General features: G+C 43.1%; 41 protein-coding genes (1 of these 41 running past the window's edge). 19 read left to right on the top strand and 22 right to left on the bottom strand.

The features are described from left to right. A protein-coding gene (locus K333_RS0108030; protein WP_051230905.1) for a glycoside hydrolase family 31 protein crosses the window boundary here: on the top strand, positions 1–955 show its 3' end. The gene continues 1,448 nt to the left of window position 1, outside the view; only the last 955 of its 2,403 coding nucleotides appear in the window; its start codon lies off the left edge, out of view; it ends in the stop codon at positions 953–955. 61 nt (positions 956–1,016) lie between these two features. Continuing rightward, the gene (locus K333_RS0108025; RefSeq protein WP_027452551.1) at positions 1,017–3,542 is read left to right on the top strand and encodes a glycoside hydrolase family 127 protein; all 2,526 of its coding nucleotides are present in this window, start codon (positions 1,017–1,019) and stop codon (positions 3,540–3,542) included. Between the two features lie 393 nt (positions 3,543–3,935). Here K333_RS0108025 and K333_RS0108020 read toward each other — a convergent pair whose 3' ends face one another. Continuing rightward, the gene (locus K333_RS0108020) at positions 3,936–6,002 is read right to left on the bottom strand and encodes a protein-disulfide reductase DsbD family protein (RefSeq protein WP_027452550.1); all 2,067 of its coding nucleotides are present in this window, start codon (positions 6,000–6,002) and stop codon (positions 3,936–3,938) included. A gap of 284 nt (positions 6,003–6,286) precedes the next feature. On the opposite strand from K333_RS0108020, the gene K333_RS0108015 reads away from it, so the two are divergent. Then, complete coding sequence (locus tag K333_RS0108015; RefSeq protein WP_024990324.1) at positions 6,287–7,672, top strand: anaerobic C4-dicarboxylate transporter; 1,386 nt, start codon at positions 6,287–6,289, stop codon at positions 7,670–7,672. A gap of 98 nt (positions 7,673–7,770) precedes the next feature. Here the strand turns inward: K333_RS0108015 and xyn10D/fae1 are convergent, their stop codons facing one another. Beyond that, positions 7,771–9,945, bottom strand: coding sequence for a bifunctional endo-1,4-beta-xylanase/feruloyl esterase (gene xyn10D/fae1 / locus K333_RS0108010; protein WP_024990323.1), 2,175 nt, complete (start codon positions 9,943–9,945; stop codon positions 7,771–7,773). 292 nt (positions 9,946–10,237) lie between these two features. Between xyn10D/fae1 and feoB the strand changes: the two genes are divergently transcribed. After that, the gene (gene feoB, locus K333_RS0108005) at positions 10,238–12,595 is read left to right on the top strand and encodes a ferrous iron transport protein B (protein ID WP_024990322.1); all 2,358 of its coding nucleotides are present in this window, start codon (positions 10,238–10,240) and stop codon (positions 12,593–12,595) included. A 205-nt stretch (positions 12,596–12,800) separates the two neighbouring features. Here the strand turns inward: feoB and K333_RS0108000 are convergent, their stop codons facing one another. Next, a complete protein-coding gene (locus K333_RS0108000) occupies positions 12,801–13,079 on the bottom strand; it encodes a hypothetical protein (protein ID WP_027452549.1) in 279 nt (92 codons plus the stop codon). Positions 13,080–13,338: 259 nt separating this feature from the next. Between K333_RS0108000 and K333_RS12125 the strand changes: the two genes are divergently transcribed. Further along, positions 13,339–13,992: a hypothetical protein gene (locus tag K333_RS12125; protein ID WP_154653018.1), complete on the top strand. Its 654-nt coding sequence runs from the start codon at positions 13,339–13,341 to the stop codon at positions 13,990–13,992. 507 nt (positions 13,993–14,499) lie between these two features. Here K333_RS12125 and K333_RS13175 read toward each other — a convergent pair. Then, a complete protein-coding gene (locus K333_RS13175) occupies positions 14,500–14,658 on the bottom strand; it encodes a hypothetical protein (protein ID WP_154653017.1) in 159 nt (52 codons plus the stop codon). A gap of 199 nt (positions 14,659–14,857) precedes the next feature. Here K333_RS13175 and K333_RS0107985 point away from each other — a divergent pair, with 199 nt between their 5' ends. Next, positions 14,858–16,972 carry a M3 family metallopeptidase gene (locus tag K333_RS0107985; RefSeq protein WP_027452548.1) on the top strand — a complete coding sequence of 705 codons (2,115 nt, stop codon included), beginning with the start codon at positions 14,858–14,860 and terminating at the stop codon, positions 16,970–16,972. 115 nt (positions 16,973–17,087) lie between these two features. Here the strand turns inward: K333_RS0107985 and K333_RS0107980 are convergent, their stop codons facing one another. Beyond that, a complete protein-coding gene (locus tag K333_RS0107980) occupies positions 17,088–17,714 on the bottom strand; it encodes a DUF4923 family protein (protein WP_024990320.1) in 627 nt (208 codons plus the stop codon). A gap of 212 nt (positions 17,715–17,926) precedes the next feature. Further along, complete coding sequence (locus K333_RS0107975; protein WP_027452547.1) at positions 17,927–20,440, bottom strand: cellulase family glycosylhydrolase; 2,514 nt, start codon at positions 20,438–20,440, stop codon at positions 17,927–17,929. A gap of 223 nt (positions 20,441–20,663) precedes the next feature. Here K333_RS0107975 and uxuA point away from each other — a divergent pair, with 223 nt between their 5' ends. Continuing rightward, complete coding sequence (uxuA, locus tag K333_RS0107970; RefSeq protein WP_024990318.1) at positions 20,664–21,902, top strand: mannonate dehydratase; 1,239 nt, start codon at positions 20,664–20,666, stop codon at positions 21,900–21,902. 25 nt (positions 21,903–21,927) lie between these two features. Next, a complete protein-coding gene (locus tag K333_RS0107965; protein WP_027452546.1) occupies positions 21,928–22,740 on the top strand; it encodes an SDR family oxidoreductase in 813 nt (270 codons plus the stop codon). Positions 22,741–23,545: 805 nt separating this feature from the next. Here K333_RS0107965 and K333_RS0107955 read toward each other — a convergent pair. The 6 genes from K333_RS0107955 to aspA form a co-directional block, all read right to left on the bottom strand. Beyond that, entirely contained in the window at positions 23,546–24,088 is a 543-nt protein-coding gene (locus tag K333_RS0107955) for a 2-oxoacid:acceptor oxidoreductase family protein (protein ID WP_024990317.1), read from the bottom strand. Positions 24,089–24,155: 67 nt separating this feature from the next. Then, complete coding sequence (locus tag K333_RS0107950; protein WP_024990316.1) at positions 24,156–24,923, bottom strand: thiamine pyrophosphate-dependent enzyme; 768 nt, start codon at positions 24,921–24,923, stop codon at positions 24,156–24,158. Between the two features lie 3 nt (positions 24,924–24,926). Further along, positions 24,927–26,003 (bottom strand): 3-methyl-2-oxobutanoate dehydrogenase subunit VorB, encoded by a 1,077-nt coding sequence (locus tag K333_RS0107945; protein WP_024990315.1) that lies wholly within the window; start codon positions 26,001–26,003, stop codon positions 24,927–24,929. A gap of 4 nt (positions 26,004–26,007) precedes the next feature. Beyond that, positions 26,008–26,244: an ATP-binding protein gene (locus tag K333_RS12120; RefSeq protein WP_024990314.1), complete on the bottom strand. Its 237-nt coding sequence runs from the start codon at positions 26,242–26,244 to the stop codon at positions 26,008–26,010. Positions 26,245–26,297: 53 nt separating this feature from the next. Next, complete coding sequence (locus tag K333_RS0107940; RefSeq protein WP_024990313.1) at positions 26,298–26,477, bottom strand: hypothetical protein; 180 nt, start codon at positions 26,475–26,477, stop codon at positions 26,298–26,300. Between the two features lie 234 nt (positions 26,478–26,711). Continuing rightward, the gene (gene aspA, locus K333_RS0107935) at positions 26,712–28,142 is read right to left on the bottom strand and encodes an aspartate ammonia-lyase (RefSeq protein WP_024990312.1); all 1,431 of its coding nucleotides are present in this window, start codon (positions 28,140–28,142) and stop codon (positions 26,712–26,714) included. Positions 28,143–28,693: 551 nt separating this feature from the next. Between aspA and K333_RS0107930 the strand changes: the two genes are divergently transcribed. Both K333_RS0107930 and dnaA read left to right on the top strand, forming a co-directional pair. Then, entirely contained in the window at positions 28,694–29,710 is a 1,017-nt protein-coding gene (locus K333_RS0107930) for a helix-turn-helix domain-containing protein (RefSeq protein WP_161624558.1), read from the top strand. Positions 29,711–30,198: 488 nt separating this feature from the next. Further along, positions 30,199–31,608: a chromosomal replication initiator protein DnaA gene (dnaA, locus tag K333_RS0107925; protein WP_024990310.1), complete on the top strand. Its 1,410-nt coding sequence runs from the start codon at positions 30,199–30,201 to the stop codon at positions 31,606–31,608. A 42-nt stretch (positions 31,609–31,650) separates the two neighbouring features. On the opposite strand, the gene K333_RS0107920 is transcribed toward dnaA, so the two are convergent. Continuing rightward, positions 31,651–32,652, bottom strand: coding sequence for a helix-turn-helix transcriptional regulator (locus K333_RS0107920; RefSeq protein WP_024990309.1), 1,002 nt, complete (start codon positions 32,650–32,652; stop codon positions 31,651–31,653). Positions 32,653–32,994: 342 nt separating this feature from the next. Further along, positions 32,995–33,693: a purine-nucleoside phosphorylase gene (gene deoD, locus K333_RS0107910; protein ID WP_027452545.1), complete on the bottom strand. Its 699-nt coding sequence runs from the start codon at positions 33,691–33,693 to the stop codon at positions 32,995–32,997. Between the two features lie 707 nt (positions 33,694–34,400). Here deoD and K333_RS0107905 point away from each other — a divergent pair. Beyond that, on the top strand, positions 34,401–35,780 hold the full coding sequence (locus K333_RS0107905; protein WP_154653016.1) for a hypothetical protein: 1,380 nt from the start codon (positions 34,401–34,403) through the stop codon (positions 35,778–35,780). 381 nt (positions 35,781–36,161) lie between these two features. Here the strand turns inward: K333_RS0107905 and K333_RS0107900 are convergent, their stop codons facing one another. The 6 genes from K333_RS0107900 to K333_RS0107875 form a co-directional block, all read right to left on the bottom strand. Next, a complete protein-coding gene (locus K333_RS0107900) occupies positions 36,162–38,972 on the bottom strand; it encodes a M16 family metallopeptidase (protein ID WP_027452544.1) in 2,811 nt (936 codons plus the stop codon). A 42-nt stretch (positions 38,973–39,014) separates the two neighbouring features. After that, entirely contained in the window at positions 39,015–40,250 is a 1,236-nt protein-coding gene (locus K333_RS0107895; RefSeq protein ID WP_024990306.1) for a DUF4876 domain-containing protein, read from the bottom strand. A gap of 44 nt (positions 40,251–40,294) precedes the next feature. Beyond that, complete coding sequence (locus K333_RS12115) at positions 40,295–41,797, bottom strand: DUF6850 family outer membrane beta-barrel protein (protein WP_051230903.1); 1,503 nt, start codon at positions 41,795–41,797, stop codon at positions 40,295–40,297. 22 nt (positions 41,798–41,819) lie between these two features. Then, positions 41,820–42,212 carry a hypothetical protein gene (locus K333_RS0107885; protein ID WP_024990305.1) on the bottom strand — a complete coding sequence of 131 codons (393 nt, stop codon included), beginning with the start codon at positions 42,210–42,212 and terminating at the stop codon, positions 41,820–41,822. Continuing rightward, positions 42,209–44,806, bottom strand: coding sequence for a TonB-dependent receptor domain-containing protein (locus K333_RS12110; RefSeq protein WP_024990304.1), 2,598 nt, complete (start codon positions 44,804–44,806; stop codon positions 42,209–42,211). Before K333_RS12110 ends, K333_RS0107885 begins: the two co-directional genes overlap by 4 nt. 180 nt (positions 44,807–44,986) lie before the next feature. Next, complete coding sequence (locus tag K333_RS0107875; RefSeq protein WP_036886414.1) at positions 44,987–47,041, bottom strand: patatin-like phospholipase family protein; 2,055 nt, start codon at positions 47,039–47,041, stop codon at positions 44,987–44,989. A gap of 341 nt (positions 47,042–47,382) precedes the next feature. On the opposite strand from K333_RS0107875, the gene K333_RS0107870 reads away from it, so the two are divergent. From K333_RS0107870 to yfcE, 3 genes are all read left to right on the top strand, one after another. Further along, on the top strand, positions 47,383–47,820 hold the full coding sequence (locus K333_RS0107870; protein WP_024990302.1) for an Hsp20/alpha crystallin family protein: 438 nt from the start codon (positions 47,383–47,385) through the stop codon (positions 47,818–47,820). A 130-nt stretch (positions 47,821–47,950) separates the two neighbouring features. Then, entirely contained in the window at positions 47,951–49,090 is a 1,140-nt protein-coding gene (locus K333_RS0107865; RefSeq protein WP_024990301.1) for a GTP-binding protein, read from the top strand. A gap of 11 nt (positions 49,091–49,101) precedes the next feature. Next, a complete protein-coding gene (yfcE, locus tag K333_RS0107860) occupies positions 49,102–49,638 on the top strand; it encodes a phosphodiesterase (protein WP_024990300.1) in 537 nt (178 codons plus the stop codon). On the opposite strand, the gene folK is transcribed toward yfcE, so the two are convergent. Beyond that, positions 49,624–50,007, bottom strand: coding sequence for a 2-amino-4-hydroxy-6-hydroxymethyldihydropteridine diphosphokinase (folK, locus tag K333_RS0107855; RefSeq protein ID WP_024990299.1), 384 nt, complete (start codon positions 50,005–50,007; stop codon positions 49,624–49,626). The two genes, yfcE and folK, sit on opposite strands and share 15 nt — an antisense overlap. Positions 50,008–50,106: 99 nt before the next feature. Here folK and K333_RS0107850 point away from each other — a divergent pair, with 99 nt between their 5' ends. The 5 genes from K333_RS0107850 to K333_RS0107830 all read left to right on the top strand — a co-directional run bounded on the left by K333_RS0107850 (position 50,107) and on the right by K333_RS0107830 (position 57,288). Further along, positions 50,107–51,021, top strand: a complete 915-nt coding sequence (locus tag K333_RS0107850; protein ID WP_024990298.1) for a glucosaminidase domain-containing protein — start codon at positions 50,107–50,109, stop codon at positions 51,019–51,021. Positions 51,022–51,060: 39 nt separating this feature from the next. Beyond that, complete coding sequence (locus K333_RS0107845; protein WP_238314464.1) at positions 51,061–52,308, top strand: M64 family metallopeptidase; 1,248 nt, start codon at positions 51,061–51,063, stop codon at positions 52,306–52,308. Positions 52,309–52,357: 49 nt separating this feature from the next. Then, positions 52,358–53,599: a type IX secretion system plug protein gene (locus K333_RS0107840; RefSeq protein ID WP_036886411.1), complete on the top strand. Its 1,242-nt coding sequence runs from the start codon at positions 52,358–52,360 to the stop codon at positions 53,597–53,599. Positions 53,600–53,691: 92 nt separating this feature from the next. Next, entirely contained in the window at positions 53,692–54,156 is a 465-nt protein-coding gene (gene greA / locus K333_RS0107835; protein ID WP_024990295.1) for a transcription elongation factor GreA, read from the top strand. Between the two features lie 849 nt (positions 54,157–55,005). Next, positions 55,006–57,288 carry a TonB-dependent receptor gene (locus tag K333_RS0107830; RefSeq protein WP_027452540.1) on the top strand — a complete coding sequence of 761 codons (2,283 nt, stop codon included), beginning with the start codon at positions 55,006–55,008 and terminating at the stop codon, positions 57,286–57,288. Positions 57,289–57,365: 77 nt separating this feature from the next. Here K333_RS0107830 and K333_RS0107825 read toward each other — a convergent pair. Then, positions 57,366–57,671 (bottom strand): IS3 family transposase (locus K333_RS0107825; RefSeq protein WP_027452539.1); only part of this gene is annotated, 306 nt, incomplete at its 5' end.

Genomic DNA, 57,671 nt, shown 5'->3' with positions numbered 1-57,671 from the left:
GATGAAGAAACAGATACCGTCTGGTCTGAACTATTCTCTCTGTGGAATCCCATTTTGGAATACAGACCTTGGAGGTTTCTTCTATTGGGAATATGAACAGAGTCCGAAGAATCCGGCCATTCAGGAGTTGCAGACGCGTTGGATGGAGTGGGGCGCCTTTATGCCATTGATGCGTAACCATTGTTCTTCGCCGATGGTAAGCGAACTCTATCTCTTCGGACAGGAAGGCGACTGGGCTTATGATGCGATCAAGAAGTTCATCCAGTTGCGTTATCGCCTGTTGCCTTATATCTATAGTAATGCCGGAGCTTGCGTACAGCATAGCAATACGATGATGCGTGCTCTCGTGATGGATTATGCCAGCGATAGTAATGCCATTGCCCGTAATGATGAGTATATGTTTGGGCGCAATCTTCTCGTAAAACCTGTTACCGATCCGATGTATACCTATAAGGATCAACAGAAACGGGGTCATCTCATCTTCCCTGATGTCAAGAAGGCTGCCGCTCCTGTTGATGTCTATCTGCCTGCGGGAAATGATTGGTACGACTTTTGGACAGGTTCTCGTCATACCGGTGGTACGACCATTCAGCGCCTTTGTCCGATAGACATCATTCCTGTTTTTGTGAAGGCTGGCACGATCCTCCCTTGGGGACCAGCTGTACAGTATTCCTCGGAGAAACCTTGGAACGATCTTGAAATTCGTATCTATCCCGGTGCTGACGGTACCTTTACCCTATACGAAGACGAGGGTGACAACTATAATTATGAGAAGGGTGCCTTCACGGAGATTCCTTTCTCATGGAATGAGTCAACGCATGAACTTACCATAGGGACCCGTCGAGGCCATTATCGCGGTATGCTCAAGAATCGACAGTTCCGTGTTGTCGTCATTGGTCAACAAGGGGAACATACGGTAAGATATAATGGCAACTCTGTCAAAGTACAATTGTAGTTGTTCCGAACATGATCTGAAAAGAATAGAAATCAAGCCCTTGTGGCAATATAAATAATATATGGATAAAAAGATTAAAACATTAGTGGCAACCTCGATTTTTGCCGCTTTACCAGGGATGAGTGAGGCACAGAGCCAACTCTATCCACATCATTTCGACCTTAGTGAAGTTACACTTCTCGACAGTCCCTATAAGCAAGCTATGGATTTGAATTTCCATACGCTTCTTTCCTATGACGTCGACCGATTGCTTACGCCATTCGTTCGCCAGTCGGGTCTCTCTTCCGGTGTATATGCAAATTGGATAAACGAGCATCCCAACTTTCGCAACTGGGGTGGCGACGGCTTCGACCTCTCCGGACATGTAGGCGGTCATTATCTCTCTGCCCTTGCACTGGGATATGCCGCTTGCAAGGAACCAGGGATGAAAGCCCAACTTAAGCAACGGCTCGACTATATGATTCGTGTGCTCAAGGATTGTCAGGATTCTTATGATAAAGATACGACGGGAATGTATGGCTTTATCGGCGGTCAACCTATCAACGATGCTTGGCAGGGAATGTTCCGTGGTGATCTTACGCAATGGAATAAAATCAAGTGGTGGGTACCTTTCTATTGTGAGCACAAGGTTTTGGCAGGTTTGCGTGATGCATATCTTTATGCGGGTGACAAGACCGCCCTGGAGATGTTCCGCAAGTTGGCAGATTGGAGTAAAAATGTCGTGAGCCGACTGTCTGATGAGCAGTTGCAGGCTGTACTCGATATCGAACATGGTGGCATCAACGAGAGTCTTGCCGATGCTTATACGCTCTTCCATGATCCGGAATATCTCAAGGCTGCCCAGCGCTTCTCCCATCAAGTGATGGTCAAGGGTATGCAGAAGTTGAATCCGTCTTTCCTCGACAACCGACATGCCAACACACAGGTACCTAAATATATAGGTTTCAGTCGTATCGGCGAGGAACTCTCTATGGGCGAAGCATACACTCGTGCTGCTCGTAACTTCTGGACAGATGTCACACAGAATCGTACCGTTTGTATCGGTGGAAACAGTATCTCTGAGCATTTCTTGGCTGCCGCCAATGGCAATCGCTATATTGATAATATGGAAGGTCCTGAGAGTTGTAATACCAACAATATGCTGAAACTCTCCGAGATGTTGAGCGATGAAACCCATGACGCACGCTATGCCGACTTCTATGAGTATGCGATGATGAATCATATTCTCTCCACCCAAGATCCGCAGACGGGTGGTTATGTTTATTTCACAACGCTTCGTCCACAGGGTTATCGCATCTATTCCAAACCTAATGAAGGAATGTGGTGTTGTGTAGGTACGGGTATGGAAAACCATAGCAAATATGGGCATTTCATCTATACTCATACGGGCAAGGATACGCTCTACGTCAACCTCTTTACGGCGAGTCGCTTGGTCAATAAGAAATTCTGTGTCACCCAGACAACGAATTATCCTTATACCCCTTCTACGACGCTAACCATCGATAAGTCGGGACGTTATACCATCTCTGTTCGTCATCCGTGGTGGACGGGAGCAGGTTATCGCGTTTTGGTAAACGGTCGTGAATATCCGATAGCCTCACAGATCACAGAGGGCAAGTCTTCGTATGTCAATCTCTCTCGAAAGTGGAAGCGAGGCGATAAGATCATCGTTGATATTCCTATGAGTTTGCGCATGGAAGCCTGTCCAAACTATACCGACTATGTATCTTTCGAATATGGTCCGGTACTCTTAGGCGCGCAGACCACCGCCATGGATGCCCGTGATGCTCGGGAAACAGGGTTGGAAATAGAGAAACTACAAAACGAATATGCTGGTGATGGTCGTATGGATCATTCTCTAGGCGCAGTAGGCAAGGGGTTGAGTTTGATATCTGCTCCGATGCTCATCGGCAATCCTAAGGAAGCGCTTCATCGCATCACCCCAGTAGATCCGTCCAAGCTGACCTTCAGCATCGATGTATCCCGTGATGACACATTGGCCGCAAACTACCATTGGTGTCGCCTTCAGCTTCGCCCGTTCTCCACGATTCATCATGCCCGTTATATGTGCTATTGGTATTGTCAGACGCCTCAGGGTTATGCACAGAGCGACATGGCGCAGAACGAGGCTGCCCGTCAGGCATTAGAGGCACGAACGCTCGACTTCGTAGCCACCGGAGAGCAACAGAGTGAGGCTGGTCACGAATACCAATATAGCGACAACTCTCATTCCGGTTCTTTCCGCAACGAGTTTTATCGTGATGCCCCTCAAGACGGTTTCATCCAGTATTCGCTTTTCAACAAGAGCGCTCAGCGTGAAAACCTATCCGTTCTCTGTCGTTTTACCACCATCGACGCAGGTAGAAAGGCAGAACTACAGATTGATGGCGTAAAGGTTTGTGATATTGATATTCCGCGCCAAGTACAGGGATCGCAGGATGGCTTCTTTAATATCGAAGTTCCTGTTCCTGCATCATTACTCGTTGACAAGAAAGGCAAGGTGAAGAGCAAGATAGCCGTTCGCTTATCAGCTAACCGGGGAACCCTTTGCCCGGGCTTCTACTATCTCAGGTTGCTCAAAAGATAATATTTTGAAAATAAACGGGGGATGTACCGAAAATGGTACATCCCCTTATCTTTTCCATGGTTCGCAGATGCCATCGATAGGTTCAGCTATTTACAAATAAACAAGAATGACAGATGACAATTAAAAAAGAAAGAGTAGCATTTTTAATCAGTAATCAATTAATCAGTTAATCAGTTATTTCTTTATAGATATGGTATCTCTTTAATGTTCTATTTGCGATTCTCTCCTTTTTGAAATATAATCACGATTATGATAAATAACAAATATGAGAATAACTACTTGTCACGTTAAAGTGGACTTAACCTACTATAAAAAAGATGATGCCGTAATAGCTAAGAATTCAACTACTACGGCATCAACATAATTTAGATTTTACCCTATATAGAGATGCGATTATTTTCTGTATCTATCCAATCCCTCTTTGAGGAAATTAATATAATCCTGTACATTCTCATTATAGCTTCGGGCTGCCGTAAGCGGATTACCCTCATTATCGAGCGCTACATAGAAAGGCTGCGTGTTGGCACCAAACTTAGAACTCTGCAGATAACTCCATTTGTCGCCAACGGTACGCAAAGTGCGCTTCACACCATTCTGCGTAACCTCCATAGGTTTTGCGAGCGGCGTCTTATCATCCACATACAGACTGATCAAGATATAGTCTTTCGATAACATCTCAGAAACCAGAGGGTCTGTCCATACGGCAGCCTCCATCTTACGACAGTTCACACAGCCAAAACCAGTGAAGTCGATAAGAACAGGTTTGCCAGCAGCCTTGGCAGCAGCCATACCAGTTTCGTAGTCTTTATATTGCGCCTCTACGGTCTGATGGTTCAGATTGAAATCCTGTGTGGTAACAGGAGGCGCAAAGGCGCTCACAGCCTTACAAGGTGCACCCCACAAGCCCGGTAACATATAGACGGCAAAGGCCAATGAACACATACCGAGCATGATACTTGGTACAGGCATTGGACGGTTGATGTCGCCACCGATTTCGTCGGTACGGAACTTCAGCCAACCGATCAGATAGCAGCCCAAAGACAGGAAGATGACAATCCACAGACTTAAGAATACTTCGCGGTCGAGAATATGCCAACCATAAGCTAAATCGGCTACGGAAAGGAATTTCAGCGAGAAGGCTAATTCTACGAATCCGAGGACGATTTTTATCTGATTCATCCAAGAACCACTTCGCGGACTCTTCTTCATCAATGTTGGGAACATGGCGAAAAGTGTGAACGGAATGGCGAGCGCAAGTGCAAAGCCGAGCATACCTACTGCCGGTGCCACCCAATTGCCTGAGGTCACGGTTTCTACAAGCAGCAGTCCGATGATAGGTGCTGTACATGAGAAACTTACCAGTACCAGCGTGAAGGCCATCAGAAATATCGAGATGAATCCCGTGGCGTTGCTTGCCTTGGAATCTACACGATTAGCCCAACTGTCTGGCAATTTGATTTCGAACCATCCGAAGAAACTTGCGGCAAAGACAACGAGCAGTACGAAGAGGATGATATTGAATACCGCATTCGTAGATAGTGCGTTAAGGGTGCTTGGACCGAAACAAGCCGTAACGAGAAGGCCCAGAGCGAGATAGATGACAATAATCGATACACCATAAGTCATCGCATCGCGTATGCCCTTGGCCTTGTCGTCCTTGGCACGCTTCAGGAAGAAACTTACGGTCATCGGAATGATCGGCCAGATACATGGCATCACGAGGGCAAGAAGTCCGCCGATGAATCCCATAAAAAAGATGTATAGAATGCTATGGTTAGCGATGTCATTGTTTCCACCGAAAGCCTTCAACTGGTCGACAACAGGGCGCCAGAGGGCATCTTTATCGGCTGGAGAAAGTGTTGCTGATGCCAGCGAATCCACACGAGCCATACTATCGGCCTTAGCCTTCTCCATAGAATCGGCCTTATTCAAAGCTACATCGGCATCCTTGCTCTGCATATCCTCGGCAACTTCAGACGCCATGCTGGCAGCGTCTCCAGCAACGACCGGACTTTTGCCGCTACTCTTAAAATCTACTGAAGATGGTGGAAGACAACTCTGGTCGTTACAAGCGCCATATTCCAGATAGCCGTTGATATGATAGTTGGGATGCGTAAACTTGATCTTCTGTACAAACTGAACCTTTCCCTCAAAGAAGCGGAGATTCATATTGAAGAGTTTATCGAATTTGGAAATCTCATGACCACGAGCTTGTAGCTTGCCCACAAGCGAAGCTCCTTCGATCTTTTCAACGTTGAATGTGGCGGAAATAGGTCCGTCGTTGCCCAATCCTGTAGAATAGACATGCCATCCTGAGGAAATCTTTCCATTAAAAACGATTTCGGCTTCTGCCGTCCCGTTGGTCTTTAATTGTGTAGAGAACTTCACAGGATTAGCCATCTGCGCATGTGCTAAGACTGCTATCATCAATACAACAATCAGAGAGATTAGCTTTTTCATCTGAATACCTTTATGTTAATTCTATTAATAGTTTGTGCAAATTTACAGCTAAAAATTATAAAAATCGAAAAAGAATAGGAGAATTATTGTTTTCATGTTTGTTTTTATATTTTTTTTGTATAGAAAAAATAACGGATAAAGAATTTGTGCGCGTAAACATCAAAATATACGCAAGAAAAGGGAAGAAAAATTTGGACGGTATTCTTTTTATATTTATTTTTGCGATAATAGTATTATCTTTATAGATTTTGCATCAAACAATTATTACAAAAACCTAAACAACTATGACATTATTGATGATAATAGAGTTACTTGTGGTGCTCCTTGCCTTGTGGGTAGGTGCACGTTATGGCTCTCTCGCATTAGGAGCTATTTCAGGTATCGGACTTGCCATTCTTGTTTTCTGTTTCCATCTGAAACCCAGTGAACCGCCTACTGATGTTATCTATATCATTATAGCTGCGGTAACCTGTGCTGGTATTTTACAGGCATCGGGTGGTATGGACTGGATGATTCAGATTGCCGAACGGTTACTCCGTAAGCATCCCGACCGCATCACGTTGTTGGCACCTCTTACGACATTCTTCCTGACCATTCTCATCGGTACAGGACACGTGGTATATACCTTGATGCCTATCATCTGTGACATAGCTCTGAAAAAGGGTATCCGTCCGGAACGCCCTTGCGGTATCGCTTCTATCGCGAGTCAGATTGGTATCACCTGCTCCCCTATCGCCGCTGCGGTAGTGGCGTTCTCTTCGATTTCTATCGCGTATGGATTTAATGTTACAAATGTACAGATCGTGATGGTTACCATTCCGGCTTGTATTATCGGTATCCTCATGGCCGTAATATACAGTTGGAACCGTGGGGTCGACCTTGATAAGGATGAGGTTTTCCAAGCTAAACTCAAAGATCCTACACAATATGCGTATATCTATGGCAATCATGCCACGACACTCGACAAGGTGATTCCGCAGAGCAGCAAGAATGCGGTTTATATCTTCTTGGCAGCTCTTGTCATCATCCTTATGATTTCTGTTCTGAAGATGATCGGTATAGAGATTCTGCCTGCCTACGAAAAGATGGTAGACGGTAATCCGGTAACGACTCGTCTCCCGATGAATATTGTCATACAGATTATCATGATAGCCTCGGCAGCACTTATGATCATCTTCTGCAAGGCCAAGCCAAAGGCTGCCATCGAAGATGCCGTATGGCAGAATGGTATGGTAGCTGTGGTTGCCATCTATGGTATCGCATGGATGAGTAACACCTATTTTGATAACTACAAACCAGAGATGCAGGCGATGCTTACCGACTTGGTAAGTTCTTATCCGTGGACGATTGCCATAGCATTCTTCGCCGTATCTGTACTCATCAATTCTCAAGGTGCCGTGGTCGTGAGTATGTTGCCTCTCGCCTACTCTCTCGGTATCGATGGATGGATATTACTGGGCGTAATGCCATCGGTATACGGCTATTTCTTTATACCAAACTATCCGTCTGATATCGCCACGGTAAATTTCGACAGGTCGGGAACAACGGTAATCGGCAAATATCTGCTCAACCATTCGTTTATGGTCCCTGGATTAATCCATGTCGTCACCTCTACGATAGCTGGTCTGGGCATCAGCTACTTGTTCCATTTTGTTTTTGGATTGTATTGATATCTTAACTCTCCCAAACATGTACGAAAAAAGAGGCGCAGCCGCAAATGAGATTGCTATGCTGCGCCTCTTGTTTATTTTAGTTGTTTACTTCTCTTTTACTTGAAAAGCATAGGAGCCATCTCCTTGAGCGAACGTCTCCAGGTAAGAAATTCGTGGGCTGTGCCCTCGGAAACGAATGAGTGAGCATTGTATCCGGCATTGCGGAGCGACTCGGCAGACTTGTTGACACCTTCCGGATTCTCTTTGCTACCGCAACTCATGAATACCATCTTTGGTTTGGTCACCTTCTGAAGGTCTGCCGGAGCGTAGGTGCCACCGGAAAGGAGGCCCCAGTAGCCAAACTTGTCGGCATTGCGAAGGGTGATGAGTTTGGTTTCTACGCCACCCATAGATAGACCAGCCATGGCACGATTGTCGCGGTTGGCAATCGTCTTGAAGTGGCTGTCGATGTATGGAATAAGTTCGTTGACGAGAACCTGTTCAAACTCTTTGGCATCAAACTGGCCGATGGTACCAAACTTAATCTGATTGGTAAGTCCGTAGGTCATCACGATGATGAATGGTTTGATCTTGCCATCAGCAATCAGGTTATCCATGATCAGGTTGGCATGACCTTGACGGCTCCATGCGGTTTCATCCTCACCCCAACCATGCTGCAGATAGAGCACAGGGAACTTCTTCTTGCCATCATACTGTGGCGGAAGATATACGAAGGCAGGACGGTTGATGCCGGCTTGAGCCGATGGGAACATCACCTGTACCACATTGCCATGCTCTATGCCTGTGCGATCGGCATAGAAATCTTGGTCATGAGCAGGAATCTCGATACCACTCTCCCATCTTACACTTCCATAATAGTTGTTGGCGCCCGGATCGTTAACGACGCCTCCGTCGATGATGAGATGATAATAATGGAAACCTTCGTCCATTGGGCCGTCTGTGGTGCCTACCCATACGCCATCTTTGTTCTTGTGAAGTACGGTACCTCCACGACCTCCAAGACCTAAGGTAACGATAACCGACTTGGCATCAGGTGCTTCGATACGGAAACGGGCATAACCCTGAGAGTTGACCATCGGATACTGTTGACCCGGTTGGTTGCATACAGACGGACGGAAGTCTTCCTTCACCTCGGCTTGATCCATCTTGGCGTCGAAATTCTTGATGATATAATAAGCATTCTTTGGTTTCAAGTTGCGGTCGATAGGCAACGGATAGTTGTTTGTGCCCAACCAAGAGTCGCGGTCGGAGAGATTCCAGAAGGTGACGACATCGATGACATCCTTGTGCTTGCGCAGAATCTTGAAAAGATTAGCATATTGTGCCTCCTGTAAGGTCTTGAGATGCTGAGGAATGTTGGCATTCGCATTCTGACTGAAACGCAACTGTCCACCCATCTCTTCGTTGGCACGAATATCGAGTTCGGTAATCTGAACGTGCTTCACGATAGTAGAATATTTGGTGATTGCAGCATCAATATCCTCCATGCTCGGACCATATACGTTGTAATGCGCCTGCATTCCGATTCCGTCGATAGGAACGCCTGCAGTCTTCATCTTCTTCACCATATTATATATACGGTCGCGCTTGGCAGGGTCGGCAGCATTATAGTCGTTATAGATGAGGAGAGCCTTAGGGTCTGCTTCACGGGCAAACTGGAAAGCCTTGGCGATAAACTCGTCGCCACAGAGTTTGAAGGCACGGCTCTGGCGATAAGGGCTCGGTTCCGTCTTCTGCCAAGGCATACGACGACCGTCGCCATCGGCAATGGCTTCGTTGACAACATCCCAAGCATACACGATGTCCTTATAGCGATTTACAACCGTATGGATATGTTTGCGCAGACGAGCATAGAAAACCTCTTTGCTCACCTCCTTGCCCTTCTTGTCGACAAACATCCAGTCGCAGAACTGGTTATGCCAGCAGAGGCAATGGCCACGCAATTTGATACCATTCGCACGACAGAAGTTAGCGATCTTGTCAGCATTTTCCCAGTTCCATTGACCTTCCTTAGGTTGCAAGGAAATAGGTTTCATATCGTTTTCTGCCGTAATACTATTAAAGTTTTTCTTGATGAGAGCAATTTGTGCCGGATCTGTAATGTTTCGCATGTTCACAGCTACACCGATAGGGAAATAGCCCTGATAGGTGTCCTTGTAGCCCGTAGGATCGACAACTTGAGGACGACCGAACGGTTGAGCCGTAGCAGAGGTCGCGCTCATAAGCATCGTCATGGCGATAATAGAAAATCTAATAAATTTAATCTTCATAGTTATTTTTGGTTGATAAATAATTGACGATTACAAAATTATATATATCAGAGGAAAGTAGGCTTTCGGTATGTATCAAAAACTTTTGTAAATGTTACAAATGCAACAGATTCATTATTATTAATGATTAAGAAACTAAATTTATACGTATTTGATCGTCAAGAATCGCGTGCTATAATAAATAATAGGTATTTTACGGAAATTCACCAAGAATAGAATAAAAAAATTGTAACTTTGCAGTCGAGTTGCAAAGAAAACATCTTATCTTTGCATCAGAAGAGAAAAAATAGATATGACATTAAGAGATTTACAGATTGGACAAATCGCAACAATCCGGACAGTCGGAGGCGAAGGGGCTTTGAGACAGCATTTCCTCGATATGGGTGTGATTCCCGGTATTGATGTGAAACTGGTAAAATATGCGCCTATGGGTGATCCTATGCAGTTGATGGTGCAAGGATACGAATTGACTTTGCGACTGGCTGATGCTGAAAAGATAGAAGTCGTGCCTACAAGCAACGAAAAGGCTGCGGAAAAAGAGCATCACCACAACTATGCTTATAGTCATAAAGGGCATGAGCATCCGGGATATGGTGAGATGATACCTCTCATCGGTCATAAAGGAGAACATGATCATGTGGTCTTTGATAAACTCAATTTTGCACTTGTGGGTAATCAGAACTGTGGTAAGACGACGCTTTTCAACCAACTTACAGGTTCTAATCAGCATGTGGGCAACTTTCCGGGTGTTACGGTAGATCAGAAATCAGGCATCATTAAAGGGCATCCTGAAGCTACCGTAACCGATTTGCCTGGTATCTATTCGCTTTCTCCGTATACGAGTGAGGAGGTTGTCAGTCGTGAGTTTATCTTCAAGACCAAACCAAACGGAATTATCAATATCGTTGATGCAACAAATCTGGAGCGTAATCTGTATCTCACGATGCAACTCATGGAATTGGGTATCCCGATGGTGTTGGCATTAAACATGATGGACGAGGTGAGAAACAACGGCGGAACCATTCTCGTGAATGAACTGGAAACACAACTGGGCATCCCTGTTATTCCTATTTCAGCGATGAAGAATGAGGGCGTAGATGAGTTGGTGGAGCATGCTGTACATGTGGCTAAATATGCCGAGGCTCCGCTACGACAAGACTTCTGTAACCCGAAGGAACATAAGGGTGCTGTGCATCGTGCCATCCATGCCATGATGAGTTTGATTGAGGATCATGCAGAGATGGCGGAGATTCCTCTCCGATTCGCTGCCACCAAGTTGATAGAGGGTGACAAACTCGTGAACGAAGCTCTGCATCTTGATGAAAATGAGCAAGATATGGTTGAACATATCCGAAGACAAATGGAGGCAGAACGTGAACTCGATGCAGCTGCGGCCATAGCAGATATGCGCTTCGACTTCATTATCTCTACATGTGGATATACGGTGGTAAGACCGAAGGAAAGTAAGGAGCATGCTCGCAGTAGGCATATCGATCAAGTGCTCACGGGTAAGTGGACAGCCATACCGGCTTTCCTCATCATTATGGCGACGATCTTTTATCTCACCTTTGATGTTCTGGGCGGTACACTACAAAACTGGATAGCCGACGGTGTGAGTTGGTTTACGGCAGAGAGTGATCAAGTGCTCACGACATGGAAGATATCGCCTGTTGTTCATTCGCTTATCATTAATGGTATATATACAGGTGTGGGAACTGTGATCAGTTTCTTGCCTATCATCGTGATCTTATTCTTCTTCCTGTCCCTACTCGAAGATAGCGGATATATGGCTCGCATCGCTTTCGTCATGGACAAGAGTATGCGAAAGCTGGGACTGTCGGGACGTAGTATTGTACCGCTTCTCATCGGTTTTGGTTGTTCTGTTCCGAGTGTGATGGCAACGAGAACACTGCCTTCTGAGCGTGACCGTAGGATGACCGTAATGCTTACACCTTTTATGAGTTGTACAGCCAAATTGCCTATCTATGGTTTCTTTATCGCAGCTTTTCTGCCTGACTATAGAGGATTAGTCATGACGGCACTTTATCTGTTTGCTATCGTAATCGGAATCCTTGTGGCTCTAGCGATGAAGCATATCGTAAAGGGAGAACCTGTACCGTTTGTTCTGGAACTTCCTAACTATCGTATGCCTGATAGCGAGAGTGTGATGCGCCTGATCTGGGATAAGACGAAGGACTTTATCCAACGTGCTTTTAGTGTGATCTTTATCGCTACTATCATCATTTGGTTTTTGCAGACTTTCGATTTCGGACTTAACCACGTACAGAATAGTGAAAATAGTATTTTGGCTTATCTGTCAAGTATGATCGCTCCGATATTCGGTCCTGTTGGATTCGGTAATTGGAAGGTGGTATCTTCGTTAATCTGTGGATTCATGGCCAAGGAAAGTGTAGTGGCTACCCTGACGGTGCTCTTCGGTAGTGCGGCAAGTATACATGCTGTACTCAATATGGCTCAGGCAATATCTTTACTCGTCTTCTGTCTGCTTTATACCCCTTGTGTGGCTACCATTGCTGCGACACGACGGGAAATGGGAACAAAATATGCTGTTGCACTCGTGTTCTGGCAAACTGCTGTTGCGTGGATTTGCGCCTTTATCATCTACTGGATAATGAATTGTATCATATAATATAGGATGTCGATGAACATACAGAGCATTCTTCTCCTTATTTTAATAATACTCATCTTGATAGGGATTGTGATGTTTCGCTGGAAAGAGCATAGACGCAAGCATGATAGTTGTGAAACATGTGATGCGGAAGGATGTATCTTGAAAGTCATAAAGAAAGGGCACTCTCAAAAATGAGAATGCCCTTTTACTTATGTCTTATGCGTTAGATTCTCTCGATCTGTTCAGCTATGGTCTGTAGATGAAGATTATCAGAGCTTCGTAAACTGGCGATAATCGTACGGCGCATCTGTAATCTATCTTCAGAGGCAAATCCGTCACTAAGGTTTATATAGCGTTTGATTTCTTCCTCATAAGTTTCATATTTGTCACCATCATTAATACAACGTAGAATGGATATCTCGAGAAAACGCATCTCTTCATCCTTCTTTTGGGCCATGATCTGGTCATGACCTGTCATTTTCTTTTTTAATTCAATTCCCATGTTTTTGTTTTACTTACGTTACGACTCTTTTTTATTAGATACGAGTTATTGATGGCAAAGGTATTAAATATTCTACAATCAAGCAACTTTTTGTCATTATTTTTTTTATTTTCTTTATTTCTAGACTTATTCGTATTTCCCGAATGAGATTAGGGATTTTCCCATAATCAAATAGGAGAATCCTCTCGGAGGAATGTATAAGAATCATTACCTTTGCATCAGAAAGAAGATAAATGTATAATCATTTAAGACTATAATTATGAAGACTATAAAAATGATCATGATAACGATGATGTTGGCAATAGCCACTTCTGTATCAGCAATGCCTTATCACGAGGCAAGAGAGAAGGCGCTTTTCTTGAGTGACAAGATGGCTTATGAACTCGGTCTTACGGAAGAACAATATGAGGCTGTCTATCAGATAAACCTTGACTATCTGATGAATATGGACCGATATGATATCTATGGTAATTATTGGAACTATAGAAACAACAGTCTTGCCTATGTCCTCTCAAATTGGCAATATAATAGATATCTTGCTGCTGAGTATTTCTATCGCCCTGTATACTGGAGCAGTAATGCTTATTATTTCCGTATCTATGACAGATATTATGACCGTGACCTCTATTATCGTTCTCGTCCTCGTGTGTATATCACTTATCGTGGTGGACATGATAGGTTTTGGTATAAAAACCGTACTTGGCGTCAACCTAAGAAGAATAAGGTAATAAGGGAAAATCACAATAGGGATTTTGGTCATTTCAATGATAATAAGTATAATGGTAACAGATATGAGTTTGACAGAAACCGTGATTTCGGAAATGGTAATAGGTCCTTCGGAAACTCTCGAAGGAATCCCGAAGTCATGAGCAGACCAAACAATAGCTCTAGAGCATTCGGAGGACATCGATAGTTTGCTTCATGATAGATAAAGTATATAAAAATGTCGCGTGGATGGGCTTCTCAGCTGATTCACGCGACTGCGATTATAATTACTCAAGTATATAAGTAAAATGCTTTTGTTCTTGTTTCGTCGGATTTTAATATCTGGATCTAAGAATGACTCTTATCCCCATATATATCATCACTAAAACCCATAGCAAAGCCAAGGTAATAGTGAGTACTTTGAGAATCACAAAAATATACTCAAACATAATAATGGTACAAACTTACAAATTAGTTAAACGTTACGAGATAATACTTAATAAATAGAGTTATACTTTTAATAAAATCTTACCGTGCAAAGATAATACTTTGGGATTGAAACATAGGGGTATATTCGTTCAATTTTTGTACGAATGATACTTTTGATGGTTAAAAAGTGTGTACGATAACGTATTTATCCGTTCAAGCTCCCATTAATAAGTACAAAGTGACAAATAGATGTTAATGGATTATTAATATTTGTTTATTGTATATCTTACAAAAGGAAACAAATGATTCCTAAAGTAATAAGTATCGAGATTGTGACATTCTGTACCATATGCCATCTGCGTTCACGGCGAATCTGCTGATTATACAATACGATAAAGTCCATGTTTGGATTCATTTTTTCCTCATTTTCATAAAAAGCCTTCATAATTCGAATATAATATATTAAGTAATAAAATAGATATGCCTCATTTCTGCAAAAATAAGTATTAATTTGATAGCGCACAACCTTTTTCGTTAAAAAGGTTTTTCATTTTGTGACTAATTAGTTTTCATATCTGCAATATCCGAATAATATTTGTATCTTTGTCCGAAATTCATGAATAACCAATTCAATAAACCATAACATGAAACAACAAATTAAGAAGACACTTACTAGTGCAACACTTGCATCAACGGTATTATTGGCTTCGGCTGGCAATGGTAATCCGTTGCTTATGAAGAGTAATCTGCCCTTTGGGGCTCCTGATTTCAGCAAAATCCAGGAAGAGAACTATTTGCCGGCTCTGGAGTCTGGCATAGAACAGGAACGACAAGAGATAAAGAAGATCGTAGAAAACAAGGCGAAACCTACTTTCGAGAATACAGTACTCGCTTATGAAAAATGTGGGGTACTCTTCGATCGTGTATCTTCTATTTTCTTCTGTCTGACAAGTGCTGATAAAACACCGGGAATAGCACAAACTGAAAAGAAGGTCATGCCTTTGCTCACTCAGTTTGAAAACGAAGTATCGTTCAATCAGAAATTGTTTGAGCGCATCAAGTATGTTTATGACCATGAATACAATAAACTGAAAGGCGAAGACAAAAAACTACTCGAAGAGCAGTATAAGAGTTTTGTAAGAGCCGGGGCGCTGCTCTCCAAGGAGAAGAAGGCACGTATGGAGGCCATCAATAATCGCATTTCCGACTTGCAACAGCAATGGGGTACGGTTCTTCCTGATGCCACGAATCATGCTGTGGTTTGGGTGAATGATAAAAGTGAGTTGAAAGGACTAAGCGAAGCTGACATCGCTCAATGTAAAAAAGATGCAGAGGCTCGTGGTGGTCAGGCACCTTATTGTATTGTCATCGTGAATACCACCCAACAGCCTATCTTGGCAAGTCTCGAAAATCGTGAACTGAGAAAACGTGTCTACGAAGCTTCTATCCATCGTGCTGATGGTACGAACCAGTATAACACTTTCCCTATCGTTAGCGAGATTGCTAAGTTGAGAGCTGAAAAGGCCGAGATTATGGGTTATCATACATATGCTGCGTATTCGCTCGAGAAAACAATGGCTAAGAATACGGATAATGTATATGGTTTCTTGAAGAATCTGATCAAGGAATATAAACCTCTCGCTGATAAGGAAACGCAGGATATCGAGAGCTTTGCTCGTAAGACGATGGGCGAAGACTTTAAACTCGAACCTTATGACCGTTTCTATTATTCTGCTAAGATGAAGAAGGAGTTGCTCAACATCTCTGACGATGATGTGAAACCTTATTTCAACATCGATAGTGTACTGGTGAATGGTGTGTTCTATGCGGCTCATCGTGTTTACGGACTTAGCTTCAAGGAACGTAAGGATATTCCTACCTATCACCCAGACATGAAAGTTTTCGAGGTTATCGATAAGGATGGCAAGGATATCGCTTTATTCTATGTAGACTATTTCCGTCGCCCTACCAAACGTGGTGGAGCTTGGATGAGTGAATTCGCTAAACAAAGTGGGCTGCGCAAGCAGTTGCCTATTATATATAATGTATGTAATGTGGCGAAAGCCCCAGACGGACAACCTACTCTACTTACTTGGGATGAGACAACAACCATGTTCCATGAGTTTGGTCATGCTTTACATGGTATTCTCTCTAATTGCAAGTATAATACACTTTCTGGAACGGACGTGGCACGTGACTTCGTGGAGATGCCTTCACAGTTTAATGAATCGTTCGCAAGTATTCCTGAAATCTTCGATCATTATGCGCGCCATTATCTTACCAATCAGCCAATGCCGGAGGAGTTGAAAGCTAAGATGCTGCAATCAATTACTTTCCAACCAGCTTATGCCTTGGGTGAGAACTTGGCTGCTACCTGTCTGGATTTGGCATGGCATAATATTGCTGGCAAAGATGTCCCTACTGCAGAGAAAGCTCAGGAATTTGAGAGTAAGGTCTTGAAGGAGATTGGATTATTCGACACACAGATACCTCCTCGTTACTCTACTTCTTACTTTAACCATGTATGGGGAGGAGGCTATGCAGCAGGATATTATAGTTATCTATGGACTGAGGTTCTTGCATGCAATATTGCCGATTATTTCAAAGCTCATGGTGCTCTTGATCCTGCTGTTGGTCAGGCTTTCCGTGATAAGGTGTTAAGTCGTGGAAATACAAGAAACCTGATGAATATGTTCACAGACTTTACTGGTTTGAAAGAACCAAATGCTGAAAGTTTGCTCAAGGCCCGTGGTATGTAAAAAGAAAAAACTGAGATGATTTCCATAGTATGGGAATCATTCATACGATATAAAAAGAGGACAAAACCTGAGTATTGGTTTTGTCCTCTTTCGTTTAGAATAGCGGAGGTAATCACTATTTCATTTCAAAACCAATACGTACACCATCATAATTCTTACTGATGTCGCCAATGGTTATAGCTGTAGAGTTTCCGCTGATAGCAGCTAAGGTCTGCAACAAAGTAAGAAGTTTTTTAGATTCAAAAAGGATGCAGATGCCATTGCTACTACGTTTGGTATAGCCATTAATACTGAGTAATAACCCCTGAAGATGTATTTGTTGAGTCTTGGCATTGAATGTATAGTTGCCATTCCACTTTGTTCCATCAATCTTGGCAGAGAACGTACCATTCTCATTAAATGTAATGTATGTATTCGACTTATTGAAACCTAAATGGTTATAAGTATCCTTCAACTTGTTCTTGATTTCTGTTGCAGCCACTTCACCACCGGCCTTGGCTAGTAGATTATTGGAAGTGAATGCACATCCGGGACCATGATAATGCCATGTTCCTACAAGGTCGCGGGCACTCAGTTTATCAAGACCAATAACCGATGTAAGGACGTTGCCGATAGTCTCGCCATTCGTCATCGCACCCAATACCTCACCAAGGATACCTGTTGACGAACCTGATGTTGCCATTGTACCACAGCTAACAAGAAACATACAAAAACCTACTACTAGAATAAATAATTTTTTCATATCGCATATATTTTTATTTCTGCAAAGGTCGAATTTTTTCTTAAATCTACCAAATATAAGATTATGATTTTATCCTTTTCTATATGAATTTCTGCTATATTTCCCCTATTCGGTTACCTGTATATATAAATAGGTGTTTATGGAATAAAAAAGAAATCCTCGAGAAGAAGATCTCGAGGATTATGTTGTTAAAAACTAATTGCTAATTTAATTTACTTTACGACAACTTTCTTTCCATTATGAATATAAATGCCTGATACTGAAGGAACTGACGATAGCTTCTGCCCTTGAACAGTATACCATTCATCCTTTTCGTTTTTTAATTTCGCAGTATTTTCGATAATAGTATTTCCATAGTCAATGCTTATAGCACTAGACCTTGTAAGTGACTTGGAATAAGAAGCTGAAGCCTGTTGAATCTTGATATGGCCAAAGATGGCTTCTATCCATGTTCCACTGTTCCCCCATTGGTCGGCTACCGGAGTCCAACGGAAACGATAGTATCCTGTAGGTACATTGAATCTGACGTAGCCATGAGCAGAACCACTTGTTGATGCATTAAGATCCTTCTCTACGCTTTTGTTCAAGGCGATAATCTGACTGCCCACTACCTGATTATTACTATTGATGACTTCACATTTCATGTATGGATTGCCTGCCCATGCCACAGCATTATAGGTCAACGCATACTGTCCGGCCTTGAGCGACATACCATAACCATTGGCAGAACCAAACTCAGCATAGCCTGCTTTTGAAGCATCACTTTGACGAATGTAGAGACCTGTTGCCAAATCGCCACCTGCCTTAAATTGGAATACACGTGGACCGGCACCGGCTGCTCCAGCTGACAAGGTCGTTCCAGCATCAACGATCGTCCATCCTGTAGGCACCTCGTTGGCTGTGTTGAAAGACAAAGGATTGCCTTTAGCATATAATCCGATGTTGCCCAGTACTACTTCTTCCCAGATGCCACCATTTCCTTGAGCATCGGCAACAGGTGTGAAACGTATGCGATAGCTACCTTTTATCATTGAATAAAAACTTAAACGTAACTGTGCAGAATTGGTGACACGTGTGCCGGTATTCTTGTTTACATTCGGACGAACGGCGATAATCGTTGAGGTAAGGACTGCATTTGTAGGATCAAAGACTTCTACCTTCAGATAAGGTGTTCCCTGCCAAGCTGCAGCGTTGCAGACAACTTCGTATTCGCCATATCCGAGGTTCAGACGATAGCCATTCTTTCCTCCATATTCGATAAAACCGCCCTTGTCCGCAGAAACTTCGCGACAATAGAATACTGAATTGAAATCGCCACCTCCTGGCCATTTCATGATACGAGGACCACGAGCCACATTACCAGGAGCTGCCTCTTCACCATTATCACAAACGGTCCAACCTTCTGGAATAAAGTCAGACTGGTTTGTATTCCATGCAGGAATTAGGCTCGTTCCATAGTTTGTTGGCTGTGATGGTTGCGGTTGTACCTGTCCACCACCCTGCTCACCTTGTGAACCGGAGCCACTCTTATGCGCATAGTTCACTTTGGCATATTCGGCATACCAGTTAAAGCAAGCCTTGGCACAAGCTTCCTGGTTACCACCGAAAGAAGGTGTTACACGACCGGATTTCAGGTAAGTATCAAGGTCGACATAGTCGTCAGCACTCGTAAGGGTCATACTGATGTTACCGAAGTGATCCATACAGGCCTTCCAAGCATTTCCCCATTTTGAGGTTGTCGCTGTTCCCCATGTTCCTTGGTTAGAACCTACCCATTCACCAAACTCGTTATACTTACCAGTACCCGGCTTCTCAGGACTCCAGTCGATTTCACTCACAAGGATTGGGTTGGTTTTTACTACAGGCACCTGATTCTGGAAGTTCTGGATAAATCCCCAACTTGTGGCATTCGTAGCCTTTTGACCATACCATCCGGGATAGACATGTACTGCATAGCCAATGTTGCTGCCCACAATAGGGTTGGTCTTGTAGTCCTGATATTGAGATTGATAACCTGTACCAGGAACCCAGATGACACCAGTAAAGCCATTCTTGCGAATCAAATCTACAATAGGTTGGAAATAATCATGAAGTGCACTGGCAGAATTTTGTCCCCACTGGTTTGTTACGTGAACAGGTTCGTTGGCCAGTTCAATAGAGATGACACCTGCATGACTTTTGATATTCGAGTTACTCGATACGATATTCCAAACCGTTTTTAGATAATTCTGATAAGCATCGCCTACGCGAAGTTCTTTAGGACATACTCCAGGAGGTCGGACGACAACATACAAACCATGATTCAGGGCCTTCTGTGCAATTGGGAAATAAAGAGAATTCAGATACTTCTGCAGACGAGCTGCACTAAACTTAGAGATATCAGCCTCACCATTTGCTCTTCCCTCATTAGTCCAACAAGGATCTAGATGAAGACGGAAGATGTTGCAATAAGCACCCTGACGTGTGTCAGTAATAGCAGCAAACATCTTATCAAAATAGTTGATACATGCACTCACGGTTCCATCATTGCATGCATATCCCCATCGATTGTGGTTAAAATAAGGATTAGGGGTGTCCATTACTCCATGTAGTACCACCTTGTGACCTGTCGGGTCTTTTAGTTGATTCCCATCTACGTGTAAGGGCTCTACAACTCCAAACTGAGCCCAAGCTCCTATTGGCATAGACATCGCCACCAAAAAAGAAGCTAAAACTTTCTTAATCATTTCGCATATTTTTTTTAAGGTTATAAAAATAATTAGTTTTTAACATTGCAAATGTCGTATTTTTATGTTAATAATACTTTGTGTAACGTACCAAATACTTTCTCATTTGGTTCAAATGCTTGATATTTTGATTCATCGGACAAAACTTTTGTTTTTTTGTAATTTGATTTTCTTTTTTTTGCTTACCTTTGCGTGTAGAAATAATTAAAATACCAAGAAACAAATGGAAAAAACATGGAGATGGTTCGGTAAAAAAGATAACATCACGCTGGCCATGCTAAAACAAATCGGTGTAGAAGGAATTGTAACAGCTCTCCACGATGTACCTCTCGGTGAAGTTTGGACTCGTGAGAAAATTCATGATTTGAAATCATATATTGAAAGTTACGGCATGCGATGGAGCGTTGTCGAGAGTCTTCCTGTAGTAGAAACCATCAAATATGCTGGTCCTGACCGTGATCATCAGATTGAGGTCTATAAGGAGAGTCTCCGTAATTTGGCTGCCGAAGGCATTCATACAATCTGCTATAATTTTATGCCAGTCCTCGACTGGGCACGAACGGATTTGTTGCATGCTAATCCTAATGGGACATCAAATCTATACTTCAGTATACCGGAATTCGCTTACTTCGACATCTATATATTAAAACGTGAAAATGCCCGTGAAAGTTGGGCAGATTTCAAAGTACTCGGCCCTGACGGTAAACCTAACGGTCGCGATATATTAAAAGAGGTTGATGAACTTAAGAAGACCATGACCCCGGAAAAGGATCATGCCCTTGTAGAAAATATCGTCATCAAGACACAAGGATTTGTAAGTGGAAACTTCAAAGAAGATGATGAACATCCTATCGAATTGTTCCGAGAACTTTTAGCACTCTATAAAGGTATAGACAAGAAACAGTTACGCGAGAACATGAAATATTTTCTCGAAGCTATCATGCCTGTATGCGAGGAGTGTGACATGTATATGTGCGTGCATCCTGATGACCCTCCTTTCCAGATCCTTGGTTTGCCTCGTATTGTGACAAGCAAGGAGGATATCGAATGGTTCCTGAATGCTGTTCCTAACAAGCATAACGGGCTCACCTTTTGTGCCGGTTCACTAAGTGCCGGTGCTCAGAATAATGTTGTGGAGTTGGCACGCCAGTTTGCCTCACGCACCTGGTTCGTACATCTTCGTTCTTGTCATGTATTCCCTAATGGCGATTTCACCGAAGCAAGTCATTTGGGTGGTCGTGCCGACCTTATCGAACTGACAAGGATCTTTGAAAAGGTAAACCCACAACTTCCTATGCGTGTAGACCATGGTATGACCATGCTGGGAGATGAGACAAAAGGATATAATGCAGGTTACAGTTTCTTAGGGCGTATGTTCGCTATGGGACAGGTACAGGGAATTATAGCAACGGTAGATCGCGAGTTAGGAATAGAATACAAGCAACCAGGATTCTTCGATTAAAAATACATTTAAAAAAGGAAAAGATATGAAAAATTTATTTGATATTAAAGACTACGTTGTAGTCATCACAGGTGGTACAGGTGTTCTCGGCCGTTGTATTGCCAAATATCTCGCTGAGCAAGGTGCGAAAGTTTGTATTCTTGGTCGCAAGGAAGAAGTTGGACAGGCTATTGTCGAAGATATCGTGAAGAACGGTGGCGTAGCCAAATTCTATAAGACCGATGTGATGAATCAGAAAATCGTAGAGCAGAACTGTAAGGATATTCTTGCTGACTTCGGTCGTGTAGATACATTATTGAATGCTGCCGGTGGCAATCAGAAGGGCGCAACTATCACCCCTGATCAGAATTTCTTCGACCTGAAGGCCGATGAGTTCCAGAAGGTATTGAACCTGAACCTTACCGGAACCGTTATTCCTACACAGGTATTCCTTCGTCCGATGGTAAAACAAGGTAAAGGCTCTGTCATCAACTTCTCTAGTATGGCAGCCTTCCGTCCTATGACCCGTGTTTGTGGATATGCCGCTGCCAAGGCTGGTATCAGTAACTTCACAGCCTATATGGCACATGAGACAGCCATGAAGTTCGGTGAAGGTATACGAGTAAACGCTATTGCTCCGGGGTTCTTCATTACCGAGCAGAACCGAGCATTACTTACCAATCCGGATGGTAGTTTTACTCAACGTGGAAAGGATGTTATCCGTCAGACCCCATTCGGTCGTATGGGTAAACCAGAAGAGCTATGTGGTACCATTCAGTATCTGATGAGCGATGCAGCAGCATTTGTGACAGGTACCGTAGCAGTAGTAGATGGAGGTTTCAATACCTTCGCTATGTAAATGACTCATTTGCTTTATGATAAAGGGACTGTGAAGTTCTGAAATCTATCAACTATGTAATAAACAGGGCTGTGGTAATTTTCCACAGCCTTTATTTATTCTATAAATTGTGGTAATAAGGGGATAAATATGGCTTTTATAGGTTTAAGTATCATTTTTTACAAGAAAATTCAAAGAAAAGCCTTAAAAAACGTGCAAGTTTCCAAAAATTAATTTATCTTTGCGAAATATAAAACAGTTTTAGATAGATACAAGTAGATTATTTGATAAAAGTGGATTTTAAATTCGTTCCAGTCTTCAGTTTTCTACATTTGAAGTTGTAAGCATACAATTAATAGTTCATTTGCATTTAAGCATACTAAAAATTACTTATTCACACATGATAATTTAGAATTTTAGAGAGTTTTTCAAGCAAATTTAAGAGGTTAGTTTTTACGTGCGTGAGCATATCTATAAACTAAAAAGAAAGATTCGGCAAGTGATTGTCGAATCTTTTTCTATTTTGTCTATCTCAAAAAAGAATGTTTTTTATTTTGTAACTCATATAAAATTACTAACTTTGCAGCCGGTAAAAAGATTAAGGTGTAAAAATGAAAAAGTTAGTTTACAAAAAACCAAAGATTGAAAAGATAACTATCGCTCCTATCATGTTACTTTGCAGCGATAACGAAGAAAAGTATTAAATTTATCTCTACACACTATAATGGGTTATAGTGAAAAAATAAAAAAAAGGTCGTATTCAACAGAATGCGACCTTTCTCGTAGACAGAAACTTATCCGTCTTTATCTAAGGGATGTCATATCATTATTCTTCGTTGATGATCTTTCTACCCTCGCCTACAGCTTCCATATTCAGCGGAATCAGATTATGATGGCGTTCAGGAAGCGTTTTATATAATGCCTTTTCAAGTGCCTTGTCTGGTAAGATAGGACAAACCTGAAGTAATCCACCTAATACGATCATGTTAAAGACCTTAGAATTCTTCATCTCAGCAGCCTTATCCATTGCATCGATACGATACACCTTGATATCCTTACGCTTAGGAGGATTCATCACACCAAAACCATCATAGATAAGGATACCACCCGGTTTCACCTTACTCTCAAACTTATCGAGTGATGGTTGATTCAGCACGATAGCAATATCATAACTACTAAGGATTGGCGAAGAGATACGATTATCGCTGATGATTACCGTAACATTGGCAGTACCGCCACGTTGCTCTGGACCATAAGCAGGCATCCAGGTCACTTCTTTATTTTCCATCAAACCGGAATAAGCCAGTATCTTACCCATTGAGAGTACTCCCTGACCACCAAATCCGGAGATTATTATTTCTTTCTTCATATTTCTATTATTCTATCCTCCACACCTGATGAATCATCATCAGGTGCAAAGCCATAAAGATTAAAAACTATAGACCTGTTGTATCTTTCAAATCACCCTTATGATAGAATTCCAACATATGTTCTTCCAACCATTCATTGGCTTTCACAGGACTCATCTTCCAACCACTGTTACAGGTACTTACCACTTCTACCAAACTGCTACCCTTGCCATGCATACTAGCCTCGAAAGCTTTACGGATAGCCTTCTTGGTCTGTCGGATAGCAGCCACGGTCTCTACGCTCTGTCGGGTTACATAACAAGTGCCGTCAAGTTGAGCAGCCAATTCCGTAATCTTCAGGGGATAACCATGGATTTTCGAGTCACGTCCATACGGACAAGTAGCCGTCTTCTGACCTATCAGAGTGGTAGGAGCCATCTGACCACCCGTCATACCATAGATCGCATTATTGATGAAGATGATAGGAATGTTCTCACCTCTATTCAAGGCATGGATTGTTTCACAAGTACCGATACAAGCCAAGTCACCATCCCCCTGATATGTAAACACAAGTCGATCGGGCCACAATCTCTTGATCGCTGTTGCTACTGCTGGTGCACGACCATGAGCAGCCTCTTGCCAGTCGATATCCAGATAGCGATAGGCAAACACGGCACATCCTACCGGACAAACACCCACAGTCTTCTCCTCCATACCCATTTCCTCGATAACCTCGGCAACGAGTTTGTGAACCACACCATGTGAACATCCCGCACAATAATGCATTGGCGTATCGTTCATCAATTTTGGTTTCTCATACACCAGATTCTCAGGTGAAATTATATCTTCATTCATCGCTTACATCATTTTTTTAAGATTCTCAACTATCTCCTGTGGTTCCGGTACAATACCGCCCAGTCGTCCGAAATGCTCTACCGGTACGGCACCATTCACAGCAAGCTTTACATCCTCTATCATCTGACCGGCATTGATTTCTGCTACGAGCATACCCTTCACCTTCTTTGCCAGTTCTGTCAACTGCTTCTCAGGGAAAGGCCATAACGTGATTGGTCGGAAAAGTCCAACCTTGATACCTTCTTCTCGTGCGATCTCGATAGCCTTCTCGGCAATACGGGCGGCACTACCGAAAGCCACGATTACATAATCGGCATCCTCGCATCTCAGCATTTCGTATCTCACCTCATGGTCCTTAATCTTCTGATACTTAGCTTGCATAGCTAAATTTCGTTGTTCCATTACTTCCGGTTTCAATTCAAGAGAGGTAATGATATTCGGCTTGCGGTCAGCAGTTCGTCCGAAAGTAGCCCACGGACATTCTTTCTTGATCTGTTCCTCAGTACGACGAGGTTTTATCGGTGGCAATACCACCTTTTCCATCATCTGTCCGATAACACCATCCGAGAGAATCATGGCAGGGTTGCGATAGCGGAAAGCAAGTTCAAAAGCCAAGTCTACAAAGTCAGCCATCTCTTGCACACTATTTGGAGCTAGAACGATGACATTATAGTCACCATTACCACCACCACGAGTAGCCTGGAAATAGTCAGCCTGGGAAGGTTGGATCGTACCCAGTCCGGGACCACCGCGTTGTACGTTCACGATGACACCAGGCAATTCTGCACCGGCCATATATGCGATACCTTCCTGCATCAGAGCCACACCAGGGCTTGAAGAAGTGGTAAGCACACGCTTGCCGGCACCGGCTCCACCATATAACATATTGATAGACGCCACCTCACTCTCAGCCTGCAAAACGACCATTCCTGTAGTCTCCCAAGGTTTGAGCAAAGCTAAAGTCTCGATGATCTCACTTTGAGGGGTGATAGGATAACCGAAGAAGCCATCTGCACCACATCTAATGGCAGCATGAGCAATTGCCTCATTGCCTTTCATTAACAACACTTCGTTTTCCATATCGTCATTCCTCCACTTTTTTTCTGTACACGGTAATGCAACCGTCAGGACAAACAATGGCACACGATTTACAACCTGTACAGGCATCAGCCTGAATACTTGGCTCTACATACGGGTAACCGCTTACATTTACTTTCTTGTCAGCCATCGCTATTGCTTGCTTAGGACAAGCCGCGATACACAAGCCGCATCCCTTGCATCGATCCGTATTCACCACGATGGCTCCTTTTATCTTGCTCATTTATATTGTGTTTATTATTATTTTTCACATATATTATATAAGGTAGCAAACTTTTATGGATTATAATAATCCTTACAATAGAAAGAATAAATATCTTCGAGCATCCGCTTAGCTTCTACGGCCGGACTTTTTGCATCTAGAGCGATAGCCTCCATGTAGCAATGGATTGCTTCATCGAAATGCTGATGGCGACGCTCTTCATTTCCTTTCAGATACCATTCTTCACTTGTCATATCATTACTACTTTTTTCTCAAAGACAAATTTATAAGAAATCGATAAGATAAGTGGAAGTGGTCGTATAAACTTAACATATATTATACAAAAGATTGGCGATTTTGCACATTCATTTTTGATGTGTGCAAGTGATTCATGCCTGAAGGATATAAAAAGCAGAGGCCACCTGTATATCAACAGATAGCCTCCCTGTGAAATACAAGGTCACCACAACAACCTCAACTAAAATTCATTATTTTGAAGATAAGTCTTTGGTAAGAAACTTATGCGACTGAAGCATTGCCTTAGGATCGAGAGCTTCGTCAAGAGCCTCCTTGGTCATCAACCCCTTTTCGATTACGATATCGTAAACCGAACGATTGGTTTCCAAAGCCTCTTTAGCCACCTTGGTACTATTCTTATATCCGATATAAGGATTCAGAGCCGTAACGATACCGATACTATTCTTCACCATGTCATAGCAACGCTCCTTGTTGACGGTAATACCGAGTACACATTCCTCTGTCAACGTGTCAATAGCATTATGCAGCCACCACAGACTCTCGAACAAGCATTCCGTGATTACCGGTTCCATGACATTAAGTTCCAACTGTCCGGCCTCTGCGGCAAACGAAACCGTGGTATCGTTACCGATTACCTTGAAACATACCTGATTGGTAACCTCTGGGATGACAGGGTTCACCTTACCCGGCATAATAGAAGAACCAGGAGCCTTGGCAGGAAGGTTGATCTCTTTCAGTCCACAACGAGGGCCCGACGCCATCAATCGTAAGTCGTTACAGATCTTAGACAGTTTGATGGCCAAGCGCTTCAGTGCACCCGAATAGCTCACATAAGCACCCGTGTCAGGAGTAGCTTCCACAAGGTCAGTAGCCGACACAAAGTTCTCCCCCGTAAGTTTACTCAAGTTGGCAGCACAGAGTTTGGCAAATCCAGGAACCGCATTCAGTCCCGTACCGATAGCCGTACCACCCATATTAATTTCGTGAAGCAATTTTACATTACGATCCAGGTTTAGCACCTCTTCTTCGAGGTTATTGGCATAAGCCTTGAACTCTTGTCCGAACGTCATTGGCACAGCATCCTGCAACTGAGTTCTTCCCATCTTGATGGCATCATTATACTCGTCAGCTTTATAGCGCAACGCACTAATCAGTCCGGTAAGACTGGCCACCAATGTTTTATTCATACGAATAATCGCATAACGGATAGTCGTCGGATAAACATCATTTGTAGATTGACCACAGTTTACGTGGTCATTAGGATAACAATATTGATACTCGCCCTTCTTGTGTCCCATGATTTCGAGCGCACGGTTGGCGATAACCTCGTTCGCATTCATGTTAACCGATGTACCGGCACCACCCTGCATCATGTCGATAGGGAAATTCTCATGCCATTTGCCATCTATGATCTCGCGACACGCCTGACTGATGGCACCGGCGATCTCGTCACCGATGACGCCCAGCGCATGGTTAGTCTGTACGGCAGCCAACTTCACATAAGCTATTGCGATTACATAATCAGGATAATCACGCATTTTCTTGCGAGAGATATGATAATTGTTGATGCCTCGTTGGGTCTGTACGCCGTATAACGCATCGGCAGGAACCTTGAGTTCGCCCAAAAGGTCGCTCTCAACTCTAAATTTTTCTTCGGTCATAATATTTGTATTTATATAATATATAAGAGAGAAATAAATTATATGCAAAGGTATAAACTTTTGATAGAATGAGAACTTATAGTATGTTAATTATTGTAAACAAATTAAGAATAAGTTTTGTTAATAAGATAAAAAAGATATGGCGCTACCCTCACGAGCGGCACCATTTAAATATATAAGATAAGAACTTTTTCTTCTGATTATTCATATATGTGTAATCGTTACGAAGAATATAATTTTATAAATAATCAGAGAATTATTAATCTAATACCCAATTTTTATAAAACTGGATATTTCTTCGCATATATAAATCTTTCTTCTTTCTACCGCAAATTTATGGAAATCCTTTAAAATAGAAGTTATCATGTCTCATAAAAAAGTTATCATGTACCTAAAATAAACGAGAATTACCTGTTTTTAATCAAAAAGTCGTATATTTGCATCGCAAAATAGATAAACAACACATGACATTAATATATTACATTACGATAATTTGTCTTAATCTGACACTCATATACATGATAACATTTCAACATGTTTATGGAAGAAAGATGGACGATACACATTTCCAATTTCGTCGTCATTCGTTTTTAACGTTCTTTAGTATATTACTATCAGCCACGATAAGCGATTTGTTCATTGTCGACAATGGTCGTATAGAGATACTCCCACTATTCACAATTTGTCTATATTATTCCGCTTTTGTTACATTTGTGTTGTTGGCATCGGCCTATTACGGAAGGATGCATTATCGCAATCCGTTCAACTGGTTTTTCCTGTTGCAATATCCGTTGATTCTTATCATCTTTTATTTCATCATGCGCCTAAGCAACAGGTATCGACAAATTTACCAGTGGGAAGGCATCATACCTGTTGACGGTACGGCAGCGCATGTCATCTTTGTAGCTCGCATCGCCTGGTTGGCCATTATTCTGTTGTCTTATCTCTTCATGCTTGGCGAACTCATCGAAGCATACCTGTTTTGGCGGAAGCATCGGCGAGAACATATCTCGGAGATGGAAAATATACAGACAGACCGTGAGCATTTTAACCTGGCCTCCTATGTTACGATCCTCATCCTTTTCACAGTTGCTCACATGCTACCCTACCTTTGGTTTCACAGTTTGTGTCACGTCTTGTTGATCGGTCTGTTGCTACGGTCTATTTGCGTGTACACACAATTTGTACGTTATACCCAGATGAAACTTAAAGGATGTTACACGGCTGAGATTATCCGTACCGAATTGCTGCGCCTCCTCAAAAGAGAGAACAACAACCCGATATATTCCAGTAACTGTACCTTGGAGGCGGTCGCTGATACCTTGAATGTTGACCGTATGGAACTGAGTGACTATATATATAATAATGTGGGACTCACGTTCAGCGCTTGGATCAGCGAGAAAAAGTTGTGCCGTTGCGCCGACCTGCTGGCAAAGACCGACCGAGAGATCAGCGATATTGCTATGGCCACAGGTTATCGAACCAAACAAGCAATGTATAAAGCTTTCAAAGCTCGTTTTAAGATGACCCCTGCCGAATATCGTAAAAACAAGACTTTACGCAGTTAACTTCATCAGCTTACGCAGTTAACTATATAGGCCGACGCAGTTAACTCTATCAGCCCACGAAGTTAACTGCGTATTTTGCATATTCCTAAAAAGGGTCATACCTATATCTATTTCAATCTGTCGATTGGTCTATTATTTAAATATTGTCTAAATAGCAAAACAAAATGTTTCACGAAAAAGGATTCTACTCAAAAGATACGTTATCATGCGAGATTTCACCGAGTATGAATATGTTTCACTATCGTAGACGTAAGCAATAATCAAAAATGATTATCAGCCTAATAATCAACAAGTTATAAATCCTTTAAGCAGATTAATTCGATGGTTTTCGGAAAAATCCGTTAACTATCTTATTATTAGACAGTTACATCAAAAATATTATTTTCTGTATTTTTAAAGGATTTGCATGATATTGATTTCTTTTTTATCTTTGCAAAAGCTAGAAAGTAATACGTCGTCGAAAGACACATTTGTAATTTAACTCAATAATGGAAACAAGCCCGAAAAAGCTCTGGGATAAATGTCTCTCCTTAATCAAAGGAAATGTCACAGAGCAACAATACGATACCTGGTTTAGGCCGATTGTCTTCGAGAAATTCGACCCAAAGACCCAAACGCTCTTGGTAAAAGTACCGAGTCCATTCGTCTATGAATACTTGGAGCAGAACTTTGTAGACTTGCTGAGCAAGGTTCTACACCATTATTATGGGGAAAAAGTACGTCTTACTTATCGCATCGTTACCGATAATGAACATAAGATTTCGCAGGATATAGAGGCTGATCCTGCCAATGCCGTTACTCCTCAACCTAAGACAAGGGCCAACGAGGCTCCTTCTCTCCTCGATCAGCATTCCGCGGATTTGGATTCTAACCTGAATGCGCATCTCACCTTTAATAATTATATCGAAGGTGATAGTAATAAGTTGCCCCGTTCTATCGGTGCGTCGATAGCGGAACATCCTAACACAACCCAGTTCAACCCTCTCTTTATTTACGGTCCGTCGGGATGTGGAAAAACGCATCTGATCTCCGCCATCGGCAACCGAACCAAACAGTTGTATCCTCAGAAACGAGTACTCTACATTAGTGCCAAACTCTTTCAGGTACAGTTCACCCAGGCGGTAATCAGTAATCGTACAAATGATTTCATCGGATTCTACCAGACCATAGATATGCTTATCGTGGATGATATTCAGGAGTGGATGGGTAAAGGTAAGACGCTGGACACATTCTTCCACATCTTTAACCACCTTTTCAAGAATGGCAAACGAATTATCTTAGCGAGCGACCGTCCTCCGGTAGAGTTAAAAGATATGCCCGACAGATTGCTCACCAGATTCTCATGCGGACTTATTGCCGAATTGGAGAATCCAAACAAACAGTTGTGTGTAGATATTCTGAAAGATTTGATTAGAAAGAACGGTTTGAACATTCCGGAAGACGTGATCTATTTCATTGCGGAAAATGCCGATGGCAGCGTAAGAGATCTACAGGGCGTCATCAACGGTCTGCTCGCTTATAGTATCACCTATGGCGGAGAAATCAACCTCAAGTTGGCCGAACGTTGTATCAAGCGCGCGGTAAAGATGGAAGACAAGCATACCCTTACCGTTGACGACATCGTGAATTCCGTATGTAACCATTATGAGGTTTCTGCTACATCTATCAACAGCAGAAGCAGAAAACACGAGTTGGTCGTAGCTCGACAGGTCTCGATGTATCTGGTGCAGAAATATACGCGCATCCCTACCAGTAGGATCGGTAAGATGATCGGAAACAGAGACCATTCTACCGTCATCCACAGTTGTACGGCCGTAGAGAATCTGTTGAAGGCAAATCATGCTTTTGCCGAGGAGATAGCCAGTATCGAGAACTCGTTCAAACTAAAGAAGGCGTAGTCCTTCTTTAGTTTGTGTCCTAGAAACCCACAAAGCCATCGACTATTTCTTCTTATGGGCTATCATGACTAGATTTTCTCGTAGATCTTCCTCCGGGACGAGTCCGAGTTTCTTTCGGATTCTGCCCCTTACGGCACTCACATTCTTCTCCGACTTATTGAGTATACGAGCCACCTCTTTGAGCGTATGACCGGCGATCACGTATTTACATACCTCGAGTTCCACAGGGGTAAAGGTTGGGAACACCTTTGATAGACCGTCTTTTTCTGCTTCCTTTTCCGCCATTCTTATCTTCACGGCTTCAATGATATTATGCTCAGATTGTTCCCCGAGTTTACGGAACAGTCGGGAGATACTCTTTCGATCGTTCCTATTATTTCTGCTGAGTTGTACGAAGACCACAAATTCCTCCTCCGTCATCTGGAAAGAGCGCAGCAATCCCTCCTGCTGTGAGCGGAACTTGATATTCTCCTGTTGGATAGTATGGATGGTAGAATGACAGATGGAAGCCAGAAAACACGTGATAGCCATCAAGATGACGAAGAGCGTCGTGATAGCCATGCTGATGACGCCACCATGATAAAAACCGGCAAAGAGGATCGTGACGATGGACATCGCGGCAACGATAAACGGGGCACGAGGCACGAATCCCATCACGAGATACAGGAGTATGGAATAAGACGCTATCTGGTTGACCACGATAAGTACGTCAACATTCTCCGGAGGCAACACGGTGAGAAAGATGATACGCATAGACTCGAATAATTGCGAACCGATGCCATAATAGGCGAAAGCTCCTACCAAACTCATCTTATGCGTCAGGAATAATGCTATCGAGGATATGTTTACCAAGAGAAGTCCTATCGTAATAATAATATAGGTAGTTGGAGCATGCCCTAAGATACTGATTAAATTTGTGGAGAGGACGATGAAAGAAATGATAAAGTTGAGCAAGAACACCGTGAATCGGAGCCTTTCCTCACTATTTTCCCCATGCTGTTCTATAAAATCTTGTAACAGAATCTTTAAAGGTAGTGTAGTCATGATATATCGGTTGATTATGGTTTCTGATGCAAAGATAGCACAATTTTTTGAATCCAAAAACTTTTCACCCTACAAAATACAGAAATATTGTGGGGTTTTGTGGGGTCGTTTTTTCGGATGTTGGGTCATTTTGGGGTATAATTTATTTGCATGGTATGCTCATTTTATATATATTTGCATCATCGAAGAAAAAAATAGATCTTTCATCTTTCTAAAAAAATCGCAATTTACAATTTAACTAAAGACAGTGGTTAACACAAAAGACTAGTAGTCCGTAAGGGATGATATAGGCACGATACAATAAGTATCGTGCCTTCTTGTTTAGAGAACTTTTATCCTAATTCAAATCAAGCTAAAGGCTACCTTCATCATATTGGTGAAAGCATTCTGGCGTTCTTCAGCCGATGTAGCCTTGTCTTCTACCAGACTGTCACTGATGGTAAGGATCGTAAGTGCCTTCTTTCCGGCTGCCGCTGCATTAGCATAGAGCGCCGCACTTTCCATCTCAACGGCAAGGACACCCATCTTGGCCCAATTCTTCCATTCCTGGTTATCATCATAGAAGACATCGCTACTCAGCACATTACCTACCCAGTAGCGGATGCCCATCTTCTTACAGCCATCTACGGCCGAAGAGAGCAAGTCGTAATCTGCGATAGGCGCATAAGTACCCGGCAAGCGATATTGATGAAGATAGTTAGAATCGGTACAAGAACCCTGAGCGATGACGACGTCGCCCAAATCCATTCCCTTCTGAATACATCCTGCGGTACCCACGCGGATGATCTGTTTGACATCATAGAAATGGAACAATTCGTAACTATAGATTCCTACTGATGGCATACCCATGCCATGGCCCATCACGCTGACACGTTTGCCCTGATAGGTACCGGTGTAACCAAACATGTTACGTACACCATTAAACTGAACAGGACTCTCGAGGAAATGCTCTGCCATGAACTTGGCGCGCAAAGGGTCGCCCGACATAATTACGGTTTCAGCTATATCACCAAGATTAGCTGCATTGTGTGGAGTTGACATAATATTTTATTTTTATAGTTCGTATTGCAAAGATATACATTATTATTGAAAAGACGGCACAAAAGCAAGGTTTCGCATGGATTTTAACTATAGAGCCTAAAAAATGGGCTCCTCAACTGATTGCCGAGAAGTCCATTAAATTAATAATATATATATAGATAACTTGAGAATATGTCGTCATCACGACGACGAGAAAAATATGTTCTCAAAACGCCTTTAACTTTCTTTGTTTTTTATAATCTTTTGCAAAATTAGCAACTATTATTGGATTATGCAAGTGTTTTATCATATTTTTGTGATATATCAAAAGTAACAATAAAAAACAGGTGAGCGTGTCATCACGACAAACCCACCCCACATGCGAAATTAAATTAATGGTGCAAATATACAAAGTTTTTTGCTAAAGTAGTAAGGATTTAACAGAAAATTGTTTGGAGACATGCATTTTTCTTCGTCTATGTCATTTCCCTATACCAACTTTAGTATATTAAGTATAGGGGGAGCATAAATTATGAAAGAAAAAACAAGATATCACAAATTATGAAAAAAAAGTCACCATAAAATATTGACACAAGATGAAATAGCTATTATTTTTGCAACAGATAGAATGAGGCTAACATAAGAAAACATTCTTATTACTTTTTTGTGATATTAAAGATCAGATTCGCATTTTCTAAACACTATTACTAATTTAAGATAGATTATTTATGAAGAAACTATTTATTTTTGCTGCATCTTCATTATTGATGCTAGCTAGTTGCTCAGAGAGTAACGATTTCGTTAACAATGTAGCTCAGGATTCTCCTATCGCTTTCTCTGCTTATAATGGCAATGGAACACGTGCTGGTTATGCAGGTGATATTAGTTCCACAACTCTCCAAACTACAGGTTTCGGTGTGTTCGCTTATAACACAGGCGCTTCTGATTATGGTGCTACAGGTCATTCAACTATGGCAACTACAGAAGATACTCCAAACTGGGCACCTAACTTTATGTGGAACCAGCAGGTTAGATATTCTTCTGGATGGGTTTATACACCTCTAAAGTACTGGCCTAATGGAATTGATACAAATGGAGCTTCTGAGGCTACTGTACAGAAACTGAGTTTCTTTGCTTATGCTCCTTATGTAGCTTCATGTAGCGGAGAAGGATCTGGTATTACTGCTTTATCAGCAAACACTGATGCTGGTGACCCTAAGATAACTTATAGCCTTTCAGGAGCTGGTAATGATGTTGACCTCCTTTGGGGTACAACATCTACTAATGGTGCTACTGTAGGTGGAGTCGCTCAAGCCGGTGTAGGTTCTGACCTCAAAGTTTCCGAAGTTTCTGTTGCTAATTTGAACGAGAATCTTACCAAGATGAAAACTAACGGTAAAGTTGGTTTCAACTTCAAGCATGCTCTCGCTAAAATTAAAGACGTACAGGTTAATGTTGACCCAGATGTAACTATGGAAGTAGATGCGAATAGCCGTCCACTCACCAAGATTACGGTGTCCAACATTACCATTACCTCTACAAACTATACCAGGACTGCAGTTACCGAAGGAGAAGGATATAAATCTACCAAGGGTGGTGTGTTCAATCTTGCTACAGGTATATGGACCTTAACAGAAGCTGATGAAGCACAATCTTCTACAGAACAAATTACTCCTACAGGTGATTCTGGAACTTATAATGTTCTTAATGCTGCTATGATAGATCCTGCAACTGTAAACGCTGAAAATATATTTGGAGCTTCCGGTATTACTGGTGTTACCACAGATTATGTAACTGCATATAATAGTACAGATAGAAGACCATTGATGCTTATGCCAGGTACATATCCTCGTTTCACAGTTGCTATTACTTATACCGTAAGAACGGAAGATGCTAATCTTGCTGAAGGTTATTCAGAGACTACTCAGACTATAACCAAAACTGTTGATTTTGCAAATCCTGTATTACTTAACAAACAATATACTCTTAAGTTGAGTCTTGGTCTAACAAGTATTAAGGTTGAAGCTGTAGTGGCTGATTGGGATAATGATAATGATGGTGAGCATACTATTACTCTCCCTGTAAATGTAGTGCCAGCAGAGCCCTAACGGGATACATTTAACAACCAGCGTAAATGCTTGGATAAATGGAGATGTAGTAAACGCATCGATGAATTAGCAAAACATAATTTGTAACGAATATAGACAAGATAAGGGGGTGAGACAAAGGTCTTACCTCCTTTCTTTGACAAGGAAAGTAAAAAGATGAGAATCCTTCGGGATTCGTTCAGGATGCCTTCGGGATACTCTCATGTTATTCAGGAAACTAAAGATAAAGCCCCCCTATCCTCACTGGATAGAGGGTCTTGCTTTATACCTTAACAACAAAAGCGCTCCATACATTGCCCGCCGGCAACATACGAAGCGTTGTTTGCAATATAGATAAAACTCATGACTGAGCCATTGTAAGAATCATCCGGTCTGCCAAGATCATCGTGCAGAATGCATCGTGATCTCGATACGACGATTGCTCTTCAGGATGTCGGCAGCCATCTGTCGGATGTCAGCATCACTCACAGCCTCCACCATTTCTGGATAGTTACTGTCGAAGTCAACGCCATTACGAATCTCATTATAGAGAACATAATCCCAATAATCGTTGGTGATGGCAGCCTGATGGTATTGTTTGACAAGATATTCCTTCACCTTATTCATGCTCGAAGCCTCAGGGCCATATTGCGCAATATTAGCAATTTGTCGATATACGATAGGCATCACGACAGAATATTTGGCAGGATCCGTGGTAAAGGAAATCTTGAGAAGTGCCTCCGGAGTAGAATTCTTGTCGAGACTTGCGCTAAGGCTTACCCCATATACACCACCCTTCTCCTCGCGTACACTGTCGGTATAAGCGATACTGAGCACACGCTTCAAGATGTCGAGCTTCAAGTCGTTCTGAGCCGAATATTTCTCCGGCCACGTATAGATGATGGAAACCTTAGACTGTGGCGTCTCCATCTTCTTGTTCCATTGGTGAACTTCGTTCACGTCACGCACATTAGGATAAGTACGGGCAAATGTCTCCTTCTTATCGGTAGAAGGAAGAGAAGCCATATACTTCTCAAGTAATGGGCGAAGAGCAGATTCCTCTATGTTACCAAGAACTATCAAACGGAAATTACCGGCATTACTGAAGCGCTCACGATAGATTTGCAGGATACGACCATAGTCAACATCCTTGAGCATGGCAGCCTTGAAAGGACGTGTACGAGGGTTGTCACCATAAGAGATGACGGACAACGAATCGTTGTAGCTCACGTTAGGACTGGCCTCACGATTGGTCAGGAACGAATGCATACGTCCCACCTCACTTTGGAAGGCACGGTCGTCACGACGCGGTTGCGTGAAATATAGATAAGCCAATTGGAACATCGTCTTGGCATCGGCAACGGAAGAATTACCGCTGATACCTTGTGTCTCCACACCAATGAACGGACGAACCTTCACACTCTTGCCGGCAAGGATCTTATCCAAGGTCAACTCATCAAAGTTGCCTACCCCCGACTTGTTGATAGCGGTAGGAATCATTTCAAAGTTGACGGCATCCTTGTCAGGATATACAGAGGTGCCACCCTCACCGAAGAGATGCATCACCACCTGGTCTTTATTGTAATCGGTATGCTTGAAATACACCTTCAAGCCATTGCTCAACGTGAACTCCGTGGTGCCATGGATAGAAGGTTTCTCGCTCACGATGCGACCGGCTTTAGGTTCATGAGCTAAAAGATTCTGAGTAAGTTTCACGTCCTTATAGACAGGATATTTGCGACTCTGAGCATCCTTCACGTATTTCTTGAGTTCAGCATCCGTAGGAATCTGGAAATCAGGTTTATCCGGAGCATAGACCACAAGAACTTGGTTGCGATCAGAGATAACCTTACGGGTAACGGCATTTGCCTCCTTGAGTGTAACCTCACGAGCAAAGCGCTCCTGCAAATCCTTATCCTCATCCTCGCTCAACAACGGTTCATTTTCCAAGAAATTAGCCTGCGCCTTTCTCACGAAATAAGAATTGCGGCGATCATTACGCTCACGATAGGTTCTGTCGGCAACTTTCTTCCGGAATGCCTTGGCACGATCCAGTTCAGCCTGCGTAAACCCATGCTGACGGATGCGCTCTATCGTACCGATGGCAGCTTCGAAAGACCCCTTGACATTCTCTTGGCGTGCCCCAAAAGAAAGTGTGAACGCATCCTTGGTACGACTGATGAAAAACTGACCATTGCGGGCAGAAGCACTCAGACAAGGTTTTACCTCAGCATTCTGCATCTCGCCAAGTCGTTCCCCCGTCATATAGTCGATGAGCGCCTCGATATAGCCATCGCGCTGGTAATTCACGCCATCCTTCTCAGCATCGGGCGTAGCATCACGCTTCATATACAGGTTGACGAGCATGATCGGCTGTTCCTTGTTCTTCAGCGAAGCAACGATGATATCCTCGTTATCCTCCACTGGATAATAGATTCTCTTGGCCGCATCGGTAGGCATCGGGATATTCTCGAATGTACGCTTCACCTTAGCCTCTACAGCATCCACGTCGATGTCGCCCACCACGATGATAGCCTGCAAGTCAGGACGATACCATTTATGATAATAGTCACGCAGGTCACGATAAGGGAAATGATCTACGATATCCATGTTACCGATAGGCATACAATCCTCATATTTACTACCCCGATAGATGATTGGGAGAGCCTCTTCCATCATACGCTGAGTAGCCTTACCCGAGCGACGGTTACGCCATTCCTCATGGATGACACCACGTTCCTTATCGATTTCCACATCCGAAAGGTTCAGATAATGACTCCAATCGTGCAAGATGAGGAGAGTAGAATCCACGTTCACTCCACCCTTCACAGGAACCGAAGACACATGATAAACGGTTTCGTCTACCGAAGTATAAGCGTTCAGGTTAGCACCAAACTTGATGCCATGAGCTTCACACCAATGAACGATACCTGGTGACTGAGGTGTGCCTTGGAAGTTTTGAGAACCATTGAAGGCCATATGCTCAAGGAAGTGGGCCAAACCACGCTGACGCGGTTCCTCCAAAATACTACCCACACGTTGCACGATATAGAAATCGGCCAATCCCGTCTCCTTGGCATTATGGCGGATATAATAAGTAAGTCCGTTCTTCAATCGTCCTACCCGATAAGTCTTGTCAACGCCCACCTTCTGCGCCATGAGCGCAAGAGGAGACAATGTGAGGACGATGAGAGAAATAAAAAACTTTTTCATAACGTTCTTGTTTATAGTAATATACACTCTTTCCTTATTCTATTACTTCACCAAAGAAGGTTTGCTGGCAGGGATAAAGTCATTAGCAGAATTATTCGTATCGACATACTTACCATTCTCCATCTTACGGATTACAGCCTTACCGAAACGAGCCTTGTCGTTAGCCTTCGTGCTCACATAAGTATAACCGGCATCGAGTGTAGGAGAAGTGACATTCCATTCATATTTAGCCTCCACACCAAGGTTCACGGCATCAAGTATCCAAGCATTTGGTACAAAATAAGTATTAGTACTCATATCCTTAGAGATGTCACCGAAGACAAACTTATAAGTAGCCTTATAGGCATTATTCTTCAGAAACTCCTCCTTGGTGGTATTCATGCGGGCAATGGCATAAGCCTTGTAACCCTGTTGATGAAGCAAGAAGATACTTTGTGTATAAGAATACCACTTGTCGAGGTTGGGAACATCAGGATTGTCCACATCCTGGTTGGCAGCACTTGCACTCTCATCATAGAATTCAAAGTCAGCCTTTGAGGTATTGGCAGTTCCGGCAAGAACGGTAGTATGGTCAAGTGCCAGGATAGCCAAAGTAATCGACTCACCCGGTTTTACAGGATGATCCTTACCATGACCAGGAATCATATAGACAGCATCTACAGAGAAAGCCTTGTTCATCATGTCTGGTGTATAGTCATGCTTGCTGGAAGTAAGGAACTCAGACTCCAAGAATGCGATGCTATCCGCATAAAGTGTCTGGTCGGAATTGTTTGTAATCTTGACATACTGGTCATACATATATGAATTCGTACCCTTAGCATTCAGACTACCCGTATAATAGATCTCGGAAATTACGAAACCATCTTGTGCATGATATGTACTCAAGGCAAGGGTCTTCGTGTTCTCTGTGGTAGACTGAGCCACCGTTACCCCATTGGCAGAAGCCTTAACCAATGAACTTACCTGTTGACCATTGAGCTGATACACTAGTTTGCCGTCAAGGGCCACGTTATAACTGCCAACAGGCAACTCTGTTGTAGCCGAAAAGCTACCATCCTTAGCGGTAAACTTATCGAGAGAATAAGTAGCACCGGTCTGTACATTCGTAAGGGTAGCCTTAGCGTCGAGACTCTGTACATCGTCAGCATCCAGCGGAGCTTGAACGACAAGTTTCAGAGGAGCCGTAGGCACGTTTTCCTCGCTATCACTACTACATGCCACAAAGGACATACTCAAACTGAGGAGCACGAGTAGGCTCCGAAATAGTTTCTTTTTCATTTTCGTTTATATTTTATATGTTATCGTTTTCTGTTCAATTCTCTTTAGAAGGTAATTCCCAAGGTACATACCACCTGTTGCTCGTTGTTCTCCGGACGACTCACGATGACATCCCCCGCGAGTTGGAAGTAGATCGTGTTGCCCCCCCTCATCTGATAATCCGCACGGACCGACACACCCCCTTGGAAATCATCGGTACAAGCAAATCTATAGTTGGATGCAATCATCTCGGAAATACTCTTTTCCATGATGGCATAAGGCATCACGATATGACTACTCAACTTCTTGGTGTAACCGGTATATATCGTGGTAAGCAATTTCCATCGGTCATCGAGAGATGTCATTCGTTGTGCTTTAACGAGAGCGTATCCACGGGCAACATTCATCTTGCGCTCGGGATAAGCATAAGAAGAATGTCGATTCTGATAGCCCGCATCAATACCCAGATGCCACGGATGGCGACCGTTACGACCATAAAGAGCATGAATGGAAGCATCGGTGATATCGTACTTATACATCGTGAGCGTACCCTCTACGGGATATACATTCACGGAACTTGCGCCAACGATACTCTCATCACTCGAACGTTTATTCCATCGATATTCCCCCCATATGGCAAAGTCGCTATCCCCCTCACGCTTCCATCCTACCATCAAGTCTATCTGCTGATGATAGAGTGTGGTAAGCGGAAGAGAGTTGTATGACACGAGGATGCGCTCATAGCGATGCTCACTTGTCGACACACTCGCCAACCATCCTTGGGAAGTGGCAGGCATCATCTGCAACGATATACCAACGCCACCACCACGATATTGCACATCAGGTTTGTTATCGGCAAAGCGATGATAGTTTTCGCCCAATCCCGTCATCAGATATTGAGAATATCCACCATCGAAATTATAGAATTTAACATCGTTGCGCTGGCGATACACATTTCCGGACAGAGCCACCCCCCATCGGTAAGATAGCCATTCACGCGTAGCACCCAAACGGATATTCAGGTCGCTCACCACACCCCTCATTCGTGGGTCGCGTTGCCTGTATTCTTGTTCTGCCCTAAACTCAGCCTCGGCACCTATCGTCCATCGACCATACGAACCGGCATATCCACCTCTGAAATAATACTGTTCATTCTTGGTATCACCCCCTACACTATCCGCCGTAACATCAGGAGCCAACAAATCATAGTCGGCGGTATTGTTCCATCGGATATGTTTGGTATTCCGAGTACGATAAGAGGCCATTCCCCATACTGTAGAGCGTTTCGATAGGCGGATATAACTCTCTGTTCTGATGCGAGTTGCAAAGCATCCATCACCCTTTTGTTCTACATAAGCCAACTTCTGTCGATCATGAAGAAAACCCAGTTGAAGTTCGTTCTGGGAAAACAGATACTTTCGTCCGTAGAAGGCCGGATTGACATCGTATTGTCCTAGACCCGTCTTCAGCATATTCTGTCGCTCGATATAGGCAGAATCTTTAGGGGCGGCATATCCAAGACAGGACACCGTCAAAAATATATTGAGTACGAGTAATTTTCTGTTCATTTTTATCATGAGAAAACTAAGATTACGGATTCATCAAGATCATAGGAAGTTCTACTATTGTCATCGAACTGCCGACGATCGATACTTGATCTTGCGAGGCACGGAAGTTGTCGATGTGCGTGATGCCCCGACCGTCACGATACTTCACCTGCCCATCTACACTTACCTGATACACTCCACGCAACAAGTTTACCGTTGCCGTACAACCGTCAAAGTCGGCCGTGGTGACCCGCTCCTTGGTATTCAGGTTGGTAAGCGTTATGGTTCCTTGTATCCTATCGACATAGATCGTATCGCTCCCTGTAAGGGTGATGGCAGCCGTAGTAAAGAGTTGATCTTCATCAGCATGACAAGCAGTAAGCCCCATCATCATCACGCCAACGACTATTATATATAAGAAACTTTTCATTTTCATAATTTCATATTCATTTCCAGTCCGAAATACGGATTCACGTGTCTTCTGATCGTCATATTACCATTCTGATAATCAGGAGAATAGTCCCAGATGCGGTTACAGAACATAGCGACATTCAGTTTCTCGTTGAAGAGTTTCTTCGTCACCTTGAAGTTAAGGTTCATGGCAAAAGGGACCACATTCTTCACAAAGTCATTCTCGGTGTAATTTCTTACTAGATAATGCAAGAATGTATCGCTCTCATCGCCCTCTTTCCAGTCTATCGTGTTTCCCTCAGGATTCATATAAGCCACAGGTGCATTACTCAGACGACTCCGTTGACTCGACGTATACCATTGACATTGTGCCGATATCGAGAAACCTAGTTGCAGGCGTGGAATATCCGTATCAAAGGTAAAATTTGTGTTGGCCATCTCATTGGTCACGCCATCATTATCCTTATAGATACCCACATACTGTATCTGTCGATTGTCGAGGACTACACTTGGACGTTCCATTTCCACCATCGAGTTACGATAGATCGTACGGAACCAAGCTCCTGTGATGGTAAGTCGGGTCATCAGTTGTGGAATTCGCCTACTGGCAAAAGTATATTCGATACCTCTTTTCAGCGTCTCACTACCATTGGTATATTGGGTGTTGGAGTTAAGTTCCAAGAGATTCGTATAAGGCAATACCGACACATTAGGAATCGCCGTGAGCTGACGGCCATCAATCATACCGGCATCAAACTTACGATAGGCATAAGGTGCATAGATACGTTGTTCACGGAATCCGGATGCCATACGCTCATGAAAATAAGTAACGGTAAGACGGTTGCCCCCGAAGTTCCAGTCGGCATTCACCTCCCACTTCATATTGCGCGCAGGTTTCAACTCTTCGTTGGTTTCATCGACAACATAAGTTTGCAGATACACACAACTATACTCTGGATGATACGTATTATAATAGTTGAGTTCGGCCAAATCAATATATTTAGGATCAGGGAACAGCTGAGCGAGTGTAGGAAACTTAGTATGCTCGCCCACACCACCATATATCTTGATGAACGAAGGCATACCGAAGAAACGAAAACTTGGCATCGTCCATCCGATGTTTACACGTGGGTCGAGGAACATACGGCCCTCGATGGCATACCGACTACCGATATTGAACAACTGGTTGGAACGTACACCCGCATTCACCTCAATGAGATGATCACCCACAGGCAACTTTACATTCTCTTCGGCATAAAAAGAGATGGTATGGTTGGCAGGTATCGTAGAGAGGTCACGAGGACGGGCCGAGACACCAGGATACAGAGGCAACAACATATCAAAAATCTGTCCACGCCCGAAGTTCTTGTCGATATTCCAGTCTGCTCCGATGAGAAGTGTATTTACCAACTTGTCACTAGGTACCTGAAATTTACCGTTCACCTTGAGGAATACATTCATCGGGCGTCCCTCGCTTCCTGCCGTAGCGGTATACGAATAAGGGAGAATATGGGCATAACTTTCACCCGTGACGAGAGTCGTTGCCGCAATGGTGTTTGCGGAAGTCTCCACAAAACGAGTATGCTCGGAATGATCATCCTCATAACTTGTAGAGAAAGTCATCGAGAGCGACTTCAGCCACGAAGGTTTTATGGAACGGAGGTTGAGAACCGTACTCCAAGCCCACCGGCGGGAGTCGTTCTTATAAGTATCAATCTTGTTTTTGTTGAGGTCGGGGTCTTGCCGGTCGTTATCCAGAATACTACCGAAATCCAGATTACTCGTTAAGTCTAATATATAAGAGATATATTTCCATTTCCGTCCATAACGTATACTGGCATTCACACGTTTGAAGTTTTCCAAAGTATTGCGCGGGTCACCATTAGCTGCCAGATAGTCTGCACTCAGGTTCAACGTCGTCCCGTTGTCCCATTGCCACCCCTTGGCCAAATAGAAGAGTTTACTATCCATGTCCGCCTTGAGTCGAGCCGACAAGTCACGTCCTCCCCTTTTACGTTCTATCTTCACAAGACCACTTGTCAGGTCACCATATTCCACCGAAGGGATACCTCTGATGATTTCCACGCGCTCGATATCGTCCGTAGAGATACTTCGCATATCCACACCGGCATTCATCGTCGTTCTGTTGGCATCCTTCGTGTCACCACCCGAGATAAATTGCATATTGGCATTCGTGCTGATTGGAGCGCCATCAACCACAAAACTTGTACCTAACGAAGAGGTAGCATAATTGCTGTTGGTAGAACTACCGGCCTCGCGCAAACGAATGGTATTAACTTGCGTCATCGTAGGGTCAACGGAACGACCACCAGGCAACAACTCCAGTAAGTCGCTGAAAGAAGAAGGTTGCAGATGTTCCATGGCATGCTTTCCCACCACCGAACTACTCGACAATCCTCGTGCCTCTTGGGCTGTCACCACCACTTCGCCTAAGGCATGCACGTCACGTTCCATCCTACTGACGGAATCCTTTCGCACAATATGACGTGGTTTCGCTATACTGTCTAACTGATTTCTCTTTGTGATGTTCTGAGCCCAACCTTTACCAGGTATCACAGTAAGAAGAGAAATGAGTACGACATCTCCGATTCTGTTCATTCTCTCAATCCTTTGTTTTATCTTCCGGTATTCAATACCGATTCTATTGCAGGTGCAAAGGTATGGAGATTCACAAAAAGTCACAATACCTAAAAGTTGTGATTTTATATACCGGAAATGTGGTAGATGTTCACAATATTTAGGTAAAAAGTATAGAAACGATGAAATTAAGGGGATATTTTAAAAGTTAAATCCGATATTTATGTACAAATTGAAACCTTTTGCCACATTAGAGTATCCGAATGTCGCACCAACGGGACCGAAAAGTGTACGATAATAATATTCCAGTTGTGCTCCCCATAAGGTGTGATGCTTCATAAGCTCGCGCAATCGATCAGCATTCTGCGCCATCGCCAACTTGAACAGCACGAAATTGTTGGTGGTAAGTTGCTCTTGTGCCTTAAGTTGAAAGGCAAGGAAGTCTTTGGCCACCCATTGAATATGTCCCATACCGGCAAAAGGCATCTGTTGTTCGATGAAGTTGCCATACCATTGACCACCAATCGTATTGCCCAAGATGATAGGTACCTCCTTACCGGTAAGCATTCGTCCATAGAACATCGGTTGAAGGGTGAATCGATGGTTCATCGGCAGTGAGATTCTCCACATCGCACTAAGGATGCTGATGCCCGAACGACCCTTATAGTCACCGAAGTTGTCGGTATAGTAAGCATATTCTGCCTGAAACCTAGCACCCTTTGTTGCGAAAGTGCCTATATTCTCGGAATTATAGTGCAAATTGGCATGATAACTGATGAAATGATCATCGCTGAACGACAAGTCGTCACGCCCTACAGGTCCCAGTTTGAGCATCTGAGCATAACGATAGTAGTCCCATCGTGCCGTCAGGTCGAGTACCATATTACGGATACCCACACCCAGAAAACTGAAAGCCGTCTGATGATGATGATACCTTAATGTATAGTCCTCCTCACCTCTTTTATATACATCAAAATCATTATATCTATAAGTATAACCCAATGCCATCTTGGCATGGTTCTTCATCGCCCATATCCCTTGTCCTCTCGCCATGATGCGCTTGCCTAGTCGCAAGGTCACCTCAGCATCCAACGGCTGTTTAGCCATCTGATAGAGACCATCCAGTTGCAGGGCTACCATCTCTTCGGTATCAAAGCGGAAGCCCACGCTACCCAACGCTTGGTCTTTCTGTGGGCGCACATCACGCTCATCCTCACGGAAGTTGACTGGCGACAGAGCTTCGGCATTAGGATGGAGTTTCTTAGGTTGATAATCATCGGCAAGTCCGAGTTGTCGCTTTAGGGCCATGATCTTATCCCAGTTGGCCATGCCAGCCTCCTCACCTCGACGGATCAGACTGTCCACAGCATTCTTGGAGAAACTGGCTGCGCTATATCCCGACACGTTGACGGCGATAGGAATATCGGTAATGGCAAGGTTGGCGTCATACTTGTTCTTACAGTTCTGATCGATGATCTGTCCCAGAATTTGGGCACTTGTCTTCAATTCGTTGATACCCCGTTCTTTACTCTGCACGAGAACTCCGATCACATAGTCAGCCCCCATTTCACGAGCAACATCAGCAGGATAGTTGTTGCGCAATCCCCCGTCCGCCAACAGTTTGTCGTCGAGTCTTACAGGCGAAAATACTGCCGGGATAGCCATACTGGCACGCATGGCCAAAGCGAGTTGCCCACTATGGAAGTCATATTCTGTGTTGTCGATGATATTTGTTGTCACACAAGCAAAAGGCCGTGGCAAATGATTGAAGTCGATGGAGTCGCCATATCCTTTAGTGAGATGCTGAAAGAGTTTGCTCAGGTTTCTTCCTGTGATGATGCCCCCCGCCTCGCTCACCTGTTTCTTACCGCCCATCGTGAGTCGTTTGGTAAAGAAATAGGTATTCTGGCGTTCGCGGTTGATGACAGATTGAGAATAATAATCTTCTCTATCGGAAAGCAGGAATCCCCAATCCTGTTTACGCACGAGAGAGTCCAACTCCGTACCGTTCCATCCGATACTATAGAGTCCACCGATGATACTTCCCATCGAGGTGCCCGTAACGATGTCGATAGGGATTCCTGCCCGTTCCAACACCTTGATGACGCCGATATGGGCCATACCTTTAGCTCCGCCTCCCGAAAGTACCAACGCTACTTTCTTGCGAGGCTTTTCTATCTGTTCTTGTGCCATGAGGGAATTTGCTCCCAAGGCCCATATTGCTATCAAGATGACGATGTGACGGATTATCTTCATTACCATTTTTTATTACTCTAAAAAGCAAAAGTAGCGATTTTAATTCATTGTACCAAACTTATTTCGAAATATTGTTATAGGATTCTTACATAAACAAAACACCATTCACCACCCTATCCCGAAGGAATCCCGAAAGAATCCCGAACAACTGACGAATTGTCAGCAGAAAATTGACATCATGGCAAAATATGGCAGACCTTAGACCATGGCACAAAAGTTGCATTTCAGGTTAGTGAAAGCTGAAGCAATAAGCTGAAGGATTCAACAAGTATCCAACAACTCAAACCGAGGCCGCAACAAAATTTAATATGGATTAAAAATAAAATTAGGAGGTATTGATTATGTTGTTAGCTCGTAGAAACAATGAACAGAATTGGTTGAACAATTGGTTTGATGATAGCTTTTTTGACACAGACCTGATGCCACGTGTAAACGCCACAGCACCTGCTGTCAACGTCAAGGAGAATGATAAGGCTTATGTGATGGACATTGCCGCTCCAGGACTCAAAAAGGAGTTCGTACGCATGAATGTGGATCAGGATGGTAATCTGAATGTGGCCATCGAGAACAAGATGGAACATAAACAGGAGAACAAGAAAGAACATTATCTGCGTCGTGAATTCTCTTACTCTAACTATGAACAGACATACGTCTTACCGGACGATGTGGATAAGGATAAGATTTCTGCTAAGGTCAACGATGGTATTCTTGAAATCAATATGCCGAAGTTGGCTCCACAGGAGATAAATAAGACTTTAAAGAAAATCAATATAGAGTAGTTTTGCAACTTTGTTTTCTCTTCGTACAGGCCGTAGAAAAAAACTTCCACGGCCTTTTCTTTTTGGCACGAAGTTTGCCACTCTACCCCCTGGTGACAATAGAAACTAATAATAAAATATAAACATAGATATGAAAATCAACGAAATTCCTGTACTCTTGCTTACCGGTTATCTGGGAAGTGGTAAGACTACGCTTCTGAATCGTATTCTCGGTAATAAACGCGGTATCAAGTTTGCCGTCATCGTCAACGATATTGGTGAGGTGAACATCGACGAGGCGCTTATCGCCAAGGATGGTATCGTCGGACAACAGGACGACAGTCTGGTGCCGCTCTCTAATGGTTGTATCTGCTGTACCTTAAAAATGGATCTCGTAAAGCAATTGAGCGACATCGCCGAGACTGGCAATTTCGACTATATCGTCATCGAGGCAAGTGGTATCTGTGAACCTGCTCCTATCGCTCAGACGATTAGTGTATATCCTAAGATGTATCCTGACTATGCACGCAAGGCCGTAGCTAAACTCGACGCTATCGTTACCGTGGTGGACGCTCTGCGCATCCGTGATGAGTTTGCCAACGGTAATAGTTTGCTGGGCAACGACTTCGGGGAGGATGACTTGGAGAGCCTCGTTATCCAGCAGGTGGAATTCTGTAACAAAATTCTCCTCAACAAGGCTTCTGAGGTATCGAAGGAGGAACTGGCTGAGGTGACCAAGATTTTGAAGACGATACAACCTCAGGCTGAGATTATTCCTTGTGACTATGGTGACGTAGATTTTGACAAAATCCTAAATACGCATCTCTTTGACTTCGAGAAAGTGGCTACCTCAGCACGATGGATTGCTGCCATGGAGGATGATGACGATGACCTGGAAAACGAGGAAAGCGGTGAGGCGCTGGAATATGGTATCGGTACTTTCGTGTATCGCAGTCGTCGTCCTTTCGACCTGTCGCTCTTTGATGAGTTTATCGCTCGCAAATGGCCTAAGACGGTTATCCGATGCAAGGGTATCTGCTATTTCCGTGAAGAGAAAGATACATGCTATGTCTTTGAACAGGCTGGTAAACAGGTGGGACTGAAAAATGCAGGACAATGGTATGCTACGATGCCTGCCGACCAACTGAAGGATTTCATGGCCAAGAACCCTGGTCTGCAACGTGACTGGGATGAGAAGTATGGTGACCGTATGCAGAAATTGGTCTTCATCGGTCAGAATATGGACGAGGCTGCTATCAAGGCTGAACTCGACAAGTGCTTGATGGATTAAGAGATTAGGTTATGAAATATCTCATTATCTCTGACATTCATGGTTCACTTCCGGCGCTCGATAAGGCTCTTGAATTTTATCGTGAACAAAAGTGTGATATGTTGCTGATTCTCGGCGACATATTGAACTATGGGCCACGAAACGGATTACCCGAGGGTCTTGATCCTAAGGGGATTGCTGAGCGACTGAATGTCATGGCTGACAACATCGTGGCCATCAGGGGCAATTGTGACTCTGAGGTAGATCAGATGTTGCTTTCCTTCCCGATCATGCAGGATTATGCTTTGCTCGTGGACGAGGGTAAGAAGTTGCTCCTCACGCATGGACATCTATACAACAAGTCGAACCTTCCTCCTGGCAGGTTTGACTATGTGCTACAGGGCCATACACATCTCTACGAACTCAGTAGACTGGAGAATGGTACTGTGGTATGCAACACGGGAAGTATCACGTTTCCTAAAGGTGGCAGAGTGCCATCTATGGCAATATACGAAAAAGGTAAGATTACGCTCTATTCGCTTGATGGCGATATACTACAAGCGGAGTAATTCTTGATAGAGTGTGTTGATATATGGTCGTGACCAGTCTTTCTCATGATGGCGGTCGCGACCGTATTTTATGATATCTATATCAATCTTCACGATACTTTGACGATGCTCCTCCTTGGTACTATGCAGACTCTTCTCTATGTTATCGAGAAGACGGGAAATAGCGTCAAGGGACAGCGTGGTGCTCACCTTAGCCAGACAATTCAGAAATTTGTCGCTTTCTACGCCTATCGGGTCGGTCCACATCATACGACTAAAAACCATCTTTCCACTAAAGTATTCTTGCAACAAGTCGATGGCTTTTCGCATATTCTGCTCCTGATGGATGTTAGAGCCTAAAGCTATTATCAATTGTCTGTTTTCTATCATCTGAATTGGAATTCGTGCAAAGTTACTAAAAATATTGAATTATTTGGCGCTATATGGCTTATTTTTCTTAAATTTGCGCATAAATTTAGTATTTTAAGGATGAAGAAAATTTTATTGCTTGGTCTATCGCTTTTCATGATGCTCCATGTGGCAGCTCAGATACGACCAAATCAGGCTTACTATAATTATATCAATCAATATAAGGATCTGGCTATCGAGGAGATGATGCGCTATCGTATCCCTGCCAGTATCACTTTGGCCCAGGGCTTGCTCGAAAGTAGGGCTGGATTGAGCGACTTGGTTCGACAGGGCAACAACCATTTCGGCATCAAATGCCATAACTGGACGGGACCTACGCAATATCATGATGATGATGAAGCGGGCGAATGTTTCCGCGTGTACGCAGATGCTAAGGAAAGCTATGAGGATCATAGCAAATTTCTGTCCCGTCAACCAAGATACAGTAGTCTGTTCAATCTCAGCATCTATGATTACAAGGGATGGGCTTATACGTTAAAATCGTGCGGATATGCCACAAGCCCTACTTATGCCAGTAAGTTGATTCAGATTATCGAACTCTATCATCTTGACCAGTATGATCGCGCTACGGGATATGACCGTTTCATGGCGCAACATAGTGGTGCGGATATGCCAGGAAACAAGAAGCTCCTTCATCCGATCAAGATTTTCAACAAGAACTATTATCTGTATGCTCGTGAGGGCGATACCTTCAAGAGTATTGGCGAAGAGGTGGGTATCAGCTGGCGCAAACTCGCCAAATATAATGAGCGCGGCAAGAGGGATGTGCTCCATAAAGGCGATATCATCTATCTGAAGAAGAAACGTAACAAGGCGCCTAAAGAGTATAAGAATTATGTGCATGTCGTCAAAGATGGCGAGAGTATGTATCTTATCGCCCAGAAGTATGGTATCCGTCTGAAGAGTCTCTATAAGCTAAACTGTCTTTCTCCTGATTATCAGATATATACGGGAGCTCGTTTGAGGGTAAGATAAGACCTTAGAACGGACTAAAACTTAAAAATACGCTAAATGATGAAGATGTTTTGCAGATCTATCTGTTTGTGGGCGTGCCTATTCCTTGCTATGGGAGCGAAGGCACAAAAGTTTGAAGATTTTTTCGTAGACCGTACCTTGCGTATCGACTACAATTTTAGTGGTAACGTCAAGGAGCAGCATATTTCCGTAGACGAACTTGCTACTTCGCCTCATTGGTATGGCAAGCGGCAGCATCTGGCAGAGTTGCCAGTAGAAGGTAATGGACAGATCACAGTTCGTGACCATCGTTCACAACGGATCATCTATCGTTATTGTTTCTCTACGCTCTTCCAAGAATGGCTTACGAATGATGAAGCAAAACGTGTATCACGCAGTTTTGAGAATGTTTTTCTCATCCCAATGCCTAAAGATACGGTGGACGTGACCATCGACTTGAGGGATAACAGACGTGTCATCACGTCGACGCTGACTCATCAGGTGGTGCCTACGGATATTCTGATCCGTCATATCGGGGAGAAGAATCTAACACCTTATGATGTTGTGCAACGTCCTGCGGATAGTACAAAATGTATCCGTATCGCCTTTGTGGCTGAGGGATATACCCGTCAGGAGATGGGAATATTCCGCGAAGATGTAGATCGAGCTATGGGGGCGCTGTTCGCTCATGAACCGTTCAAGAGTATGCGTGACAGATTTGAGGTCGTAGCGGTATGTGCACCTTCTGAGGAGAGTGGTACGAGCGAACCTTCTAAGGGTATCTGGAAAAATACGGTATTACATTCTCACTTCGATACTTTCTATAGTGACAGATATCTAACAACATTGAATATCAAGGATTTACATAATGTACTGGCAGGAATTCCTTATGAGCATATCATCATCCTCGTGAATACTTCTACCTATGGTGGTGGTGGCATCCTCAACAGTTATAATTTGTCGGCTGCTCATCATTCTTATTCGTTACCGGTCATCGTACATGAGTTTGGTCATAGTTTTGCAGGACTGGCTGACGAATATGCTTATGAGAATGAACCTATTCCGATGTATCCACATGATGTGGAACCTTGGGAGAAGAATATCACGACAAAGGTGGACTTCCACGATAAATGGGAGAACTTGATCAATAAAGTTGATGGGGTTGGCTTCTACGAAGGTGCCGGATATAGTCTGAATGGGGTATATCGAGGCTTTAAGGATTGTCGTATGCGTACCAATTCCTTCCCTACTTTCTGTCCTGTATGTGAACAGGCTATCAGAAGGTATATCGATTTTTTCACCAAATAGCGGTTATTTCGGCATCGTCATGGATATGGGTCATGGAACAAAGAAATGGATGCTGTTGTGCCTGCTGATAATTTTCCCGTTGGTGGCGCTGGCGCAACGAAACGAGATTATGAGCAATCGTATCCGGTCGCTACAGGTGGTTGCGGGAGAGAATTGGCAAGACCCTCCAATCATCTCGCTCGAAGAGGCTAAGCGAATGGGAACCGGTAGGACGATACGAATCTCTTTTGATGATATGACCCACGAATACCATCGTTATGTATATCGTGTCGTACATTGTGATGCTGACTGGAAAGAATCAAGTTCGCTCTTTGCTTCCGACTATATCGAGGGGTTTAATGATGCCGTGACCATCGAGGACAATATTACGGAATCTGTCAACACCAATACACTCTATACGCATTATGGCTTTCAGATTCCTAACGAGCGTTGTTCCTTGAAGATGAGTGGTAATTATCGGGTGATGGTATTCGACGAGAATGATGAGAATTCGCCAATCCTTTCAGCTTGTTTCATGGTCGTAGACCCCCGTATGGGAACCTCCGTACGTATGACAACGAATACGGACGTGGATGTGAACAATCGACATCAGCAGGTGGAAATGACTTTGAACTATGGAGATGTGAACGTGACGGATTGGCGTTCGCAGATCAAAACCGTGGTATTGCAAAATCTGCGCTATGATCATGCTGTGGTAAACGCCGAACCTACTTATATTACAAGTAAGGGACTGGCATGGAACCATAATCGCAAGCTAATCTTCGATGGTGGAAACGAATATCGTAAATTCGAGATGCTCGATGAGTCGACGGTTGGTCTGGGCATTAGCGAGATGGATTGGGACAATGGTCATTATCATGCTTATCTTTGGCCTGCGGAGGCGCGGTTGAGTTATGTGTATGAGGAAAGTGGTAATGGAGCTTTCTTACTCCGTAATCGAGACAACAGAGAGGCAGAATATACGTCGGAATATGTTTGGGTACACTTCTCTCTGCCTAGTGACAGATTACCTGGGGAAGTATATGTCAACGGGCGATGGACGAATGACTTGTTTCTACCTCAATATCGTATGACGTATGATGAGAAGAAGCATCGCTATGAGACTACGATTCCTCTAAAACTGGGGTATTATAGTTATCAATATGTACAAGTGTTGGCCGATGGCCGTACGGCACTTATTCCAACAGAGGGCAACTTTTATCAAACCAGAAATCGATATACATTCTTGGTCTATTATCGTCCGATCGGAGCCCGTACCGATTATCTTATGGGATATGCTGACCTGAAATAATCTTTCTTCTATTTTATTTCTGCTTTTTCGCAAATTATCCATATCATTTTATTATCTTTGCAGACATAAATTAGAAACAACGCATTATGAGTATAGAATATATGTCTCAAGAAGGCTATGACAAACTCGTAGCTGAACTCCATTATATGGAGACAGTGGAACTGGCACAAGTGAAAGATGCTATTGCTGAAGCTCGCGACAAGGGTGACTTGAGCGAGAACTTCGAATATCATGCTGCAAAGCGCGAACAGAGTAAGTTGCTCGGACGAATCAGTTTTAAGCAGAAGGTTCTTGCCAATGCTCGCGTCATCGATATGTCGCAGATTGCTAATGGTACAATCCAGTTGCTTTGTCATGTGGGTCTTACGAACCTTACCCGTAACATGCAGGTGAACTACATGATCGTTAATCCGCACGAGGCTAATGTACGCGAGGGAAAGATTTCTATCAAATCGCCTATTGCACAAGCTTTACTGAACAAGAAGGTTGGTGACGAGGTAGAAGTGAAAGTTCCTGCCGGTCTCCTTAAATTCCGTGTAGACAGTATAAAGTACTAAATCTTTCATATTAAAATGATGAGGAGGGATATCTAAATCTATAGGTATTCCTCTTCTTTGTGTTTCAGCCGAAAGATACATTGGTATCGTCTGTTTATATTTCTGTATACATAAAATATGTATATTTTTAGCAAGAGTATGTAAAGAAGTAACAAATTTTAATAATAAGTGGATATATTCCTGACAAAATGTTAGAGAATTCTCTATTTTTAGAGAAATATTTTTGTTATTCCAAATTTTATTTATACCTTTGCATCATCAAAAGAATGAAAATTTTTTTCTCGTACATAATGTTTGGTGGAGTTGCGTCGTGAGACGTGACCCCATGTTTTTTATATGATTATCGAAAGTACAAAAAGTATTAATACTATATCATATTTTAGAAACTTTTATTACCTTTGCGCAGGAAATGAAGGAATTGCAACATAAAAGAATCTTTGCAGCATGGATATTGACTTTGGTATTCGTGCCGATGCTTTTTTTATCAGGATTCCATCATCACGAACGTCGTGTAGAAAATCATATCGCATGTTCGGCCTGTGCCCATCATGTACATCATGACGGACATTTGACGCAACAAGCGAGTAGCATCGACCATTGTATTCTCTGCCAATTATTATCTACACCTTATATTATATATAGTACAACTTCTGTATGTGTATGTCTCTCTCTCTTACTGTTGTTGACCTACGGAGACAGAAGTTCGCTATTTGCCGCCTTCCACGGCACAAAATCATGTAGAGCGCCCCCTTTTTACTTATCTTAATGGCAACAAATGGAGACTGATAGGGATTATTGGCTTCCGACGAATTCAATTTTAAAGTAAAAAGATAAGTAAATCAACAGATAATGAAAAAAATATTTTCAATGCTGATGATGTGGCTTTGTGTAGCTGCATGGGCATTGGCTATGGAGCCTATTGCTCCAAAAACAACTTTATCAGGACATATTTCCGACGCAATAGACCATAGTGCATTAATAGGTGTAAGTGTTTATATCCCTGAACTGCAAGAGGGTGTGGTAACGGACATGAACGGAAACTACACGATGATAAACCTGCCCCAAAAGACGCTAACCGTACAGGTAAGCTATGTAGGCCATCAGACGATCATCAAGAAAGTCAACTTGAACGAGATCAAGAATATGGACTTTGAAATGAAAGAGTCTAATGCAATGCTTAACGAAATCATCGTAACGGGGCTTACGGGTAAGTCGTTGATGAAGGACTCTCCTACTCCTATCTCTGTGGTTGATGCGCAGCAACTTCATGCTATATCTTCTACGAATGTCATCGATGCTATTTCTCAGCAACCGGGTCTTTCGCAGATCACAACGGGTGGCGGCATCTCTAAACCTGTCATTCGTGGATTGGGATTCAACCGTCTGGTCGTTGTAAACGATGGTATCCGACAGGAAGGCAACCAATGGGGTGCTGAACACGGTATAGAGATAGACCCACAGAGTATTAGTTCTGCAGAAATTCTAAAAGGCCCGGCATCTCTGATGTATGGTTCTGATGCGATGGCAGGCGTCATCATCTTCCATGGTAACCCAATCATGGCACAGAATACCATGCAGGCCAACGTAGAGACAGAATACCAAAGTAACAACGGCCTTTTGGGTTATTCTGCTAACTTCGGAGGAAATAAGAATGGTATCGTATGGGATGGTAGATGGAGCAATAAAATAGCTCACGAATATAAAAATAAATATGATGGGTATGTGGCTGGTACTCAATATCGCGAACAGGCTGCAAATGCAATGGTTGGCGTGAACAAGGATTGGGGATACAGTCATGTCATTATGGATTATTATCATCTTACTCCTGGTATCGCAGAGGGAGAACGTAAAGATGACTATACCTACGGCAAATATCTTCCTTGGCAGCAGATTCATCATTATAAGTTAGTAAGCGATAATTCTCTGTATCTGGGTGATGGAATCTTGAAGATGTTGGTTGGCTATCAGCAAAACAGAAGGCAAGAATTCGAAGAGAGCGAAAATGAACCAGGTCTCGACATGCAGTTGCATACTTTGAACTATGATGCGAAATATATTTGGCCTGAAAATAATGGCCTGAAAATCGTGAGTGGTATCAATGGTATGTGGCAGAAAAATGATAACCGTGGCGAAGAATTCCTTATTCCTAGTTATGTGCTGTTTGATGCTGGTATCTTTACCACAGCAAGCTATCAGGTAGGAAAATATACGCTGAGTGGTGGTGTTCGAATCGACAACAGACATCTGCACAGTTTTACACTTGAGAGCGACGAGGTAAACTTCGATGCCTTCAGCAGAAATTTCACCAGTATGTCTGGAAGTGTAGGTATGGTTTATGCGCTCAACAATAACATGAATGTTCGTCTGAACTTGGCTCGTGGATTCCGTGCTCCTAATCTTGGTGAGTTGGCCTCAAATGGTGTACACGAGGGTACTCAACAGTATTTGCTTGGCAATCATGGCCTACAACCTGAACACAGTTGGCAGATTGATGCAGGATGGGATTATACTTCTGCCATGGTCTCGGCACAACTTCAGTTGTTTGCCAACTTCATCGATAACTATATCTTCAATACACGAAAAGGAGACGAAGAGCGAGATGATTGTCCTGTATATCAATATATCCAGAGTAATGCCAGATTACTTGGTGGAGAGGCAAGTATCGACTTCCACCCTATCGATCGCTTACATTTCCAGAACAGTTTCTCTTATGTGAATAGTGTTCAACTTCATCAGCCTGAAGAGTCGAAGTATTTGCCATGGACTCCAGCGCCAAGGTGGAATAGTGAATTGAAATATGATATCGTACGTGACGGCAAGGTGTTCAACAACACATATGTTGCAGCTGAGTTGGAATGTAATCTCAAACAGAATCATTTCTATGCGCTCAATAACACGGAGACAGCTACTCCTTCTTATACGCTGGTAAACCTTTCAGCCGGAACCGACCTGAAATTCAACGGTAAGCGTAGAATGTCTATCTTCCTCACAGCAAACAATTTGTTTGACAGAGCTTATCAGAGTCATCTGAGCAGACTTAAATATATTGGCTTTAACGAGCAAACCGGTCGACAGGGACTTTGGAATATGGGCAGGAATGTTGGTGTGAAGATGTGCTTCTATATCGACTAATCATATATACATGATATTTTATAGGGATTCTATATTGATATGATGTGACCCCGAAAAGTTGGACGATTAATTAAATATTAATTATTTATCTCTCTATAGTAGTGAGCTCGGTATATAGCCGGGCTCATTCCTTTTAATCTCAGTTTTATTCTTTTATTGTTATACCACCATATATATTTTTTCAGTTCTCGTTCAAACTCTTCGATAGATTCAAAATGATTCACGTATAGCAATTCGTTCTTCATCAGTCCGAAGAAATTTTCCATCATAGCATTGTCCAGACAGTTGCCTTTCCTTGACATGCTTTGCACTATTCCATGGTCTTTGAGCATCTTCTGATACATCATGTGCTGATAATGCCATCCCTGATCAGAGTGTAATAC

This window comes from Segatella albensis DSM 11370 = JCM 12258 (genome assembly GCF_000426565.1).
In the GTDB taxonomy this organism is placed as follows: Bacteria; Bacteroidota; Bacteroidia; order Bacteroidales; family Bacteroidaceae; genus Prevotella; species Prevotella albensis.
This window is presented reverse-complemented; position numbering and strand designations above follow the sequence as displayed.

What these genes read in the sequence shown, in the direction of transcription:
- K333_RS0107845 (WP_238314464.1), top strand. Translation starts at nt 51,061, where the DNA reads ATGAAGATGTTTTGCAGATCTATCTGTTTGTGGGCGTGCCTATTCCTT.
- uxuA (WP_024990318.1), top strand. Translation starts at nt 20,664, where the DNA reads ATGGAAAAAACATGGAGATGGTTCGGTAAAAAAGATAACATCACGCTG.
- K333_RS0107985 (WP_027452548.1), top strand. Translation starts at nt 14,858, where the DNA reads ATGAAACAACAAATTAAGAAGACACTTACTAGTGCAACACTTGCATCA.
- folK (WP_024990299.1), bottom strand. Translation starts at nt 50,007, where the DNA reads ATGATAGAAAACAGACAATTGATAATAGCTTTAGGCTCTAACATCCAT.
- dnaA (WP_024990310.1), top strand. Translation starts at nt 30,199, where the DNA reads ATGGAAACAAGCCCGAAAAAGCTCTGGGATAAATGTCTCTCCTTAATC.
- K333_RS0107945 (WP_024990315.1), bottom strand. Translation starts at nt 26,003, where the DNA reads ATGGAAAACGAAGTGTTGTTAATGAAAGGCAATGAGGCAATTGCTCAT.
- K333_RS0107940 (WP_024990313.1), bottom strand. Translation starts at nt 26,477, where the DNA reads ATGACAAGTGAAGAATGGTATCTGAAAGGAAATGAAGAGCGTCGCCAT.
- K333_RS0107905 (WP_154653016.1), top strand. Translation starts at nt 34,401, where the DNA reads ATGAAGAAACTATTTATTTTTGCTGCATCTTCATTATTGATGCTAGCT.
- feoB (WP_024990322.1), top strand. Translation starts at nt 10,238, where the DNA reads ATGACATTAAGAGATTTACAGATTGGACAAATCGCAACAATCCGGACA.
- K333_RS0108000 (WP_027452549.1), bottom strand. Translation starts at nt 13,079, where the DNA reads ATGGGAATTGAATTAAAAAAGAAAATGACAGGTCATGACCAGATCATG.
- K333_RS0107955 (WP_024990317.1), bottom strand. Translation starts at nt 24,088, where the DNA reads ATGAAGAAAGAAATAATAATCTCCGGATTTGGTGGTCAGGGAGTACTC.
- K333_RS12110 (WP_024990304.1), bottom strand. Translation starts at nt 44,806, where the DNA reads ATGAACAGAATCGGAGATGTCGTACTCATTTCTCTTCTTACTGTGATA.
- K333_RS0107850 (WP_024990298.1), top strand. Translation starts at nt 50,107, where the DNA reads ATGAAGAAAATTTTATTGCTTGGTCTATCGCTTTTCATGATGCTCCAT.
- K333_RS0107870 (WP_024990302.1), top strand. Translation starts at nt 47,383, where the DNA reads ATGTTGTTAGCTCGTAGAAACAATGAACAGAATTGGTTGAACAATTGG.
- K333_RS0107840 (WP_036886411.1), top strand. Translation starts at nt 52,358, where the DNA reads ATGCTGTTGTGCCTGCTGATAATTTTCCCGTTGGTGGCGCTGGCGCAA.
- K333_RS0107965 (WP_027452546.1), top strand. Translation starts at nt 21,928, where the DNA reads ATGAAAAATTTATTTGATATTAAAGACTACGTTGTAGTCATCACAGGT.
- K333_RS0108020 (WP_027452550.1), bottom strand. Translation starts at nt 6,002, where the DNA reads ATGAAAAAGCTAATCTCTCTGATTGTTGTATTGATGATAGCAGTCTTA.
- K333_RS0107900 (WP_027452544.1), bottom strand. Translation starts at nt 38,972, where the DNA reads ATGAAAAAGTTTTTTATTTCTCTCATCGTCCTCACATTGTCTCCTCTT.
- K333_RS12125 (WP_154653018.1), top strand. Translation starts at nt 13,339, where the DNA reads ATGAAGACTATAAAAATGATCATGATAACGATGATGTTGGCAATAGCC.
- yfcE (WP_024990300.1), top strand. Translation starts at nt 49,102, where the DNA reads ATGAAATATCTCATTATCTCTGACATTCATGGTTCACTTCCGGCGCTC.
- K333_RS0107895 (WP_024990306.1), bottom strand. Translation starts at nt 40,250, where the DNA reads ATGAAAAAGAAACTATTTCGGAGCCTACTCGTGCTCCTCAGTTTGAGT.
- K333_RS0107920 (WP_024990309.1), bottom strand. Translation starts at nt 32,652, where the DNA reads ATGACTACACTACCTTTAAAGATTCTGTTACAAGATTTTATAGAACAG.
- K333_RS12120 (WP_024990314.1), bottom strand. Translation starts at nt 26,244, where the DNA reads ATGAGCAAGATAAAAGGAGCCATCGTGGTGAATACGGATCGATGCAAG.
- K333_RS0108015 (WP_024990324.1), top strand. Translation starts at nt 6,287, where the DNA reads ATGACATTATTGATGATAATAGAGTTACTTGTGGTGCTCCTTGCCTTG.
- K333_RS0107885 (WP_024990305.1), bottom strand. Translation starts at nt 42,212, where the DNA reads ATGAAAATGAAAAGTTTCTTATATATAATAGTCGTTGGCGTGATGATG.
- xyn10D/fae1 (WP_024990323.1), bottom strand. Translation starts at nt 9,945, where the DNA reads ATGAAGATTAAATTTATTAGATTTTCTATTATCGCCATGACGATGCTT.
- K333_RS0107830 (WP_027452540.1), top strand. Translation starts at nt 55,006, where the DNA reads ATGAAAAAAATATTTTCAATGCTGATGATGTGGCTTTGTGTAGCTGCA.
- K333_RS0107930 (WP_161624558.1), top strand. Translation starts at nt 28,694, where the DNA reads ATGGACGATACACATTTCCAATTTCGTCGTCATTCGTTTTTAACGTTC.
- K333_RS0107975 (WP_027452547.1), bottom strand. Translation starts at nt 20,440, where the DNA reads ATGATTAAGAAAGTTTTAGCTTCTTTTTTGGTGGCGATGTCTATGCCA.
- K333_RS0107980 (WP_024990320.1), bottom strand. Translation starts at nt 17,714, where the DNA reads ATGAAAAAATTATTTATTCTAGTAGTAGGTTTTTGTATGTTTCTTGTT.
- aspA (WP_024990312.1), bottom strand. Translation starts at nt 28,142, where the DNA reads ATGACCGAAGAAAAATTTAGAGTTGAGAGCGACCTTTTGGGCGAACTC.
- K333_RS0108025 (WP_027452551.1), top strand. Translation starts at nt 1,017, where the DNA reads ATGGATAAAAAGATTAAAACATTAGTGGCAACCTCGATTTTTGCCGCT.
- K333_RS0107950 (WP_024990316.1), bottom strand. Translation starts at nt 24,923, where the DNA reads ATGAATGAAGATATAATTTCACCTGAGAATCTGGTGTATGAGAAACCA.
- K333_RS0107875 (WP_036886414.1), bottom strand. Translation starts at nt 47,041, where the DNA reads ATGAAGATAATCCGTCACATCGTCATCTTGATAGCAATATGGGCCTTG.
- K333_RS12115 (WP_051230903.1), bottom strand. Translation starts at nt 41,797, where the DNA reads ATGAACAGAAAATTACTCGTACTCAATATATTTTTGACGGTGTCCTGT.
- K333_RS0107865 (WP_024990301.1), top strand. Translation starts at nt 47,951, where the DNA reads ATGAAAATCAACGAAATTCCTGTACTCTTGCTTACCGGTTATCTGGGA.
- K333_RS13175 (WP_154653017.1), bottom strand. Translation starts at nt 14,658, where the DNA reads ATGAAGGCTTTTTATGAAAATGAGGAAAAAATGAATCCAAACATGGAC.
- deoD (WP_027452545.1), bottom strand. Translation starts at nt 33,693, where the DNA reads ATGTCAACTCCACACAATGCAGCTAATCTTGGTGATATAGCTGAAACC.